Source organism: Arthrobacter sp. CC3, assembly GCF_039907775.1.
Taxonomy (GTDB): domain Bacteria; phylum Actinomycetota; class Actinomycetes; order Actinomycetales; family Micrococcaceae; genus Arthrobacter.
In genome coordinates this window covers 57672-111961 of record NZ_JARCCY010000010.1, presented here as the reverse complement: position 1 = coordinate 111961, position 54290 = coordinate 57672, and the positions used below count along the sequence as shown (strand labels likewise).

General features: G+C 65.5%; 58 protein-coding genes. 33 read left to right on the top strand and 25 right to left on the bottom strand.

Annotation, left to right across the window (positions count from 1 at the left end; all coding sequences use genetic code 11):
• Positions 1 to 89: 89 nt before the first annotated feature.
• From PV761_RS08430 to PV761_RS08400, 7 genes are all read left to right on the top strand, one after another.
• Entirely contained in the window at positions 90 to 1685 is a 1596-nt protein-coding gene (locus PV761_RS08430; protein ID WP_347895861.1) for a glycoside hydrolase family 68 protein, read from the top strand.
• A 231-nt stretch (positions 1686 to 1916) separates the two neighbouring features.
• The gene (locus PV761_RS08425) at positions 1917 to 2366 is read left to right on the top strand and encodes a hypothetical protein (protein WP_347895859.1); all 450 of its coding nucleotides are present in this window, start codon (positions 1917 to 1919) and stop codon (positions 2364 to 2366) included.
• An 88-nt stretch (positions 2367 to 2454) separates the two neighbouring features.
• On the top strand, positions 2455 to 2916 hold the full coding sequence (locus PV761_RS08420; protein WP_347895857.1) for an Asp23/Gls24 family envelope stress response protein: 462 nt from the start codon (positions 2455 to 2457) through the stop codon (positions 2914 to 2916).
• Positions 2913 to 3104 carry a hypothetical protein gene (locus PV761_RS08415; protein WP_028272905.1) on the top strand — a complete coding sequence of 64 codons (192 nt, stop codon included), beginning with the start codon at positions 2913 to 2915 and terminating at the stop codon, positions 3102 to 3104. Before PV761_RS08420 ends, PV761_RS08415 begins: the two co-directional genes overlap by 4 nt.
• The gene (locus tag PV761_RS08410; RefSeq protein ID WP_028272906.1) at positions 3101 to 3484 is read left to right on the top strand and encodes a hypothetical protein; all 384 of its coding nucleotides are present in this window, start codon (positions 3101 to 3103) and stop codon (positions 3482 to 3484) included. The genes PV761_RS08415 and PV761_RS08410 overlap by 4 nt, the downstream gene beginning before the upstream one ends.
• Positions 3485 to 3585: 101 nt before the next feature.
• Positions 3586 to 4149 carry a hypothetical protein gene (locus tag PV761_RS08405; RefSeq protein ID WP_231511435.1) on the top strand — a complete coding sequence of 188 codons (564 nt, stop codon included), beginning with the start codon at positions 3586 to 3588 and terminating at the stop codon, positions 4147 to 4149.
• Positions 4146 to 4757, top strand: a complete 612-nt coding sequence (locus PV761_RS08400) for a hypothetical protein (RefSeq protein ID WP_347895854.1) — start codon at positions 4146 to 4148, stop codon at positions 4755 to 4757. Before PV761_RS08405 ends, PV761_RS08400 begins: the two co-directional genes overlap by 4 nt.
• 38 nt (positions 4758 to 4795) lie before the next feature.
• Here PV761_RS08400 and PV761_RS08395 read toward each other — a convergent pair whose 3' ends face one another.
• Positions 4796 to 6712, bottom strand: coding sequence for a glycoside hydrolase family 13 protein (locus tag PV761_RS08395; RefSeq protein WP_347895852.1), 1917 nt, complete (start codon positions 6710 to 6712; stop codon positions 4796 to 4798).
• A 109-nt stretch (positions 6713 to 6821) separates the two neighbouring features.
• On the opposite strand from PV761_RS08395, the gene PV761_RS08390 reads away from it, so the two are divergent.
• From PV761_RS08390 to PV761_RS08370, 5 genes are all read left to right on the top strand, one after another.
• Entirely contained in the window at positions 6822 to 8105 is a 1284-nt protein-coding gene (locus PV761_RS08390; RefSeq protein ID WP_028272910.1) for an ABC transporter substrate-binding protein, read from the top strand.
• A gap of 6 nt (positions 8106 to 8111) precedes the next feature.
• Positions 8112 to 9149 (top strand): sugar ABC transporter permease, encoded by a 1038-nt coding sequence (locus PV761_RS08385; RefSeq protein WP_028272911.1) that lies wholly within the window; start codon positions 8112 to 8114, stop codon positions 9147 to 9149.
• On the top strand, positions 9146 to 10042 hold the full coding sequence (locus PV761_RS08380) for a carbohydrate ABC transporter permease (RefSeq protein ID WP_028272912.1): 897 nt from the start codon (positions 9146 to 9148) through the stop codon (positions 10040 to 10042). Before PV761_RS08385 ends, PV761_RS08380 begins: the two co-directional genes overlap by 4 nt.
• 8 nt (positions 10043 to 10050) lie before the next feature.
• Positions 10051 to 10320, top strand: coding sequence for a hypothetical protein (locus PV761_RS08375; RefSeq protein ID WP_028272913.1), 270 nt, complete (start codon positions 10051 to 10053; stop codon positions 10318 to 10320).
• A 100-nt stretch (positions 10321 to 10420) separates the two neighbouring features.
• The gene (locus PV761_RS08370) at positions 10421 to 11485 is read left to right on the top strand and encodes a LacI family DNA-binding transcriptional regulator (protein WP_347895849.1); all 1065 of its coding nucleotides are present in this window, start codon (positions 10421 to 10423) and stop codon (positions 11483 to 11485) included.
• Here PV761_RS08370 and PV761_RS08365 read toward each other — a convergent pair.
• Both PV761_RS08365 and PV761_RS08360 read right to left on the bottom strand, forming a co-directional pair.
• A complete protein-coding gene (locus PV761_RS08365) occupies positions 11482 to 12450 on the bottom strand; it encodes a hypothetical protein (RefSeq protein WP_347895847.1) in 969 nt (322 codons plus the stop codon). The genes PV761_RS08370 and PV761_RS08365 overlap by 4 nt on opposite strands.
• A gap of 10 nt (positions 12451 to 12460) precedes the next feature.
• Positions 12461 to 13267 (bottom strand): exodeoxyribonuclease III, encoded by an 807-nt coding sequence (locus PV761_RS08360; protein ID WP_028272916.1) that lies wholly within the window; start codon positions 13265 to 13267, stop codon positions 12461 to 12463.
• Positions 13268 to 13571: 304 nt separating this feature from the next.
• On the opposite strand from PV761_RS08360, the gene PV761_RS08355 reads away from it, so the two are divergent.
• Genes PV761_RS08355 through PV761_RS08340 form a run of 4 tightly spaced genes read left to right on the top strand, consistent with a single transcriptional unit; the run spans position 13572 to position 17968 of the window.
• On the top strand, positions 13572 to 15071 hold the full coding sequence (locus tag PV761_RS08355; RefSeq protein ID WP_347895845.1) for a CoA-acylating methylmalonate-semialdehyde dehydrogenase: 1500 nt from the start codon (positions 13572 to 13574) through the stop codon (positions 15069 to 15071).
• Entirely contained in the window at positions 15071 to 16183 is a 1113-nt protein-coding gene (locus PV761_RS08350) for an enoyl-CoA hydratase/isomerase family protein (RefSeq protein WP_347895843.1), read from the top strand. Before PV761_RS08355 ends, PV761_RS08350 begins: the two co-directional genes overlap by 1 nt.
• Complete coding sequence (gene mmsB / locus PV761_RS08345; RefSeq protein WP_347895841.1) at positions 16176 to 17135, top strand: 3-hydroxyisobutyrate dehydrogenase; 960 nt, start codon at positions 16176 to 16178, stop codon at positions 17133 to 17135. Before PV761_RS08350 ends, mmsB begins: the two co-directional genes overlap by 8 nt.
• A gap of 53 nt (positions 17136 to 17188) precedes the next feature.
• Positions 17189 to 17968, top strand: coding sequence for an enoyl-CoA hydratase (locus PV761_RS08340; RefSeq protein ID WP_028272677.1), 780 nt, complete (start codon positions 17189 to 17191; stop codon positions 17966 to 17968).
• 59 nt (positions 17969 to 18027) lie between these two features.
• Here the strand turns inward: PV761_RS08340 and PV761_RS08335 are convergent, their stop codons facing one another.
• From PV761_RS08335 to PV761_RS08290, 10 genes are all read right to left on the bottom strand, one after another.
• On the bottom strand, positions 18028 to 19059 hold the full coding sequence (locus tag PV761_RS08335; protein ID WP_347895839.1) for an aldo/keto reductase: 1032 nt from the start codon (positions 19057 to 19059) through the stop codon (positions 18028 to 18030).
• Positions 19056 to 20408, bottom strand: a complete 1353-nt coding sequence (locus PV761_RS08330; RefSeq protein WP_347895837.1) for an LLM class flavin-dependent oxidoreductase — start codon at positions 20406 to 20408, stop codon at positions 19056 to 19058. Before PV761_RS08330 ends, PV761_RS08335 begins: the two co-directional genes overlap by 4 nt.
• Positions 20408 to 21775, bottom strand: a complete 1368-nt coding sequence (locus tag PV761_RS08325; protein ID WP_347895835.1) for an LLM class flavin-dependent oxidoreductase — start codon at positions 21773 to 21775, stop codon at positions 20408 to 20410. The genes PV761_RS08330 and PV761_RS08325 overlap by 1 nt, the downstream gene beginning before the upstream one ends.
• A gap of 26 nt (positions 21776 to 21801) precedes the next feature.
• Complete coding sequence (locus tag PV761_RS08320) at positions 21802 to 22608, bottom strand: ABC transporter ATP-binding protein (protein ID WP_347895833.1); 807 nt, start codon at positions 22606 to 22608, stop codon at positions 21802 to 21804.
• Complete coding sequence (locus PV761_RS08315; RefSeq protein WP_347895831.1) at positions 22584 to 23444, bottom strand: ABC transporter permease; 861 nt, start codon at positions 23442 to 23444, stop codon at positions 22584 to 22586. The genes PV761_RS08320 and PV761_RS08315 overlap by 25 nt, the downstream gene beginning before the upstream one ends.
• Positions 23441 to 24556, bottom strand: a complete 1116-nt coding sequence (locus PV761_RS08310) for an ABC transporter substrate-binding protein (protein WP_347895829.1) — start codon at positions 24554 to 24556, stop codon at positions 23441 to 23443. The genes PV761_RS08315 and PV761_RS08310 overlap by 4 nt, the downstream gene beginning before the upstream one ends.
• Before the next feature lie 372 nt (positions 24557 to 24928).
• A complete protein-coding gene (locus PV761_RS08305; RefSeq protein WP_028272672.1) occupies positions 24929 to 25552 on the bottom strand; it encodes a class I SAM-dependent methyltransferase in 624 nt (207 codons plus the stop codon).
• Positions 25553 to 25680: 128 nt separating this feature from the next.
• On the bottom strand, positions 25681 to 26109 hold the full coding sequence (locus PV761_RS08300) for a DUF1761 domain-containing protein (protein ID WP_347895827.1): 429 nt from the start codon (positions 26107 to 26109) through the stop codon (positions 25681 to 25683).
• A gap of 87 nt (positions 26110 to 26196) precedes the next feature.
• Complete coding sequence (locus PV761_RS08295) at positions 26197 to 26703, bottom strand: MarR family transcriptional regulator (protein WP_028272670.1); 507 nt, start codon at positions 26701 to 26703, stop codon at positions 26197 to 26199.
• A 38-nt stretch (positions 26704 to 26741) separates the two neighbouring features.
• Positions 26742 to 28496 (bottom strand): AMP-binding protein, encoded by a 1755-nt coding sequence (locus PV761_RS08290; RefSeq protein ID WP_347895824.1) that lies wholly within the window; start codon positions 28494 to 28496, stop codon positions 26742 to 26744.
• Positions 28497 to 28655: 159 nt separating this feature from the next.
• On the opposite strand from PV761_RS08290, the gene PV761_RS08285 reads away from it, so the two are divergent.
• Positions 28656 to 29789 carry an acyl-CoA dehydrogenase family protein gene (locus PV761_RS08285; RefSeq protein ID WP_231511389.1) on the top strand — a complete coding sequence of 378 codons (1134 nt, stop codon included), beginning with the start codon at positions 28656 to 28658 and terminating at the stop codon, positions 29787 to 29789.
• Positions 29790 to 29835: 46 nt separating this feature from the next.
• On the opposite strand, the gene PV761_RS08280 is transcribed toward PV761_RS08285, so the two are convergent.
• The gene (locus tag PV761_RS08280; protein ID WP_347895822.1) at positions 29836 to 30408 is read right to left on the bottom strand and encodes a dihydrofolate reductase family protein; all 573 of its coding nucleotides are present in this window, start codon (positions 30406 to 30408) and stop codon (positions 29836 to 29838) included.
• A gap of 62 nt (positions 30409 to 30470) precedes the next feature.
• Positions 30471 to 31013, bottom strand: a complete 543-nt coding sequence (locus tag PV761_RS08275) for a GNAT family N-acetyltransferase (protein WP_347895820.1) — start codon at positions 31011 to 31013, stop codon at positions 30471 to 30473.
• 182 nt (positions 31014 to 31195) lie between these two features.
• Between PV761_RS08275 and PV761_RS08270 the strand changes: the two genes are divergently transcribed.
• From PV761_RS08270 to PV761_RS08250, 5 genes are all read left to right on the top strand, one after another.
• Positions 31196 to 31597, top strand: coding sequence for a cytochrome c oxidase subunit 4 (locus tag PV761_RS08270; RefSeq protein WP_028272665.1), 402 nt, complete (start codon positions 31196 to 31198; stop codon positions 31595 to 31597).
• 61 nt (positions 31598 to 31658) lie between these two features.
• Positions 31659 to 32063 carry a hypothetical protein gene (locus PV761_RS08265; protein WP_347895818.1) on the top strand — a complete coding sequence of 135 codons (405 nt, stop codon included), beginning with the start codon at positions 31659 to 31661 and terminating at the stop codon, positions 32061 to 32063.
• Between the two features lie 363 nt (positions 32064 to 32426).
• Positions 32427 to 32720: a hypothetical protein gene (locus PV761_RS08260; RefSeq protein ID WP_156037214.1), complete on the top strand. Its 294-nt coding sequence runs from the start codon at positions 32427 to 32429 to the stop codon at positions 32718 to 32720.
• 165 nt (positions 32721 to 32885) lie between these two features.
• Positions 32886 to 33638: a TetR/AcrR family transcriptional regulator C-terminal domain-containing protein gene (locus PV761_RS08255; RefSeq protein WP_347895816.1), complete on the top strand. Its 753-nt coding sequence runs from the start codon at positions 32886 to 32888 to the stop codon at positions 33636 to 33638.
• Positions 33639 to 33662: 24 nt separating this feature from the next.
• Positions 33663 to 34643: a hypothetical protein gene (locus PV761_RS08250; RefSeq protein WP_347895814.1), complete on the top strand. Its 981-nt coding sequence runs from the start codon at positions 33663 to 33665 to the stop codon at positions 34641 to 34643.
• Positions 34644 to 35019: 376 nt separating this feature from the next.
• On the opposite strand, the gene PV761_RS08245 is transcribed toward PV761_RS08250, so the two are convergent.
• On the bottom strand, positions 35020 to 36057 hold the full coding sequence (locus PV761_RS08245; RefSeq protein WP_347895812.1) for a helix-turn-helix transcriptional regulator: 1038 nt from the start codon (positions 36055 to 36057) through the stop codon (positions 35020 to 35022).
• A gap of 120 nt (positions 36058 to 36177) precedes the next feature.
• Between PV761_RS08245 and PV761_RS08240 the strand changes: the two genes are divergently transcribed.
• Positions 36178 to 36576, top strand: a complete 399-nt coding sequence (locus PV761_RS08240) for a DUF1304 domain-containing protein (RefSeq protein ID WP_028272661.1) — start codon at positions 36178 to 36180, stop codon at positions 36574 to 36576.
• A 253-nt stretch (positions 36577 to 36829) separates the two neighbouring features.
• Complete coding sequence (locus PV761_RS08235) at positions 36830 to 38521, top strand: alpha/beta hydrolase (RefSeq protein ID WP_347895809.1); 1692 nt, start codon at positions 36830 to 36832, stop codon at positions 38519 to 38521.
• A 10-nt stretch (positions 38522 to 38531) separates the two neighbouring features.
• On the opposite strand, the gene PV761_RS08230 is transcribed toward PV761_RS08235, so the two are convergent.
• A complete protein-coding gene (locus PV761_RS08230; RefSeq protein ID WP_347895807.1) occupies positions 38532 to 39428 on the bottom strand; it encodes an SDR family NAD(P)-dependent oxidoreductase in 897 nt (298 codons plus the stop codon).
• A 529-nt stretch (positions 39429 to 39957) separates the two neighbouring features.
• Here PV761_RS08230 and PV761_RS08225 point away from each other — a divergent pair.
• Positions 39958 to 41013 (top strand): DNA polymerase IV, encoded by a 1056-nt coding sequence (locus PV761_RS08225; RefSeq protein WP_347895909.1) that lies wholly within the window; start codon positions 39958 to 39960, stop codon positions 41011 to 41013.
• 88 nt (positions 41014 to 41101) lie between these two features.
• Here PV761_RS08225 and PV761_RS08220 read toward each other — a convergent pair whose 3' ends face one another.
• Both PV761_RS08220 and PV761_RS08215 read right to left on the bottom strand, forming a co-directional pair.
• Positions 41102 to 41731: a suppressor of fused domain protein gene (locus PV761_RS08220; RefSeq protein ID WP_347895805.1), complete on the bottom strand. Its 630-nt coding sequence runs from the start codon at positions 41729 to 41731 to the stop codon at positions 41102 to 41104.
• A 148-nt stretch (positions 41732 to 41879) separates the two neighbouring features.
• Entirely contained in the window at positions 41880 to 42380 is a 501-nt protein-coding gene (locus PV761_RS08215) for a hypothetical protein (protein WP_347895803.1), read from the bottom strand.
• A gap of 434 nt (positions 42381 to 42814) precedes the next feature.
• Between PV761_RS08215 and PV761_RS08210 the strand changes: the two genes are divergently transcribed.
• On the top strand, positions 42815 to 43477 hold the full coding sequence (locus PV761_RS08210) for an ATP-binding protein (protein WP_347895801.1): 663 nt from the start codon (positions 42815 to 42817) through the stop codon (positions 43475 to 43477).
• Between the two features lie 191 nt (positions 43478 to 43668).
• Positions 43669 to 43911, top strand: a complete 243-nt coding sequence (locus PV761_RS08205) for a hypothetical protein (protein ID WP_156037211.1) — start codon at positions 43669 to 43671, stop codon at positions 43909 to 43911.
• A 106-nt stretch (positions 43912 to 44017) separates the two neighbouring features.
• Here PV761_RS08205 and PV761_RS08200 read toward each other — a convergent pair whose 3' ends face one another.
• Positions 44018 to 45022, bottom strand: a complete 1005-nt coding sequence (locus tag PV761_RS08200) for a LacI family DNA-binding transcriptional regulator (RefSeq protein ID WP_028272649.1) — start codon at positions 45020 to 45022, stop codon at positions 44018 to 44020.
• Positions 45023 to 45130: 108 nt separating this feature from the next.
• Between PV761_RS08200 and PV761_RS08195 the strand changes: the two genes are divergently transcribed.
• The 3 genes from PV761_RS08195 to PV761_RS08185 all read left to right on the top strand — a co-directional run bounded on the left by PV761_RS08195 (position 45131) and on the right by PV761_RS08185 (position 47875).
• Positions 45131 to 46252 (top strand): Gfo/Idh/MocA family oxidoreductase, encoded by a 1122-nt coding sequence (locus PV761_RS08195; RefSeq protein WP_347895798.1) that lies wholly within the window; start codon positions 45131 to 45133, stop codon positions 46250 to 46252.
• Complete coding sequence (locus PV761_RS08190) at positions 46249 to 47040, top strand: TIM barrel protein (RefSeq protein ID WP_347895796.1); 792 nt, start codon at positions 46249 to 46251, stop codon at positions 47038 to 47040. The genes PV761_RS08195 and PV761_RS08190 overlap by 4 nt, the downstream gene beginning before the upstream one ends.
• A 271-nt stretch (positions 47041 to 47311) precedes the next feature.
• Entirely contained in the window at positions 47312 to 47875 is a 564-nt protein-coding gene (locus PV761_RS08185) for a dihydrofolate reductase family protein (protein ID WP_347895794.1), read from the top strand.
• Positions 47876 to 47966: 91 nt separating this feature from the next.
• Here PV761_RS08185 and PV761_RS08180 read toward each other — a convergent pair whose 3' ends face one another.
• From PV761_RS08180 to PV761_RS08165, 4 genes are all read right to left on the bottom strand, one after another.
• On the bottom strand, positions 47967 to 48665 hold the full coding sequence (locus PV761_RS08180) for a hypothetical protein (protein ID WP_347895792.1): 699 nt from the start codon (positions 48663 to 48665) through the stop codon (positions 47967 to 47969).
• A 256-nt stretch (positions 48666 to 48921) separates the two neighbouring features.
• Complete coding sequence (locus PV761_RS08175) at positions 48922 to 49455, bottom strand: tetratricopeptide repeat protein (RefSeq protein WP_347895790.1); 534 nt, start codon at positions 49453 to 49455, stop codon at positions 48922 to 48924.
• 195 nt (positions 49456 to 49650) lie between these two features.
• On the bottom strand, positions 49651 to 50034 hold the full coding sequence (locus PV761_RS08170; RefSeq protein WP_347895788.1) for a PASTA domain-containing protein: 384 nt from the start codon (positions 50032 to 50034) through the stop codon (positions 49651 to 49653).
• 95 nt (positions 50035 to 50129) lie between these two features.
• A complete protein-coding gene (locus PV761_RS08165) occupies positions 50130 to 50852 on the bottom strand; it encodes an AAA family ATPase (RefSeq protein WP_347895786.1) in 723 nt (240 codons plus the stop codon).
• Between the two features lie 185 nt (positions 50853 to 51037).
• On the opposite strand from PV761_RS08165, the gene PV761_RS08160 reads away from it, so the two are divergent.
• Positions 51038 to 51250 (top strand): hypothetical protein, encoded by a 213-nt coding sequence (locus PV761_RS08160; RefSeq protein ID WP_347895784.1) that lies wholly within the window; start codon positions 51038 to 51040, stop codon positions 51248 to 51250.
• A gap of 312 nt (positions 51251 to 51562) precedes the next feature.
• Here PV761_RS08160 and PV761_RS08155 read toward each other — a convergent pair whose 3' ends face one another.
• Positions 51563 to 52333 carry a hypothetical protein gene (locus PV761_RS08155; protein ID WP_347895782.1) on the bottom strand — a complete coding sequence of 257 codons (771 nt, stop codon included), beginning with the start codon at positions 52331 to 52333 and terminating at the stop codon, positions 51563 to 51565.
• 280 nt (positions 52334 to 52613) lie between these two features.
• Here PV761_RS08155 and PV761_RS08150 point away from each other — a divergent pair, with 280 nt between their 5' ends.
• On the top strand, positions 52614 to 53216 hold the full coding sequence (locus PV761_RS08150) for a sigma-70 family RNA polymerase sigma factor (protein WP_347895780.1): 603 nt from the start codon (positions 52614 to 52616) through the stop codon (positions 53214 to 53216).
• On the top strand, positions 53213 to 54034 hold the full coding sequence (locus PV761_RS08145; RefSeq protein ID WP_347895778.1) for a peptidase M56 family protein: 822 nt from the start codon (positions 53213 to 53215) through the stop codon (positions 54032 to 54034). The genes PV761_RS08150 and PV761_RS08145 overlap by 4 nt, the downstream gene beginning before the upstream one ends.
• The last annotated feature ends 256 nt before the right edge of the window (positions 54035 to 54290 follow it).

Sequence of the window (54290 nt, the reverse complement as noted above, 5' to 3'; positions counted from 1 at the left end):
CCGTGTCGTCGGGAACGCCGGAGTTTCGGGGAATGAGGGCAGACGCCCGTCTTCCACGAATGGTCTCAACTCCGCGAGAAGAGCAATAAATGCACAAGCACCCCAAAACACGCCGGATGCTGCGGTGGCGCCCTGCCGCCGCAGCACTGGCAACGGCCGTGGCGGCTTCCGCCTTCCTTGCGGTTCCCTCGGCCCAGGCCAACGAACCCTCGGACCCGCCCGCCACCCAGCAGATGCCGGCGCCCACGCCCGGTTTCCCGCTGCCCACCGATCACAGCCAGAAGGCTTACGACCCGGCGGCGCAGTTCACCTCAAAGTGGACCCGCGCCGATGCCAAGCAGATCATGGCGCAGAGCGACTCCACCGTCACGCCCGGCCAGAACTCCATGAGCCCGGATGTCACTATGCCGGAAATCCCCGAGGATTTCCCCGCCATGAACGACGACGTCTGGGTCTGGGACACCTGGTCCCTCACCGACGAAAATGCGAACCAGATCAGCTACAAGGGCTATGACGTCATCTTCTCCCTCGTGGCTGACCGGAACGCCGGCTACGGCTTCGACCAGCGCCACTGGAACGCCCGGATCGGCTACTTCTTCCGCAAGACCAACGCCGACCCGGCCAAGGACAAGTGGAACTACGGCGGACACCTGTTCCTGGACAACACCTCCATCGGCAACACCGAATGGTCCGGTTCCACCCGCCTGATGCAGGGCAACCAGGTCAACGTGTTCTACACGGCCACCACGTTCTACGACGTTGCCGAGCGCAACGCGGGCGGCGGCGGCATCGCCCCGGACGCTGCCATCGCCAAGGCACTCGGCAACATCCACGCCGACAAGAACGGCGTCACCTTCGACGGGTTCAAGCACACCAAGCTGCTGGAACCGGACGGCAAGATGTACCAGAACAAGGCACAGAACCCGGGCTTCGCCTTCCGCGACCCGTACACGTTCGCCGACCCCGCCCACCCGGGCAAGACCTTCATGGTTTTCGAAGGCAACACCGGCGGCAAACGGGGCGAATACGAGTGCCAGCCCGAGGACCTGGGCTACAAGGCCGGCGACCCGAACGCCGAGAGCCTCAATGAGGTCAACAGCAGCGGCGCCTACTACCAGACCGCCAACGTGGGGCTGGCCGTGGCAGACAACAAGGACCTGACCAAATGGTCCTTCCTGCCGCCGGTCCTCTCGGCCAACTGCGTCAACGACCAGACCGAGCGTCCGCAGATCTTCATCCAGAATGAAGGCGGCAAGAACAAGTACTACCTGTTCACCATCAGCCACCAGTTCACCTATGCGGCCGGCATGCGCGGCCCCGACGGCGTCTACGGCTTCGTCGGTGACGGCATCCGCTCCGACTACCAGCCGATGAACAACAGCGGACTGGCCCTGGGCTCGCCCACAGACCTGAACCTTCCGTCCGAGTCCCCGGAGGCACCCACTCCGAGCCAGAACGGCCGTCAGTTCCAGGCCTACTCGCACTACGTGCAGCCGGGTGGCCTGGTGCAGTCCTTCATTGACAACGTGAACGGCGTTCGCGGCGGCTCGCTCTCGCCCACCGTGAAGATCAACTTCCGTGACGGCGTGTCCCAGGTAGACCGTACCTTCGGCAAGAACGGCCTCGGTCCGTTCGGTTACCTGCCCACGAACGTCAAGGTTGGCGGCGAGGGGCTCTACAAGTAACCCGCACGGGGGACCCAACATTAGCAGTAGCAGCAGGGGCGTCCGGAACTCATCCGGGCGCCCCTGCTGCTTTTGCGCCCTCATAGCCCATATATAGGTACTGACCTTCCGCCCGCCGCTTGGGATCCCGGAGGCCACCCGGGCTAGGCTCGCACGCCGGGGACAGAACGCCATCGCCGCCTAAAGCCGGAAACGGAACGGGCGGCACAATCTCGATCAGAAAAGTGACTCTTGAACAACCTCTCAAGCCCTCTGACCGCAGCCGCCCTCCTCGCCGCACTGGCGCCCACCGCATGCTCCGCGCCCGAAGCCGGCAGCGCGCCATCGTCGTCCGCTGCCGCGACCGCCGCGGCAACGGCGGCCCCGACCCCCACCAAAAGCTCCGGGCCGTACGGGGACTTTGCCTCAGCGGCGGAGGCGTGCACCACCATCTCCCAGCAGGCCACCGGCGCCTCGCTGTTCCCGCTTTCGGCCGCGCAGGGCAAGACCGCGGAACTGGAACAGCTCAAAGCGGAACTCAGCGACACTGCCGAACGCGTTCCGGACGAGCTCAAGGCCGATTTCGCCCACCTCAATGAGGTGGCCGTGGCCGGGCTGAGTGACCAGACGGTGTACTCCAGCGGAAAGTTCGAAGCCGCCATGGCCCCTGTTACCGGCTGGCTCGCCGCCAACTGCAAATAGCGGATTCCGGCCTGGCGATTTTCACCGGCGTCCGGCCGCTTGTCGCGGCCAAGGGATAGGGTGGTGTTCAAGAGAAGGGGAGTGCCTGATGGAATACCAGAACCCACATCCCGCGCCGGGGGCCCACGCTGATCCAGCCGTTGCCCTGACGGCCGGCACCGGACGTACCGTCATTTCCGAAACGGCCGTTGCCAAGGTCGCAGGCATCGCCGCCCGGGCCGTTCCGGGGGTTTATTCGCTCGGCACCGGTCCGTCCCGCGCCCTGGGGGCCATCCGGGACGCCGTCGGCAGCTCGGACCACGCCGCCGGCGTCCACGCAGAGGTCGGCGAGACGCAGGTGGCAGTGGACATCAACCTCGTGGCCGTTTACGGGACGCCGCTGCACTCGCTGGCAAACCAGGTCCGCGCGGCCGTGTATGCCGCCGTCGAAGAGTTCGTGGGCCTGCAGGTCATCGAGGTAAACGTGGAGATCAATGACGTCTACGTGGCGGGGCCGGCAAAGCCCGGACTGCCCGTGGAAGCCCGGACCGAAAGGGAGGCCATCCAGTGAACCTGACCGTGGTGGGAATTGCAGTGGGCGCCTTCGTGGCCTTTATGTCTTTCCAGTTCGGCGTCTGGGGTTTCCTGGTCTCGCTGCTTTTCATGGGGATAGGAGCCCTCTTTGGCCGTGCCGCGGAAGGGAAACTTGACCTGCGCAGCGTGTTCGACGCCATCACCGGCCGGCGCTCGTCCTCATGAGCAGCGCGGCCGGAACCGTGACCGGCGGGTCCGTGATGGCCGGTCACAACCGCATCAGCACCCAGGCGCTCACCAGCCTTGCCCGGGCAGCCGCCGCTGAGGCGCTGGGCGTCCCGGCACACGACGTCCGGGCGGACTGGTCCGACGACGACGGCCTGCTGGCCCTCTCGCTGGTCCTCCCGATCAGGATTCCGCCGCTCACCACGGTGCTGCGCGACCCCGGCCGCGTCGCCGGCTTCGGCGGATCCATCCGGGACCGCGCAGTCGCAGCCAGATCCGTGGTCCTGCACCGCGTTGCGGAGCTTAGCGGGGCGCAGCTGAGCCGGGTGGACATCCGCATCAGCGGCGCCGCCATCAGCGAAGGGGGACGGGTCCAGTGAACAATGGCACCGACGTCCGCTCAAAAGGCAGCCACGCAGCAGGGAACGGCGAATCCGGCGCAGTCTCCGCCAGCAGTACCCCGGATCCCCGGGGCGCCGGCATGCGCCGGATCCTGGACCGCGAAACACGCTCATCCCGTGCAGGGGTGGCCGGAATCGCTGCTGTCCTGGTGATCATCCTGTGCGGCTACGGCCTCCTCGAAGCCGGAGTCCGTGCGATCGGGCAGCCGCCGTGGCTCATCGATCCGCAGACCGCCGCGGAACGCATCATCGCGCTCCCGCAGGGCATACCCCCGCTGCTGCTCGGCGCCATCGGTGCCGTGACAGCCATGGCGGGTCTGTTCTTCTTCCTCAACGCAGTGCTGCCCGGCCGCCGCGCCCGGCACCTGCTTCCGGACCGCCGCGCCGGAGTGGTGGCCGACGATGAAGTGATCGCCTCCGCCCTGGCCCGCCGCGCCCGGCTGGCAGCAAACGTCACGCAGGAACAGGTGATGGTGGTGGTGTCCCAGCGTCAGGTGGTAGTCAACGTGCGGCCCACCTCCGGGGTGCCGGTCAGCGAAAACGCCGTCCTGGCAGCCGTGCTCGACGAGCTGCGGGACATGGCTCCGGAACCGATGCCCGAAGTGCGCGTCAATGTGGCTACGTCAGGAGTGATCGGGGCATGAACAACACCCCCAGGACGCTGAACAGGATCCTGATCGGAATCCTCGGACTGAAACTGCTCGCCGTCGGACTCTTGCTGGTTGTGCTGGCCGCCGTCCCCGCGGCGGCATCATGGTGGCAGCAGTGGTCCGCCGGCGTGTGGAACGGAATGAGCCAGCTCTTGCAGCGCACCAGCATTCCCGGCCGCCAGGAGAGCTGGCTCTGGGCGGTCCCTGCGCTGCTGCTCGCAGTGGTCATTGCCTTGATGGTCGCCTGGGTGGCCCAGCAGGGCAAAGGCCGCTCCAGCCTTATCCTTGCCGAGGACGACGCCGAGGGCCTCCCCGGCAATGTGCGGATCGGCGGCGGCGTTGCCGAGCAGGCGCTGCGGGCCGCGTTGGCCGAACGGCAGGACCTGGCCGGAGCAACCGTGGCCACCTACGAGGTCCGGGGCGAGCCCGCGCTGAAGATCCGGCTGCAGCCCAGGCAGGGCGTGGCCCCGCACCTCCTCGCCGCCGATGTGTCGGCCCTCGTGGAGGCGCTCGACGCCGTCGTCGGCAAGCGCGTCCCGGTGCTGATCCACATCGGCACCGGCGCCCGCTCCCGGTTCAGCCGCGCGGAACGCGTCCGCTAGCCCCGCGAGCTAGATCACTTCCAGCTAGATCGCCCCAGCTAGATCGCCACGAGGTAGGCGGCCGAGTTCGGCGCAAGCTTCCGCGCGCCTCCCGGCCCCGCCCCGGGTTCAGCCCGGGCTCCCGCCACGGCCTCCGGACTGCTGGCAAGGGCAATCCGGTAGCCGTCCGGCAGCGCGGCTGCCGCGATGCCCATGTTGGCGACCACCAGGACGTCCCGGTTCTCGAAGGCGAGCACGCCCTCCGCGGGGGCGTGCGTGGCGGCCCAGCGGAAGCTTCCTGCGCCCAGCCGGTGTTCCTTGCGGAGTGCCAGCGCGGCACGGTACAGCTCCAGGGTGGAACCGTCGACGCCGTCCTGCACGTCCGCGGCCAGCTCACGGAAGGATTCCGGCTGGGGCAGCCAGGGGGCGGCCGGCGCGCTGCCGGTGAACCCGGACGCGAAACCGTAGCCTGGCTCGGCAGCCTTCCACGGGAGCGGCACACGGCAGCCGTCGCGCCCCCGCTCTACGCCGTCGGTTCGGAAGAAGGTAGGGTCCTGGCGGGCCTCGGCGGGCACTGTCGTGTGTTCCGGCAGGCCCAGTTCCTCCCCTTGGTAGAGGTACGCCGAGCCGGGGAGGGCGAGTGAAACCATGGTGGCAGCCCGGGCGCGCGCGAGGCCCAGCCCGGCGTCGGGCTGTTCGTCCTCGGCAGAGATGCCCTTCGGGAACGTGGTGGGGTCCTTCAGGCCGAAGCGGGTGGTGTGCCGGACCGTGTCGTGGTTGCTGAGGACCCAGGTTGTCGTGGCACCCACCGTGGCGGCAGCCCGCAGCGAATCCTCAACGGCCGCGGCCGTCCGCTCCGCATCCCAGCCGGCCAGCAGGAAGTCGAAGTTGAACGCCTGCTGCATTTCATCAGGCCGGACGTACCGTGCCAGCCGCTCCGCCGGTTCCACCCATGCCTCGGCCACCATCATGCGGTCGCCGTCGTATTCCGCCAGCACCCGGTTCCAGTCGCGGTAGATGTCGTGCACGCCGTCCTGGTCAAAGAAGGGCGACGGCGGGTAAAGCGGCGAAACGACTTGGTGCTCGTTGCCGGCTGCTGCGTCAGCGGCGGCTGTGGCGGCGGCTGCTGCATCAGGGGCGGCGGCGGCAGCGGCAGCGTGGGCGCGGTGTGGCTCTTCGGCCTCGGTATGGCCGCCGTGGGCCTCGCCCGGCAGTTCGCTGGCTCCTTCCACCATCGCCGCGGAGCCCTCCCAGTCCGGCAGGCCCGCCTCCTTGACCATGCCGTGGGCCACGTCCACACGGAAGCCGTCCACGCCGCGGTCCAGCCAGAACCGCAGCACCGAGCGCATTTCCTCCTGGACCTCGGTGTTGTCCCAGTTCAGGTCCGGCTGCTTGGTGTCGAAAAGGTGCAGGTACCACTGGCCGGGCTTGCCGTCGGCCTCCGTAACGCGTGTCCAGGCCGGTCCGCCGAAGATGGATTTCCAGTTGTTGGGTGCCAGATCGCCGTCGCCCGAGTCGGGGACGGAATCCCTGCCCTGCCGGAACATGTACCTGTCGCGTTCGCGTGAACCCGGAGGCGCGGCGAGTGCCGCCTGGAACCAGACGTGTTCGTCCGAGGTGTGGTTGGGGACCAGGTCAACGATGACCTTCAAGCCCAGCCGGTGAGCTTTCTGCAACATCCCGTCGAAGTCCGCCAGGGTGCCGAAAAGCGGGTCCACCTGGCGGTAATCCGCCACGTCATAGCCGGCATCGGCCTGCGGGGATTTGTAGAACGGGGACAGCCACACGGCATCAACGCCTAGCCGCTGCAAGTAATCCAAATGCGCCGTTACACCGAGCAGATCGCCCATCCCGTCTCCGTTGCCATCGGCAAAGGACCGCGGGTAGACCTGGTACACGACGGCGCTGGCCCACCACGTCGGAATCGAGGAACCGCCTGTCGGGACTGGGCTGTGTGCCACAGATATCCTTTCCATAAACTTCGGTGTAAACGCTTGCATTTCTCACCGCAACGTTACTAGTGTGATGGGCACCACTTCAACCGCACCGCCGATTTTGCTCGACACTCAGCGAGGAGTCTCCTTTATGAAATCCCCTAAGTTCCTTTTGCCGGCCGCTGCCGCCGGCGTTCTAGCATTAACGCTCTCCGCCTGCGGAGGCGGAGGCGGCACCACGGGCGGGGGTGGCGGCGACGCTGAACAAGGCCTCGATGGCCGCGGCCCCATCACCTACGTCCAGGGCAAGGACAACAGCAACGTTGTCCGCCCCCTCATTGAGAAATGGAACGCTGCGCACCCGAACGAGAAGGTCACGTTCAAGGAGCAGACCGACGCCGCTGACCAGCAGCACGATGACCTGGTCCAGAATTACCAGGCAAAGAACCCGAACTACGACGTTGCCAGCGTCGACGTTGTGTGGACTGCCGAGTTCGCCGCCAAGGGCTGGCTGCAGCCGCTGAAGGACAAGATGGCGGTAGACACCAAGGGGATGCTGGAGCCCACCATTGAGGCGGGCTCCTACAAGGGCACTCTCTACGCGGCACCGGTGTCTTCCGATGGCGGCATCCTCTACTACCGCAAGGACCTCGTCCCCACTCCGCCCAAGACCTGGGACGAGATGATGCAGATGTGCTCCGTCGCCAAGGCCAACAACATCGGCTGCTATGCGGGCCAGTTCAAGAAGTATGAAGGCCTCACCGTCAATGCGTCCGAGGCGATCAACTCCTTCGGCGGTTCCGTGCTGGACAAGGACGGCAAGCCGAGCCTGAACACTCCGGAAGCCAAGACCGGCCTTGAGAACCTGGCGAAGGCCTACGCGGACGGCAACATCCCGAAGGAAGCCATCACCTACCAGGAAGAGGAAGGACGTCAGGCATTCCAGGACGGCAAGCTTCTCTTCCACCGCAACTGGCCTTACGTGTACAACCTGGCCACCACTGAAGCATCGTCCAAGGTCAAGGATGTCCTGGGCATGACCGCACTGCCCGGTGCGGACGGTCCCGGTGCCTCCTCGCTTGGTGGTCACAGCGCGGCTGTGAGCGTGTACTCCAAGAACAAGGCCACTGCCCTCGACTTCGTGAAGTTCCTGACGGCCGAAGAGCAGCAGAAGTTCTTCGCCACCCAGGGTTCGCTGGCACCCGTGCTCGGTAGCCTGTACGAGGACAAGGAACTCGTCGCCAAGCTGCCGTACCTTCCGGTCCTGAAGACCTCCATCGAGAACGCCGTGCCGCGCCCGGTATCGCCGTTCTACCCGGCGGTTACCAAGGCCATCCAGGAAAATGCCTACTCCGCCATCAAGGGAGAGAAGACCGTGGAAAGCGCACTGTCTGACATGCAGAAGTCCATCGAGTCCGCTAGCGCGGGACAGTAGCCACTCATGTCAACCGAATTGGGCCCGACGCCGGTAAAGTCACCGGCGTCGGGCGGTACCCCGATCCATCACGGACCCAAGGGTGTCGGTGAGGACAACAAGATCCTCAGCCAGGGCAAGTGGGCTTCCTGGCTCCTCGCCCCCACCATCATCGCGCTGGCGGTAGTGATCGTTTACCCGATCATCAGCGCACTCGTGATGTCCTTCCAGAAGGACGCCGGCCTGGATCCGGTCACCGGGCTGTTCACAGCCGGCGGCCCGGCAGGCGTCCAGAACTACGTGAACTGGCTGGCCCAGCAGTGCTCCGCTCCTGGTGGCGGCACTGTTGCCTGCCCGCCCGGAACCCTCGGTGCCCAGTTCTGGTCAGCCACGGCCACCACGTTCTTCTTCACCGTGGTCACCGTGACGCTGGAGACCGTCCTCGGTTTCTGGATGGCCCTCATCATGGCCAGGACGTTCCGGGGACGCAGCCTGGTCCGTGCAGCAGTCCTGGTTCCGTGGGCCATTCCCACCGCCGTGACCGCCAAGCTCTGGCTGTTCATTTTCGCCTTCGAAGGCATCGCCAACAAGCTGTTCAACACCACCATCCTGTGGACAGGCAGTGAGTGGCCGGCCAAGTGGGCCGTGATCATTGCAGACGTCTGGAAGACCACGCCGTTCATGGCACTGCTGATCCTTGCCGGCCTCCAGATGATTCCTGCGGAGGTCTATGAGGCCGCCAAGGTTGACGGCGCGACCACCTGGCAGCGGTTCCGGATGATCACCCTTCCGCTGGTCAAGCCGGCGCTGATGGTGGCAGTCCTGTTCCGCACGCTGGATGCACTCCGGATGTTCGACCTCCCGTACATCCTTACCGGCGGTGCCAACAACACCACTACGCTGTCCATCCTGGTGATCAACCAAATCAGACAAGGGTTCAACGCGGCGGCAGCATTGTCCACCATTACGTTCATCATCATCTTCCTGGTTGCGTTCATCTTTGTGCGCTTCCTTGGTGCGAACGTCGTGGAGCAAAGCGGAGCCACTGGTAAGGGGAAGAAATGAGCGCCGGGACAGCCACCACTGCCCTCAGGGCACAGCAGGACCGGGGCCGGAAGGCAGCCCAGAACAGGGAGAAGTGGGCGCAGGGACGTACGTACATCAGCGCCGTCGTCGTCCTGATCTGGTGCCTTGCGCCGGCCTACTGGATGGTGGTGACTGCCTTCCGCGAGGTGGGCTTCACCTACGACACCTCGATCCTGCCCACCCATGTCACGCTGGATAACTTCAATACGGCCTTCGATACGTCCTTCGGCAACAGGTTCGGCCAGGCTCTGCTCAACAGCATTTTCATCGGCGTCGTAGTCACGCTGGTGTCGCTGCTGATCGGTGTCTTCGCCGCCTACGCCCTGGCCCGCCTGAACTTCCGGTTCAAGTACCTGGTGCTGGGCTTCATCCTGGGGGCGTCCATGTTCCCGGGCGTCGCCCTCATCACCCCGCTTTTCCAGCTCTTCACCAACATCGGCTGGATGGGTACCTACCAGGCGCTGATCATCCCGAACATCTCCTTTGTGCTGCCGCTGACCGTCTACACGATGACCTCGTTCTTCCGCGAAATGCCGTGGGAACTCGAGGAATCGGCACGGGTTGACGGCTGCACGCAGGGCCAGGCGTTCCGGAAGGTGATCCTGCCGTTGGCGGCACCGGCCATCTTCACCACGGCCATCCTGGCGTTCATCTCCTCCTGGAATGAATTCCTGATTGCCAGCCAGCTGTCCAGCGACGCGACCCAGCCGGTGACGGTGGCAATTGCCAGCTTCGCCGGAGCGCAGCCAAACCAGATTCCGTACACGGCCATCATGGCCGCCGGAACCATCGTCACCATTCCTCTGGTGATCCTGGTCCTGGTCTTCCAGCGCAAGATTGTTGCCGGCCTCACCGCCGGCGCTGTTAAGTGATCCCTCACGTGACAGGTTCGGCAACAGGCAAGGAACAGAACCAGGGGCTCGTTCGCAATGAGCACAAGCGTGCCCGCTCCGGCGAGGACTTCGACATCATCATCGGCTTCCTCGGCTTCTGGGCCGTGGTCCTGCTGGCGGTCACCGTCTGGATGGAGGTGACCGCCCAGCCGGCCCTCGGCTGGGCGCTGGGCCTGCTGGCCACGCTAGTGGCGCTGTACGGGATGGTGCGGCTCCGCCGCCGCCTGCCGGCCAGGACCGCTACACGTAAGAAATAGGAGCTGATCAAAGGCTCAAAGCTGAAGCGGAATAGACTGGCTTGTTGCCGCAGGAACACCCAGGTAGCAAGAATCTGCGAACAGCTAGCAAGGGGAAACCGTGGCACGCACAACAGACAGGGCTCAACGGGGCGGCCATTCCGGCGTCAGCATTGAGGACGTCGCCGCAGCAGCCGGGGTTTCCACAGCGACAGTCTCGCGCGCAGTCCGCGGACTGCCCAGGGTTTCGCCGGCCACCCGGGAAAAAATTCTCCAGGTGGCCGGCGCTTTGGGCTACGTGGCATCTTCCTCCGCGTCCGGCCTGGCCACCGGGCGGACAAAAACCATCGGTGTGCTGGCGCCGTTCGTCAGCCGCTGGTTCTTCTCCAAGGCGATCGAGGGCGCGGACCGGGAACTGCATGCGCGCCAGTACAACCTCTCGTTGTTCAACCTGGGCGGCCACGGCAGCAACCGCGAGCGGCTCTTCAGCAAGACCATGGTCTACAAGCAGATCGATGCCCTGCTGGTACTTTGTATGGCGTTGACCCATGAGGAACTTGAACACCTGCAGAAGATCGACATTCCCCTGGTGGTGGTCGGCGGGCACGTGGAGGAGTGCCCCTACATCGGCATTGACGACTACGCCGCAGCATCCACCGCCGTCCGGCACCTGATCAGCCTCGGCCACAAGGACATCGCGCTACTGCACGGCGACGACGAAACCGACCTCAACTTCGACGTTCCCCGCGTCCGCATCAAGGCGTTCCAGGACGTCATGGCAGGGTCCGGGCTGACGGTGCGCCCGGAATGGGACGAGTGGGGCGACTTCACGGTCCGCAGCGGGCAGGAAGCGTTCACCAGGATGTGGGCCGATCCCGGCCCGAAGCCCACCGCCATTTTCTGCGCGTCGGATGAGATGGCCATGGGGGTCATTTTCGAAGCCACCAAAATGGGTGTTCGGATACCCGAGGACCTGTCTGTCATCGGGATCGACGATCACGATTTCTCCGACGCCATGGGGCTCACCACTGTCAGGCAGCGGCCTGACGAGCAGGCCGAACTGGGGACCAAGATGCTGCTGGACGAACTGGACGGCACCGTTGGCGCAGTCCAGTCACAGGTTGCGCCCCACCAGCTGATCATCAGGAGGACGACGGCGCCGCCCCCGTCCCGTGACCAGGCTTAGGACGCGCGCGCCAGCTGCCTGATGGGAATCCACCGCGAGGCCAGCCGGCGGTAGGCTGCCGCGGCTCCGGTCATGTCTCCCTCGGCCAGGCATTCGATGCCCAAACGCACATCCATGGGTGACTCATCCGGATACACCTTGTCCGCCACCGCACCGTAATCCAGTTCCACGACGGAACCGGGGTGGAAGAGTTCCAGCCACTCGGTCAGCTGGGTCATGTCGTCCAGCATGTCCAGGTCGGGGGCCGCCAGTGCCAGGTTGGCCACGGCGTAACGCACGCGTTCCAGCGCTGCACCGATCGGTGCCCATACCCGGACAGTGACGATCCGCCCGTCCGACTCCACCACATCCTGGGGATCGGATTCCTGGAAGAGCGAGAACCAGCTGAACGGGATACCCCAGGTGGAGGCCCGCGTGTGGACGCGGCTGGTGCCCTCGCGGGCTTTCACCAGGTCAATGCGTTCCTGGTGCTTGTCGCGCTGTTCTTCCGGAATCAGCAGTTCAGCGAGCGGACCGTGGATACCTTCCATAAGGGCGTTCGCAGCCAGTCCCGCCCGCAGCACCAGCTGGCTGGGACAGTACAGCAGAGCCTGTTCTTCACTATCGGCGCCTGCAGCGGCGGTGCCGCTGGCAGCGTCACCCGGCCCACCGGCGTCGGACGTTCCGGACGCATCCGGAGCGCCGGAAGACTTCGGCGTAATGGGCTGCTTGGGCTCCGGGGGAGCCGGAAAGACCCGGACCAGGTCGGTGCGCCCGGTGGGGAAGGGGTCGCCGCCGGGGCGGGTGATCCGCCCGAGGGACGCCTGCAGCTCAGCGTTTTCCACGGCCGCGCGGGACGCCGTCCTGGCACCCGCCGCCCGAAGCGCGGCGCGCTGGTCCTCCGGAAAAGCGGTGAGCGGCTCGTAGATCCGCAGCGCGGAGGAGAAAGGCAGGCCCGCCTGGCCCCGGTAGATGTTGCCCGTCATCGCGGCCCCATCAGTCGGCCAGTTCCACGATGACCGGAGCGTGGTCCGAGGCGCCCTTGCCCTTGCGTTCCTCGCGGTCGATCGAGGCGCCGGTCACGCGGGCGGCGAGGGCGGGGGAGGCCAGGACGAAGTCGATCCGCATCCCCTCCTTCTTGGGGAAGCGGAGCTGCGTGTAGTCCCAATAGGTGTAGACGCCCGGCCCCGGAGTGTGCGGCCGGACCACGTCGCTGAAGCCGGCGGCTTCGAAGGCGTGGAAAGCGGCCCGCTCGGGTTCGCTGACGTGGGTCATGGCGTTGGCGCGGAAAAAGTCGATGTCCCAGACGTCGTCGTCCTGCGGTGCGATGTTCCAGTCGCCCATCAGGGCGATCTGCGCTTCGGGGTTGTCGGCCACCCAGGTCTGGGCGTGGGTTTTCAGCATGTCCAGCCAGCTGAGCTTGTAGGGCATGTGTTCGTCGTCGAGCGAGCGGCCGTTGGGAACGTAGAGGCTCCACACGCGGACGCCGCCGCAGGTGGCACCGATGGCGCGGGCCTCCTGGACGGGGTCCTTGCCGTTTTTGCCGAAGACGGGCTGGTCCAGGAAGGAGCGTTCCACGTCCTCAAGCCCAACGCGCGAGACGATGGCCACGCCGTTCCACTGGCTCACGCCGAAATGGGCCACCTCGTAGCCCATGCGCTCAAAGAGTTCCCAGGGGAAATTCTCGTCCTTGCACTTGGTTTCCTGGATGGCCAGCACGTCACAGTCGCTGCGCTCGAGCCAGGCCTCCACTCGGTCGGCGCGGGCACGGAGGGAGTTCACATTCCAGGTAGCAATCTTCACAGTCCCTAACTTACCGAACTTGGGACCCCGGCATCTGTCCAGCCCAGCTGTTTGCCGCCGTCGTGACCCTATTTCGGCTGGAAAGCGCGCAGACACGGGCGTTTCGCGGCCGGGACCGGGAGTCGGGGCGCCAAAGAAGGTCACGACGGCGGCGCCGAGGACACCCGAGGGCAGCACCCGACGGCGGTGGGCAGGCAGGTGGGCGCACCTCCGCAGGCGGCGCCGGCAGTCTGGAATTTAGTAGGAAGTCCGAGTATATTCAGCTTCAGGATGATGTAGGTCACATGCAAAGGAGCATTCCGCCATGGTTCGCGAGCTTTCCCATTACATAGAGGGGCAACGGGTTGAAGGCACTTCGGGGCGCTTCAGCGACGTCTACGATCCCTGCACCGGGCAGGTCCAGGCCAGGCTGCCGCTGGCCAATGCCGATGAAGTCCGGAACGCCATCGCCAGCGCGGAGAAGGCCCAGGTGGAGTGGGGCGCCATGAATCCGCAGCGCCGCGGCCGGATCCTGCTGAAGTTCGTGGACCTGGTGAACGAGAACATCGACGAACTCGCCGCGCTGCTCTCCTCCGAACACGGCAAGACCCTCCCGGACGCCAAGGGGGACATCCAGCGCGGCATCGAGGTGGTGGAATTCGCCGCCGGCGCCCCGCACCTGCTCAAGGGAGAGTTCTCGGACAACGCAGGGACCGGCATCGACGTGCATTCGCTGCGCCAGCCGCTCGGCGTGGTGGCCGGCATTACGCCGTTCAATTTCCCCGCCATGATTCCGCTGTGGAAGTCCGGCCCGGCCCTGGCCGCAGGCAACGCATTTATCCTCAAGCCCTCGGAGCGGGACCCCTCAGTTCCCCTGCGCCTGGCCGAACTCTTCACCGAAGCGGGAGTCCCGGACGGCGTGTTCAACGTGGTCAACGGGGACAAGGAAGCGGTGGACACCCTGCTCGAGGATGAGCGGGTCAAGGCGATCGGCTTTGTGGGCTCCACCCCGATCGCGCAGTACATCTACGCCACGGCGGCAGCCCACGGCAAACGTGCGCAGTGCTTCGGCGGCGCGAAGAACCACATGGTGATCATGCCGGATGCGGACCTGGACATGGCCGTGGATGCCTTGATGGGCGCGGGCTACGGTTCCGCCGGCGAACGCTGCATGGCGATCTCCGTCGCCGTCCCGGTGGGCAAGGAAACGGCCGACGCCCTGGTGTCCAAGCTGGAGGAACGGGTCAAGCACCTCCGCGTGGGCCACAGCCTGGACAAGGACTCGGACTTCGGGCCGGTGGTGGCGGCGTCCGCCAAGGAACGGATCGAAGGCTACATCCAGTCCGGCGTGGACGAGGGCGCCACCCTGGTGACGGACGGCCGCGGCCTCACCGTGGACGGCTACGACGGCGGCTTCTGGGTGGGCCCCACGCTCTTCGACAACGTCACCAAGGACATGAAGATCTACAAGGAGGAGATCTTCGGCCCGGTCCTCAGCGTCCTCCGCGCCGAAGACTACGACGAGGCCCTCCGGCTCTGCAGCGAGCATGAGTTCGGGAACGGTGTGGCCATTTTCACCCGCGACGGCGACGCCGCCCGTGACTTCGCCAGCCGCGTGCAGGTGGGTATGGTGGGCATCAACGTGCCCATCCCGGTGCCCATCGCTTACTACACGTTCGGCGGCTGGAAGGCCTCCGGCTTCGGGGACCTGAACCAGCACGGGGCCGACGCGTTCCGTTTCTACACCAAGACCAAGACCGTGACCACCCGCTGGCCCTCCGGCATCCGCCAGGGCGCCAGCTACGTGATGCCGGAAGGCAGCTGATGAGCGCAGGACCTACCGCCGGTACGAACACAACAGGCCCCGACGAGGCGCCCACCGACGAGGTGCTGTTTGAGCGGCGCGGCCGCCTCGGCGTCATCACGCTGAACCGGCCCAGGGCGGTGAACGCGCTCACCGCCGGCATGGCCGCCGCCATGCTGGAACAGCTCACGGCATGGGCGGACGACGACGGCGTGGCCACCGTTCTGGTGCACGGCGCCGGGGAACGGGGCTTGTGTGCCGGCGGCGACATCGTGGCCATCTACGAGGACATACTGGCAGGCGGTGACGCCACCGCGGACTTCTGGCGCACCGAGTACCGGCTGAACGCGCTGATCGCCGGGTACCCCAAGCCGTATGTGGCCTTCATGGACGGCCTGGTGCTGGGCGGCGGCGTGGGGATCTCGGCGCACGGGTCCGTACGTGTGGTCACCGAACGCACACGCACCGGCATGCCGGAGACCACCATCGGCTTTGTGCCCGACGTCGGCGGCACCCTGCTGCTGTCCCGCTCGCCGGGGGAGGCGGGTACCCATGCGGCCCTGACGGGCGCCCACCTGAGCGGTGCGGATGCCCTGTTCCTGGGTCTGGCCGACCACTTTGTGGCGTCCGGGAACCTTCCCGCGCTGGCGGCCGCGCTGGAGACCGAAACGGCGGAAGCCGCCGTCGGACGCTTCACGGAGACGCCGCCGGTATCGGAGCTGGCCGGGCAGCGGGACTGGATCGACTCCTGCTACGCCAGCGACGATGCGGAGGACATCCTCCGGCGGCTCCGCAATTTTGACGGCGACGCCGCCGGGGAGGCAGCTGAAGCGGCGGACACCATCGAGGCGAAGTCGCCCACGTCCGTGAAAGTGGCGCTGGCATCGCTCCGCCGCGCGCGCGGCCTGAGCCTGGAGGAAGTCCTCGCCGAGGAGTACCGCGTTGGCCTGAGGTTCCTGGCAGGCGCGGACTTCCGCGAAGGCATCCGCGCCCAGGTGGTGGACAAGGACCGGAATCCGCAGTGGAAACCGGCCAGCCTGCACGAGGTCTCCGCCGCCGACGTCGCCAGGTTCTTCGAGCCGCTGGGGGACCGGGAGCTCAACCTGCAATCAAAGGAGGCCCGCAATGCCTGAAACAACTGGAGCGCCTGAAACAGCAGCACCCGGAGAATCCGGAGGAAAAGGGCACGTCGCGTTCCTCGGGCTGGGACACATGGGCGGGCCGATGGCCGTCAACCTGGTCAAGGCCGGGTATACGGTGGCTGGGTTCGATGTGGTGCCCGCGGCGCTGGACGCGGCCCGGGAACACGGAATTCCCACCGTGGCGACGCCCGCCGAAGCGGTCGCCGGTGCGGATGTGGTGCTCACCATGTTCCCCAGCGGCCAGCATGTCCTTGATGCCTACCGCGGGTCGGGCGGGCAGCCGGGCCTGCTGGACGTGGCCGGACCGGACACCATGTTCCTGGACTGCTCCACCATCAACGTGGACGAAGCCCGCGAAGCGTCGGCGCTCGCCGTTGCCGCAGGCCACCGGGCCGTGGACGCCCCCGTCTCGGGCGGCGTGGTGGGTGCCGAGGCCGGAACCCTGACCTTTATGGTGGGCGCCCTCCCCGAGGACTTCGACGCCGTGCGGCCCCTGCTGGAAGTGATGGGCAAGCGCGTGGTCCACTGCGGCGGCCACGGTGCAGGCCAGGCTGCGAAGGTCTGCAACAACCTGATCCTGGGCGTCTCCATGATCGCGGTGAGCGAAGCGTTTGTGCTCGGCGAGAAGCTGGGGCTCACGCACCAGGCCCTCTTCGACGTTGCGTCCGCCGCATCCGGGCAGTGCTGGGCGCTGACCACCAACTGCCCCGTACCGGGACCGGTGCCCACCAGCCCCGCCAACCGCGACTACCAGCCGGGATTCGCCGGTGCGCTGATGGCCAAGGACCTCAAGCTGGCCCTGAACGCGCTGCAAAGCACCGGAGTGGCCGCGCGCATGGGCCCGCTGGCCTCGGAAATCTACGATACGTTTGCGGCTGAAGGCGGGGCGGCCCGGGACTTCTCCGGCATCATCACGGATATCCGGGACAAGTCCGCGCACTAGGCAGTTTTCGAAGCAGAACCACCTGCAAGGCAGAACCACGTGAGGAGTCAGGCATGACGGAGCAGTACGGGAACATTCTGGTGGAGCGGCGCGGACGCGTGGGGCTGGTGACGCTGAACCGGCCCGAAGCGCTGAACGCGCTGAACAAGGCCACCATGGATGAACTCGTGGCTGCCGTCACGGCCATGGACGCTGATCCCGAAGTGGGCGCCGTGGTGGTGACCGGGTCCGGCAAGGCGTTTGCCGCCGGTGCGGACATCAAGGAGATGGCCGAGCAGGGCTACATGGACATGTACGCCGCGGACTGGTTCCGCGGCTGGGAGGATTTCACCCGGCTGCGCATTCCGGTGGTGGCGGCGGTTTCCGGCTTCGCCCTGGGCGGCGGCTGCGAGCTGGCGATGATGTGCGATTTCATCATCGCGGGGGACAACGCCAAGTTTGGCCAGCCGGAGATCAACCTGGGCGTCCTGCCGGGAATGGGCGGATCGCAGCGGCTCACCCGGGCCGTGGGCAAGGCCAAAGCGATGGACCTGATCCTCACGGGCCGGTTCATGGACGCGGAGGAAGCGGAGCGCGCCGGGCTCGTGTCCAGGGTGGTGCCCGCGGCGGACGTTGTGGAAGAAGCCGTGAAGGTGGCCGAAGTGATCGCCTCCAAGTCAAAGTCGGCTGCGATGCTGGCCAAGGAAGCCGTCAATGCCGCCTTCGAAACCGGGCTGGCACAGGGGGTGGTTTTCGAGCGGCGCCTCTTCCACTCGCTGTTCGCCACCGAGGACCAGAAGGAAGGCATGGCGGCCTTCACGGAGAAGCGGCAGCCGGTCTTCAGGCACCGCTAGCCGCCGGGAAGGCCGCCGCCCTGCGTCAGTTGGCGCGCAGGGCGGCAGCAACACCGGGGTCAGCGCGGGCGGCGCCGCAGCAGGGGATTCGAGAGCGACGGCGGCTGGTAGCCGGCGTCAGCGCTGTTCAATGTGGTGCCTGGCGGCACGATTTCATCGATCCGGTCCAGCACGTCGCGGGAGAGGATCACTTTCTCCGCGCCCAGCGCCCCTTCCAGGTGCTCCAGCGTCCGCGGGCCGATGATGGCCGAGCTGACAGCCGGGTGCTCCAGCACGAACCCCAGGGCCAAGTGGATCAGAGACAGTCCGGCCTCGTCGGCCAGTTCAGCCAGTTCCAGCACGGCCTGGGTCTTGCGGGCGTTCTCCGCGGTTGACGGGTCATGCCGGGCAGGCTGCCGGGCGGCCCTGCTGGACGGGGTGTGTCCGCCGTCGGGCTTGATCCGGCCGGACAGCCAGCCGCCTGCCAGCGGGCTCCACGGCAGCACGCCCAGTTTGTGGCGCTGAGCCAGGGGAAGCACTTCGCGTTCCACGCCGCGCGCCAGGATGGAGTAGGGCGGCTGTTCCGCCACCGGCCGTTCCCGGTGGCGCTCGCGGGCCACGTACTGGGCCTCCACGATCTGCCCCGGTTCGAAGGTGGACGTGCCGATATAGCGGATCTTGCCCTGCCGGACCAGGTCGCTGAGTGCCCCGAGCGTCTCGTCGATGTCCGTGTCGGGCTCGGGCCGGTGCACCTGGTAGAGGTCGATCCAGTCGGTCTGCAGCCGGCGCAGGCTGTCCTCGACGGCGCGGATGATCCAGCGGCGCGAATTGCCGGCGTGGTTCACGTCCTCGCCAAGGCGCCCGTGGACTTTGGTGGCGAGAATTACGTCGTCGCGGCGGCCCCTGAGGGCCTTGCCCACGATGGTCTCGGATTCGCCCCGGGAGTAGACGTCGGCGGTGTCCACCACGTTGATGCCGGAATCGAGCGCCCGGTGGATGATGCGGATGGAATCGTCGTGGTCCGGATTGCCGATGGACCCGAACATCATGGTGCCCAGCGTCAGCGGGCTGACTTTGAGTCCTGTGGCGCCCAGGCTGCGGTATTCGGTCATGCGTGTGCTCCTTGTAGTTGCTGGGTGGTCTGGCCCGCGGGGCTGTACTGGCTTTCCGGGCGGTCCAGGCCGAAATGTCCGCGCAGGGTCCGGGCAGAGTATTCGGTCCGGAACAGGCCGCGGGACTGCAGGATGGGCATAACCTCGTCGGCGAAAGCCTCGAAGCCGCCGGGAAGCCAGGGAGGCATGATGTTGAACCCGTCGGCGGCCCCGTTTTCGAACCAGAGCTGGATCTCGTCGGCCACCTGCAGCGGTGTTCCGGCCACGGTGTAATGGCCCCGGGCGCCGGCGAAGCGGTGCAGGACCTTGCGCACGGTGAGGCGTTCCCGGCGGATGGTGTCCAGCAGGAGCTGGCTCCGGCTGCTTTCCCGGCCCGCCGAGGCCAGCAGCTCATCCGGGAAGGTGTCATCCAGCTTCAACCCGTCGAGGTCCACGCCCAGCAGCTTGCGCAGGATGCCGAGCCCGTATTCCGGCTGGGTCAGCTCATCGAACTCCTGCCGGAGCGCCCGGGCCTCTGCTTCTGTGGAGCCGAGGTAGGGGCTGATGCCGGGTAGCACCAGGAGCTTCTCCGGGTCCCGGCCCTCCGCCGCAGCCAGCGCCTTGATGTCGGCATAGAAGTCCTGCGCGCTTTGCAGCGTCTGGTGGGCGGTGAATACGGCCTCGGCGTGCTTGGCCGCGAACGCCTTCCCGTCGGCGGAGGAACCCGCCTGAACATAGACCGGCCGGCCCTGCGGTGACCGCGGCGTGTTCAGCGGTCCTTCCACGCGGAAGTGATCACCCTGGTGCCCGATCGGGTGGATCCGGGAGGTGTCGGCGAAAACCCCCGTGCCGGCGTCGGACACCACCGCGCCGTCCTCCCAGCTGTCCCACAGCTTGCCCACCACCTGGACGAATTCGTCCGCCCGGGAGTAGCGCTCTGCGTGCGGCGGGTGCTCGTCCAGGCCGAAGTTGCGCGCTGCCCGTTCCGCGCCGGTGGTCACGATGTTCCAGCCGGCCCGGCCGCCGCTGAGGTGGTCGAGGGACGCGAAGAGCCGGGCCGCGTTGTACGGCTCCAGGTAGGTGGTGCTGGCCGTGCCGATCAGGCCGATCCTTTCCGTGGCAACGGCGATCGCGGACAGCCAGGTGAACGGCTCAAGCCGGAACCTGGTGGCGTACTGCACGTTGCTTTCCAGCGCAGGGCCGTCGGCGTAGAACACTGCGTCCAGCTTCGCCGCCTCCGCCCGCTGCGCCAGCTCCTGGTAGAAGCCGATGTCCAGCAGCCGGTCCGGCCGGGACTTCGGATGCCGCCAGGCGGCTTCGTGGTGGCCGCCCGGGTAAATGAACAGGTTGAGTTTCAGCTGCCTGCCCATCAGAAGGCCGAACCGATGGACGCCAGCGCCTGTCCGTCGGCGCCGGCAAAACGGTTGTCCGGGCGGCCCAGGCCGTAGTGCTCGCGCAGCGTCCGGCCCGTGTATTCGGTGCGGAACAGGCCGCGCTCCTGGAGGATGGGCACCACCAGGTCCACAAATGCTTCGAGGCCCGAGGGAAGCACCGGCGGCATGATGTTGAAGCCGTCCGCGGCGCCGCCGTCGAACCATTCCTGGATGGCGTCGGCCACCTGGACCGGCGTGCCGGTGAAGGTCCGGTGGCCGCGGCCGCCGCCCAGCCGGCCGATCAGTTCGCGGACCGTGAGCTTTTCCCGGCGGGCCAGCTGGACGATCAGGGTGTAGCGGCTCTTGGCGCCTTCGATCTCGTCCTCGCTGGGCAGGTTGTCCGGCAGCTGGCGGTCCAGGGGCAGGTCCTCGGGCGCGACGCGCAGGGTCTTGGCCAGCTGGATCCGAGCGTATTCGGGCTTGATGAGGCGGTCCAGTTCGCGTTCCAGCGCCTGGGCCTCTTCCGCCGTGTCCCCGATGACCGGGACGATGCCGGGAAGGATCTTGATGCTTTCCGGGTCGCGTCCCGCGGCGGCGGTCCGGGACTTCAGGTCGCGGTAGAACTCCTGCGCGTCCGCCAGGGTCTGGTGGGCGGTGAAGACGGCGTCCGCGTACCGGGCGGCGAGGTCCTTGCCGTCCTCCGAGGAGCCGGCCTGGACAATCAGCGGGTGACCCTGGGGCGAACGCGGGACGTTGAGCGGGCCGCGGACCTTGAAGTGCTTGCCTTCGTGGTCGATGGTGCGGATCCGCTCGGCATCCGCCCAGACGCCGTCGGCCTTGTCCGCGAGCACGGCGTCGTCCTCCCAGCTGTCCCACAGCTTCTGGGCCACCTCGATGAACTCCGCGGCGCGCTCATAGCGGACGGCGTGGGCGGGCTGGTCGTCCACGCCGAAGTTCCGGGCGGCGTCGGGCCCGGCTGTGGTGACCACGTTCCAGCCCGCGCGGCCGCCGCTGACCCAGTCCACGGAGGCGAACCGCCGTGCGAGGTTGAACGGATCGTTGTAAGTGGTGGAGGCCGTGGCGATCAGTCCGATGCGTTCCGTGGCACCGGCGATGGCGGTCAGGAGCACCGTGGGCTCAAGCTTTCCGGCCGGCCGGCGGCCCACCTCGCCGAAGAGGACGGGCGAATCGGCGAAAAAGATGGAGTCCAGCTTGCCGCGTTCGGCGGTGCGGGCCAGCTGCTGGTAATGCTCCACGTTGGTGCTGGCATACGGGTCGCTTTCGGGCAGCCGCCAGGACGACTCGTGGTGGCCGGTACTCATGAGGAAGGCATTGAGGTGGAGGGGGCGCTGCGTGGAAGTCATGGGGTGCTCCTTGGATGTGTGAAGGTTCAGTGGCTGGCGACGTTGACGTCGACGCCGAGGGCTGTCAGCAGGTCGCGGCGCAGGGCTTCGTGGCCGGCAGCGTCGCTGAAGGTACCGGCGGCGGTGGTGCCGATCTCCGGAGCCACGGTGCGGACGGTGGCCACGCGGCCGTTGTCCAGGACCACGATCCGGTCGGCCAGGGCGATCGCTTCGTCCACGTCGTGGGTGACCAGCAGGACGGCGGGGCGGTGCGCGGCTACGAGGTCGCGGAGCAGGCCGTGCATCTTGATCCGGGTCAGCGCGTCGAGGGCGCCGAACGGTTCGTCGGCCAGCAGCAGCTGCGGTTCCCTGACCAGGGATCGGGCCAGGGCCACGCGCTGCTGCTCACCGCCGGACAGCTCGTGCGGCCAGGACTTTTCCCGGCCGGCGAGTCCCACCTCGGCGAGTGCCCTGCGTGCCTTGGCGTCGGCGTCGTGATCCCGCAGTCCCAGCGTGACGTTGCCCAGGACGGTGTCCCAGGGGAGGAGCCGGGAGTCCTGGAAGACCACCGACACCCGGTCCGGGACGTTGATGACGCCGCTGCCTTTGACGTCGTGGTCCAGCCCGGCGAGCGCCCGCAGGAGGGTGGACTTGCCGCAGCCGCTGGGGCCCAGCAGTGCTACGAACTCGCCGGGGGCGATGTCCAGGTCCACGCCGTTCAGGACGCCCTTGGGCCCGAAGCCGCGGATCAGGCCGCGCACGGAAACGGTGGGGGACCCGGCTCCGGTACGCGGGGCGGTACGGCTGGAGCCGGAGGGTGCGACGGCGGTCAGCCCGCCAGAGTGCGCTGCCATGAGAGGGCCTTTCGTTCGATGAAGCGGACAATGCCGTCCGAGAGCAGGCCGAGGATGCCGTAGACGGCGAGCCCGAGGACGATGATGTTGGTCTGGCCGTAGGTGCGGGCGAGCTCCATCATGTAGCCGATGCCGCTGGTGGAGTTGATCTGTTCCACCACCACCAGCGACACCCAGGCCCCTGTCACTGCGAAGCGGAGGCCCAGGAAGAAGCCCGGCAAGGCACCGGGGAGGACCACGCGGCGGATGAAGCCGGCCCGGCTCAGCCCCACGGTCTGCGCCAGTTCGACGTAGCGCAGGTCAATGCCGCGCAGCCCGGCATGGGTCTGCAGGTAGATGGGGACGAAGACGCCGAGGGTGATGGTGAGGACCTTCATGGTTTCGTCGATCCCGAACCACAGGATGAGGAGCGGGATCAGGGCCAGGCCCGGGATGGCCCGTTTGATCTGCACCGGCCCGTCGATGAGCGCCTCGCCCGCCCGGCTGAGCCCGGAAAGCAGGGCCAGCACGGCGCCCACCACGATGCCGAAGAACAGCCCCAGCCCGGCGCGCTGTGCGGAAATGGCAAGGTTTTCCTGGAGCCGGCCGTCTGCGATCAGCTCGCTGGCGGTGGCTACCACGGTCCAGGGCTCGGAGAGGATGCGGGGGTCAAGCAGCCCCGTTGCCGAGGCGGCTGCCCAGAGCAACAGCAGGGCCGAGGGGCCCACCCAGGCGAGGCGCCGCCGTCGTCCGGGTCCCAGCCGGCGGCCGGTGGGGCGCACATCGGCGCGGCCGGCGAGTGCCGGGCCCTGGCGGGGTGCGGCGGCGGTGCGCTCCGCCACGGCTGCGGCGATCATGCGGCACCTGCCTTGCCGGCCGCGGCGAACGCCGTGCCCGCGATGGCTTCGTAGCGTGTGTCGTAGAGCCTCGCCGCCACGAGCTCGGGCTTCTTCTGCTCCCTGGCCAGCAGGTCGATGGTCTGCTGGTGCCGCTCGATGGCCTCCGTCCAGGACAGCGGAAGGTCCGCCTTGCCGGCGGCGTCGATCAGGTACTGGCCGTCCTCGCGGGAGAGGCCCTGGTCCTTGACGTAGTAGCCTTCCAGCCATTCCTGGGGGTGGTCCTCGATCCAGCGCTTGGCTTTGCCCCACACCTCAACGTAGGCGGCGAGCGCTGCGGCCTTGGCCGGATCATCCAGGACCTTGGCGGGGGAGTAGAGATGGCCGGGATCATCGCGCAGGCCGTGCCGGAGCGTGGAGCCGCCGTCGGCCTTGTACTTGGAAAGGTAGCGCTTGATCTGGACGCCGCCCAGGGGTGCGGCGTCCACCTGCTTGCTGGACAGGGCGGTGGCGTAGGTGTCGCCGGTGCTGGGCAGTTCCACGAGCTTCACGTCGGCCTGCTTCAGGCCGGCCTTTTCCAGGATCCGCAGGACCAGGGCGCCCTGTGCCTGGCCGGGGCTGTAAGCGACCTTTTTGCCGCGCAGCTCCTGCAGGGAGGAGATTCCCGCCCCGGGTGCAATGCCCAGCTCGTACAGCGGGTGGTTCACGGCGTCCTGCCGGAAAACGCTGGCGATGATCCGGACGTCCAAGCCCGTCCAGGTGGCGTGGATGGGCGGGATGTCCGCCACGGAACCGACGTCCAGGGCGTTGGCCCGGAAGGCCTCGGTGGTCTGCGGGCCGCCGGAAATGTTGGCGAACTCCACGTTGAAGTCCAGCTCCTTGATCAGGCCGGACAGCTCCAGGGCCACCTTCACGCTGGGGTCGCCCACGGTGATGGAGGTGCCTGCGGGAACGGATGTGGCGAGCGGCGCCGAAGGCTGCGTCGCCTGCGTGGCGCCGGCAGTGGCGCTTCCGCCGCAGGCGGTCAGCAGGCCGACTGCCGGCAGCGCGAGCAGGGCGCCGAGGGCCCGGCGGCGGGTGAGCGTGGAGCGCCCTTGGGTGGAGGGAGGCAAGAAGGGTGCAGCGGAGGACATAGTGGCCTTTCATGGGGGATGAAGCGCGACGATGTAGTGCAGGCGGTGGGCATTGGCATGCTGGAAAGCGGGCACAGCGGAGCTGGCCCCGGGGGCGCCGGGAGCGGTGGGGGGATGGGTGGTTTTTGTTGCGGATGTGCTTCGGCTTGTGCCGTGAAATCACCTAAACACGGTCTGCACAGCCTTGGCCAGCACCCCGCAATGGAAGCGAAACGGGAGGAAACCGGACTACTTCTGACGCCACGCACCGTGCAGTACGAGGCCAAACCAAGCAATCCGGCGCCATGATCCGCAACCCGGCTTAACCTGCGTTCTTCGAGCCTGTCGCCTGGGGAAGGCAGTGTTGTGAGGCCTCCGCCTGATGCGTGTGCGTCAGGACCGGCGGTGGGCGCGGAGCACAGAATCCGTGACGGTTACGGAGTTGCCGTCGGCGTCCCGGACGGACCGCCGGCGGGCTTCACAGACGTCGATCTGCCATTCTTCGGGGTCCAGTTCGGCGGCGATCTCCTCGGGCGTGAAGAGGAGGCCCGGCTGCGACGGACGGCGGATCCCGGTTGCCAGGTCGTCCGGGTGGTGGCCAACGATCAGGAAGGTACCGCCGGGGGCAACGGACGCTGCCAGCCGGTGGTAAAGCTCTGTCCTTTGAGCCAGGGGCAGGTGCATGAACTGGGCTGACACAAGGTCGAAGGTCCCGGCGGGCGGGGGCATGGCGGTGAGGTCGTGGTGGACCCAGACGATCCGCCCCGCCACTGTTGCATCCTCGGCCGCCCGTTCCGCGGCCCGCGCCAGGGCCACGGAGGAGATGTCCACGGCAGTAACCCTCCAGCCCTGCCGTGCCAGCCAGATGGAGTCGGCGCCCTCGCCGCTGCCAACGTCCAGGGCTGAGCCCGGGCGAAGGCTGGCGGCTTCGGCCACCAGGCTCGGGTTCGGATTGCGGCTCCAGACCGAACCGTGCTGGCGGTAGCGCTCATCCCAGAACGACTCGTCAAACTTCATCCGTGGTCTCCCTCGCTGCCCGTGCTTCAGGTCCGGCAGCGTACCGTCAGGGACGGCCGGCGCTAAGCCGTGACTATGCCACGATACGCGGTGAGGGGGTCCTCAAGCCCGCGGGCTCATAGGGGCAGCTAGGCGGCGCTGATGCCGAACAGGCCGATGATCAGGCCCATGACCACCAGGGTCACCAGCTCGTGGGCGCAGTTCAGAATGGTCAGCCCGGCCGGGCGGCCCTCAAAGGCGTCGTGCGTGATGAAGCGGGCGGCCGTGAAACCGGCCCAGAGGATGACTGCGGTGATCAGGGTGTTGGCCAGGAAGTTGCCGCCGTAGAAGTGCTGGGAGATGGCGGCGGACCCGGCGAGGACCAGGGCGCTGATGAAGCTGACCACCAGCGTGATCAGGATGGGTTTGACGGCGTCCTTTGCTTCCCCGCTGGGCGAAACCTTCGCCACCCTCATCCAGTAGTTGCCGAACACCTTCGGGGTGTACCAGACCGAGCCCACCACCATGCTGGACAGGGTGGCCAGCAGTACGGCCCAGATATTGATTTCCGGAATCATTGCGCTCTCCTCGGTCCAGCGTCAGGTCATGTCCTAGACATCAGCAGTCTAGGGCTGCCTGCATACCAAGGTGCGGCAACACGGTAGTCAGTCGCCGAAGTCGCCGGCGTTCTGCCGGAATCTCCCGAGGATCCGGATCAGCTGGTCCACATCCTGGCTGGCGAAGCCGGACTGGCCGAACACCTCGGTGTTCAGTGCCGCCGTCGCACGTTTGGCCAGGGTGCGCCCCTCCGTGGTGAGTTCGATCAGGGTGGTGCGCCCGTCGGTCGGGTGCGGGGACCGGACCACCAGGCCGGCGTCCTGGAGGCGGTCGACGGCGTTGGTCACCGAGGTGGGATGGACCTGCAGGAGCGCGCTGGCCTTGTTCATGGGCAGCGCGCCGCTGCGGGCGAAACTCAGGAGGGCCAGGAGTTCGTACCGGGCGAAGGTGAGGCCGAAAGGTTTGAGGACGCCCTCGATCCGGGCCAGCAGGATCTGCTGGGTGCGCATGATGGCGGTGATGGCCGCCATGGGCGCGGCGACGTCGCCCCAGCCGTGCCGTTCCCAGTTGCGCTGGGCGTCGGCAATGGGATCGCGCGGGAGCGGGTTTCCCATGGCACCTCCTGACATGTGGGTTGCTTCAGCCTAGCTTTTCAAACACCGGGGCTTTTCAATCCCGGGAAATCCGCCTCCGAGTACTCGACGCCCAGGCCCTCGGGCTGCGGACCGCCGCTGTGCCGGAGCTCCTCACTGTGCCGGAGTTCCACGCGCCGGATCTTGCCCGAGATGGTCTTGGGCAGTTCCGCGAATTCCAGCCGCCGGATGCGCTTGAAAGGTGCCAGATGGTCGCGGCAGTAGCGCAGGATGTCTTCCGCGAGCTCCGGGCCGGGCTGGTGCCCGGCGGCGAGGACCACAAACGCTTTCGGCACGGACAGCTTGACCGGATCGGGGGAAGGAACGACGGCGGCCTCCGCCACGGCGGGGTGTTCGATCAGGACGCTTTCCAGCTCGAACGGGGACAGCCGGTAGTCGGAGGATTTGAAGACGTCGTCGCCGCGGCCCACGTAGGTGATGATGCCGCGCTCGTCCCGGCTGGCCATGTCCCCCGTGTGGTAGTAACCGTCGCGGAAGGCGTCAGCGGTCTTCTCCGGGTCGCCGTAGTAGGCCTTCATCAGCCCTGCGGGGCGGGGGTCGAGGCGGAGGCAGAGTTCGCCGTCGTCGGCCTCTTCTCCCGTTGCGGGGTCAACCAGCACCACGTCGTAGCCGGGCAGCGGCCTGCCCATGGCGCCGATCTTGATCGGCTGGCCGGGTGTGTTGGCCACCTGCACGGTGGATTCGGTCTGGCCGAAGCCGTCGCGGATGGTCTGGCCCCAGGCGCGGTGGACCTGGTCGATCACCTCGGCGTTGAGGGGTTCGCCGGCGGACACCACCTTGGTGGGCGGGTTCTTCAGGACGGTCAGGTCCGCCTGGATCAGCATGCGCCAGACCGTGGGCGGGGCGCAGAAGCTGGTCACCTTTTCCCGGCCCATCTGTTCCATGAGGGCTTTGGCGTCGAACCGGCTGTAGTTGTAGATGAACACGCAGGCCTCGGCGATCCAGGGCGTGAACACATTGGACCAGGCGTGCTTGGCCCACCCCGGCGAGGCCACGTTCAGGTGCACGTCGCCCGGTTCCAGCCCGATCCAGAACATGGTGGACAGGTGCCCCACGGGGTAGGACGTGTGCGTGTGCTCCACCAGTTTGGCCTTGGACGTGGTGCCGGAGGTGAAGTAGAGCAGCAGGGTTTCGTCCGCCTTGGTGGGCGCGTCCGGGGCGAAGTCCGCCGGGGCGCTGTGGGAATCGGCGTACTGCAGGGCCGCGGTGTCTTCAGCCGCGCTGTTTACAGCGGTGCTGCGCTCGCCGTCGGTGATTTCAATGAGCCTGTAGTCGCCGGGAACGCCGGCAAACTTGCCGATGTTGGAACTTCCGACGGCGGCCCAGCCCGCCTCGCCGCGCTGCACACGGTCCGCCAGGTCCGCGGGGCCCATGAGCGTGGTGGTGGGGATCATGACGATTCCCAGTTTGATTCCGGCCAGCATGAGCTCCCACAGTTCCACCTGGTTGCCGAGCATGATGATCATGCGGTCACCGCGGCGGACGCCCTGGCTGCGGAGCCAGGCGGCCACCTGGCTGGAGCGCTCGGAAAGCTCCGCGAAGCTCCGCCTGGTGGCGCTGCCGTCCTGCTCCACGATCACCAAAGCTGGTTTGGTGCCCTTGGCGGGGTCCGCGGCGATCTGGTCGAACCAGTCGAGGGCGAAGTTGAATTCTTCGAAGCGGGGCCACTGGAATTCATCCCGTGCCTGGCCGTAGTCCTCGCGCAGGGCCAGAAGCCTGTCCCTCGCGGCCCGGAAGTCGTCGGTGACTGTCATGGGGGCCTTTCGCCTAGTGATCCATATCACTGTGCAATATACTAGGACATCCAAGGGTTTGGAAGAGCGAAGGGACGCGTGCCGGTGCAGCCACAACGACGTGACAGCGGGGAAATCACTACAGTTGCCGAGCAGCCGCCCTTTCCGGACGCGGACCTCATGTACGTTGTGGACCTGCTGCCGGAGGGGGAACGGTCGCGGTACCTTGAGGTGCGGGAGTTCCTGCAGTCCCGCATCCGCGCAGCGTCCATCGAATACTGGAACCGCGAGGAATTCCCGTTCGGACTGCTGGCCGAAATGGGCAAGTACGGGCTGGGCGGCCTGCAGACGGACGGGACGTCGGCGCTGTTCAAAGGCCTGATGTATGTGGAGGTGGCCCGGGCGGACGTGTCCCTTTCGGCGCTGGTGGGCATCCACAACGAGCTGATCGTGGGGATGATCGACGAGCTCGGTTCGGACGAACAGAAGCAGCGGTGGCTGCCCGGACTCCAAGCGTTCACCCAGCTGGGCGCCTTCGCGCTGACGGAGCCGGAGCACGGCTCGGATATTGCCGGCGGCCTGGAAACATCAGCCCGGCTGGAGCGCGGCGAATGGGTGATCAACGGCGCCAAGCGCTGGATCGGCGCCGGGACCATCGCCGACTTTGCGCTGGTCTGGGCCCGGGATGAGGCGGACGGCCAGATCAAGGGGTTCATCGTGGAAACGGACCGGCCCGGCTACTCCGCCACGAAGATTTGCAACAAGATCGGCTTGCGGATCATGCAGAACGCGGACATCGTTCTCGACGAGGTCCGGATTCCGGCGTCCAACCTCCTGCCCGGCGCCACGGATTTCTCCAAGGCCAACGACCTCCTCCGCGACTCGCGAGCATGGGTGGGCTGGCAGGCGGCCGGGATCCAGCTGGCCGCGTTCGACGTCGCCCGTTCCTATGCCCTGGAGCGGAAGCAGTTCGGCAAGGAACTGGCCCGGTTCCAACTGGTTCAGCAACAGCTGGCCGAAATCCTTGGCAACGCCAGCGCCTCCCTCGCGCTCATGGCCCAGCTGGCCCGGATCCAGCAGGACGGCAAGCTGGAGATGGCCCAGGCGGCCATGGCGAAGTCCACCACCACCCGGCTGGCGCGGGCCTCGGTGGCGATGGGCAGGTCGCTGCTGGGCGGAAACGGCATCAGCAGCGACTACGAGATGGGCAAGTTGTTCGGCGACGCCGAAATTCTCTACACCTACGAGGGCAGCTACGAGATCAATTCGCTGATCGTGGCCCGTGCGGTGACCGGCAGGTCCGCGTTCGTCTAAGGACCTTCACGGCGCCCTGAGGGGCTGGCCGCCGCCGTACGTGCAGTTAGTCCTGGCCGCGCTCGTAGTGCAGGAGGACCACGCCGTTGCCGAACGCATGGGTGCCGGCAAGCTTGAGGTTCATCCGGATATCCGGTGACTCGAACAGTGGCCGGCCGTTGCCTTGGCCCAGGACCACGGGGTGGACGTAGATCCGGTATTCATCCACCAGACCGAGGCGCAGGAATGTCGCGGTCAGGTTGGCGCCGCTGAGTGCAATGTCGCCGCCGGGCTGCGCCTTCAGTTCCGCGATTTCTTCAGGCACGACGTCGTGCATCACCGTCGTGTTCCAGCCTGCCTCGGTGAGGGTCCGGGAGAAAACGATTTTGGGAATCTCGCGCCAGATCCCGGCAAACTCTGCCTCGACCGCCGTGCTGTGTGGATCCTGGTCGGCGGTTGGCCAATAGTCGGCCATCAGCTCGTAGGTGACGCGCCCATCAATGAACGCACCCATCTCCCTGCTCATATCGTTGAAGTGCTGATGCAGTTCCTCATCCACCAGGTGCCAGCTGATGTCTCGGTTCAGCCCTTCGAAGTATCCGTCCACCGAAACTGACGCGATCAGAATGATCTTCCGCATGTCGATCCCTTCGTGGCAGGGCGGGCACCCGGGCGGGACCGCCGGTCGTACCCTCCAGTGAATCACTCGAGGATGCGTTGGAACAGGACATGGTCCTGCCACGAGCCAGCAATCTTCAGGTAGGACGGTGCCAGGCCGATCTCATCAAACCCGGCGCGGGACAATATTTTCCGCGAGGGTGTGTTGTGTTCGAGAGTGGCCGCCTGGACCCGGTGCAACCCGAGCTCGTCCCTCGCCGCAGCCAGCACGAAGGCGAAGGCTGAGCTGCCGATGCCGAGTCCGTTGAAGTCCTTGTCCACCCAGTAACCGACGTGGGCGCTAAGGAACGGGCCGCGGACGATTCCTGTCAGCGTGATGGCTCCCACGACGCGGCTGCCGGCTAAGAGAATCCACGGAACCTCCTGCCCCGCAGCATGCAGGGCAAGCTTTGATTCGATGACGGCGCGCTGGCCGGCAGCCGTGAAGAACTCGTCAGCCCGCGCAGGTTCCCAGGGTGCCAGATGGTCCCGGTTCAGCCGGTACGCCGCACTCAACGCTTCGGCATCAGCAGCCTGGAGCAACCGCATTCGAACATCTCCGGTCAGTGTGGCGGCCTCAGCAATCATCCTCCGACTCTATCCGCGGGTGGCTGCCTTCTCGGTGCCCGGGGAAGGGGCGGAGCGGTGCGTTCCGGGCCCCGGTGCAAGGGGGGTCCTTCGTCCCTTCCGCGGGGCGGGGAGTGAAGGCCACAGTTGGATCAAGGGGTTGAGCTTGCCTGACCCCGGCTTGATTGGCAGAAAGAGGAGTCATGAAAATCGAATCCTGGATTTTCGGAGGCATGGCCATTTTCTTCGTACCCGTTGGGGTGGTCTACGGCTTCATCACGGAGTGGACCGAGCCGGTTGGCTTCCTGGCCTTGTGGCTGGTGGGCGGTCTGGCAGGACTGATCGGGGGATACCTCGGCTATACGGGCCGGCGGGTCGGGATGCGTCCCGAGGACCGCCATGATGCGGAGATCCACGAGGGCGCGGGCGAGCAGGGCCAGTTCAGTCCCTGGAGCTGGTGGCCCATTGCCCTGGGCTTTTCCGCGGCCACCGGGTTCCTTGGACTGGCAATTGGATTTTGGATCCTCTATATCGGCGCGGGATTTGCGCTGGTTGCGCTGATTGGATGGGTTTTTGAATACAGCCGCGGGGACCACGCCCACTAGTCAGGTGGGGTGGAAGGCGCGCGCCGTCGTCGTGCATTCCCGGAACAGCAACAATTGGAGCATGGCTGCATCCGTAATTCTGATAAACGGGCTCCCCGGTGCCGGAAAGACGACGCTCAGCAGGCTGCTCGGTGACGCGCTGGGGGTTCCCGTCGTCTCAAAAGACCGGTCCTGGTGGTACCGGCCGCGGGACCTGGGCTTTGTTGTTGACGGAATCGCCAAATCGGGAAAGCCCCGGGTAATTGAAATCTGGTGCGAGGTATCAGCCGACTTGGCTTGGAGCCGTTATGCAACGCACCAGCGGCATTGGATACATCCCGACGGACTTGGCGCAGAACACGACTGGGCGGAGTGGGGAGCCAATGCTGCGCCGTTGGCGATCGGGCGAACAATTCGTGTTGATACTTCGGATGAGGTTGATGCGAAAACTGTCGTGGCGAGACTGAGCGCTGAGATGCACCGATAGCGAACCCCGCCCTGCGCAATCCCGCAGGCGGAACGGGGCGAATACTGTGCCGGGAAAAGAAATTCGCCCATCGACTTGAAACTAAGCCTACTTATGATTAGGGTTGAAGTCATGAAGGGGTGCGGCGTTATGCGCACTGACGCCCTTTCGGAAGGTTCCAACGGGACCGGACAGCTTGGGAGAAAGACCTGTTCCATAGGTGCTCCCGGCGCCCGCCGAGGCGAAGAGCTGTAAGCAACCAAAAAGAGATGCGGTGAACCGCGGCCCGAATCCGGGCTGCAGCCACCCTGGTGATCGCGTAACCGTGGTCCCGGGGCGGGGTCTTGCGTGCATCAAAATCGAGGGAGCAAAAAGATGTCAGTTATGAAGAAAGCTACTACCGCCGTTGCCGGATCACTGTTCCTGGTGGGGATGGCCGCAGGGCCTTCGATGGCTGCGGACAACAGCACGGTCAACGACGGCCTGGTGAACGTCACCGTCGGCGATGTGACAGTCCTTGAGGACGTCAACGTTGGCGTAGCCGCTGACGTGACGGCGCAGATCTGTGGCGTGGAAGTCGGGCCGGTCGCCGTTCTGGGTGAGGCTGTCGACGCCACGAGCACCAAGTCTGTCGTCTGCACCGACAACGGCGGTCCGGTCACCATCATTCAGAACTGACGGACTGCACCTGTGTAGGGGGCGTTGACGCCCCCTGGCGAAACGGTGCACAGCGCAAGCGATACACAAAAACGGCGGGACCATCTGGTCCCGCCGTTTTTGCGGGCCAGAAGCTGGTGTACGTAGTACACTCGTTGACAACAAATCGCAAGGTAAGGTGCCCCCATGACGCAGCAGGCGGAAGCTACGCGCCGGATCCCGCTGAACCGGGAGCGGGTGCTGACCGCCGCCGTCGTACTCGCCGATGAAGCGGGCATCGAGGCGCTCAGCATGAGGCGGCTGGCGCAGGAGCTCGGCGTAGTTCCGATGGCGCTCTACAAGCACGTCGCGAACAAAGAGGAACTCCTTGACGGGATGGTGGACGTCCTTGTCGGGGAAATCGACCCTCCCGCCCGCGATACCGGATGGCAGAGCGCGGTCCGGCTACGCGTGCTTTCAGCGAGGAAGGCCCTGTTGCGGCATCCGTGGGCCCGTCAGGTGCTTGAGTCGCGCACCAGCAGGACGCCGGCGGTTCTCGGCTACATGGACTCGTTCATCGGAATGTTCCTGGCCGGCGGCTTCTCCGTGGACCTCACCCATCACGTGATGCATGCGCTCGGCAGCCGCATGTGGGGGTTCACCCAGGAGCTGTTCGACGATTCGGCCGGCAACGCGCCCGCCGGGGTAGCGCCGGCCGGGATAGCCCCGGCCGCCGGCAATCCGCCGGCCGGGCAGGAGGCCATGCTCCGGGAGATGGCGCAGCGGTACCCGAACATCCTGCAAGTGGCCATGGCGGCCAATCACGACGACGGCTCCGTGGTGTCGCAGGGCTGCGACGACCAGTTTGAATTCGAGTTCGCGCTGGACCTCCTCCTGGACGGCTTCGAGCGCTTCCACCGGCAGGGCTGGACATCGGAGCGGGCGAAGCTGGAGCGGTAGCCCGCCGGATGCTAGCTTGTGGGGATGGAGGCACTCGACTGGCTGCTTGACTCCGATCCCGCGATCCGCTGGCAGGTCCTGCGCGACCTCACGGACGCGCCTCCTTCCGAAGTACAGTCCGAACGTGCCCGCGTCGCCACCCACGGCTGGGGCGCCCGGCTGCTCGCGCTGCAGGACAGCAGCGGTCAGTGGGGCGGCGGCACGTACTTCCCGGCGCAGTTCGACGAGTCGGAGCCGGGCCAGCCCTGGACTGCAACCACCTACAGCCTGTTGCTGCTGCGTGATTTCGGGCTTGACCCCCGCAGCGCCCAGGCACGCCGCGCCGTCGAACTGGTCCGCGACAACAGCCGCTGGGAGGAAGGGGATCAGCCCTTCTTCGAGGGCGAAGTGGAGCCGTGCATCAACGGCATGGCCGTGGCACTTGGTGCCTACTTTGGCGAGAACGTCGACGGCGTCGTGGAGCGTTTGCTGGGCGAGCAGCTCGCCGACGGCGGATGGAACTGCGAGGCGGAACGCGGTTCGGTGCGTTCGTCGTTCGGGACAACCATCAACGTGCTCGAAGGGCTGCTGGAGCACGAGCACGCGACCGGCGGGTCTCCGGACTCAATTGCTGCCCGGCAGCGCGGCGAGGAGTACCTGCTGGAACGCGGGCTCCTTCGGCGGAAGACCACCGGCGAACTGATCGACCGTGACTGGCTGGAGTTCTCGTACCCGACCCGCTGGTTTTACGATGCGTTACGGGGCCTCGACTACTTCCGCGCGGCAGGCGCCAGTCCGGACGAACGCATCGCCGAGGCGGTGGAGGTGCTGCGCTCCAAGCAGCAGCCCGAGGGCACCTGGCTGCTGGAAAACACGCACCCGGGCCGGATCCACTTCGCCCTGGAGGACGGTGACGGCCGCCCGAGCCGGTGGAATACCTTGAGGGCGCTGCGGGCGCTCGGATGGTATGAGGGCAGTATCGCCGGGGGCAGTGCCCGAGCGGTGCGGCTGCGGGGAACCACATGAGGCCGCGGGCCGGGCTGGCTGGTGCAGCGGTGGTGCTTTGTGTTTTGTCCGCATGCGCAACGGCGACGCCGCCAGCGGGAACCGATACATCGGCGGAACGGGGTTCGGTGCCGTGTCACGGCCCGTATGTCGCCGACGTCGACACAAGTGCTGCAGGCGAGCCGACGCCCGGAGCAGCAGCCGTGGCCTGGTCCAAGTCTGTACTGGCGCCCGCCGGGGCCCCGACCGATGGATGGACGCCCATCGATGCGGAAACGCTACGGAGCGGTGATTGGACCGTCGGCGTAACCTCCACCGTTTCTGGCGGGTGGCTGGTCAGTGGCCTCGGTTGCGGATCGCCTGGCAGCTAGCCGCAGGCAGGAGGAAGCCGGCCGCCTCAGCCGAGAAGTCTCGCCACCAGTTCGCCGCGGCTCCCCACTCCCACCTTGTCGAAGAGGGACTTCAGGTGGTCATGGACCGTGTGGGGCGAGATGAACAAATGGTCGGCGATGTCCGTCGTCGCCGAGCCGGAGACCACCTCAAGGCAGACCTCGCGTTCCCGCGCGGTGGCGCCGTAGGCGGCGAGCAGGAGGCTCACCATTTCGTGGGTGGTGGCGGGTTCCACCGTAACCACCATCTGGCCGGGGTCGTCCCCGGTGATGAGCCGGCTGGCTTGGAGCACCACCCAATGATCTCCGGCGTCCCGCATCCTCATCCGGGCGGTCCCGGAAACGGAAGCCTTTGCGGCAGCCACCACTGAGTACAGCGTCATGGTGAAACGGCCGGGCGCCTGATCGTCCAGTTCCGCCAGCCACGCGGCGGCCGGCTCAGTCGCGGCACGCAGCTCACCGCGCGGTCCGACCAACACGATCACGGGACCCTTCGGCCCGTGCGAGGCGTGCCGCTCCATTCGGACTGCAACCCGGGTGGCCGCGGCCAGGGCTGATGCGATGGAACTCAGGAATTCCATTTCCCGGTCGGTGAAGTCCGTACCCGGCTCACGGAAGAGTCCGCCCACGGCCCAGCAGGCGGCGTCGGTCCGGAACACCGCCCTAAGTTCGTGCTCCAGCCCCTGCGGACGGAGCAGGTCGTTGAGCCGCACGCTCCTGACCACGTCGCGGTGCGGCACATCCGAGAGCCGGGCGGCCGGCGCCGGCCGCCGGACCAGCGCCGCGAAGGCATTCGGCTCCGTGCCCGCATATTCGGTCTCGGCGAAGCGCACGGCGTATTCGTCAGGCACAGGCCACGGCGGCCAGTTGGTGATCGAGGTCATGATGAGGGAGTCCGGGTCGACGCCGGACCAGCAGGCCTGCTCAAACGGCACCGTGTGATGGACGACGGCGAGCGCTGCGGCATGCAGCTCGGCTACGCCCATGCCTGTGGTCGCCATGGCCGAAATCTCGCGCTGTGCCCGCTCGGCACGATCTGCCCACATGCTTTCAGTATCCGCCGCCAATGACGGATCGCAATCCCCAGTTTGGGGGATGGCTGAGGTGCTCGCGGAACCCCCCGGGCGGGGATGGGACGGGCTTCGCGGCGGACGTAGTCTTCGACCATGAACGCCGTTGCCCAACTGTTTGCGCTGCTTGAAGCCCTTATCTATATCTCGGTGTTTCCGCTTGAGGCCTTTCTCCTGCACCGCCCGGCCGTGCAGAAATTCCTCAGCACCCCTGCCGGAAATGTCCCCGCCGTCATGATGTGGGCGATTCCTGTCGGCTTCCGCAATCTGCTCATAGCTTTGGGGGTGATTGCGGGACTCGTGGCACTGAATACCGGGAACGAGGTGGTCGGCCGGACACTGGTTACCTACTGCTGCGCCTACATGGTCCTGGGCGGGTCCACCATGGCCCTGGCCGATGCTTTGGGACACTACCCCAAGAGGGGGGACAGCATTCCGGGAACCCTCGCCGCCACCGTGCCGGCCCTCATTGCGCTTGTTGCCTCGGCGTTCTGAGCGGGCTTTGGCCGCCATTGTTGGCGCAAAGCACAAACGAAGGCCCGCCTATGGGGGACAGACGGACCTTCGCAATTAAAAAGTTACGCCTCTTCTAAATACCCATCGAGTGGAGATGTAGTGATGCCGCGCAACAACCACTTGGGGACCTGGTCGCAGCATGCGTCACCGCCCTTTCCGAGTCCCGGCCGGCGGCGTAGTCTGCCTCCTATCAGGACACCCGGCTATCAGGACACCCGGAGCGGGAGGACCCATGGACGGCTATGCCGAGCTGCGGGCGTTCCGCGGCACGCACCCGTACCGGTCGGTGATGGTCGCCGGCGTCGAATGGAAGTACATCGCCGGAGCGGTGCCCGAGGAGGGCATGCCGGCACTCCTCGTCCTGGGCGGCGGGTTCTCCTTCGGTGATTCGGCGTTCCGTACGATCACTGCCTTCGAACCGCGCTTCCGGGTGCTCTCACCCTCGTATCCGGCGGTGCGGACCATGGCCGAACTCGTGGCAGGAGTGGCGGCCATCCTCGACGCCGAGGGTATCCGGTCCGCGAGCATTTTCGGCCATTCCCTCGGCGCCGGCGTCGGGCACGCCTTTGCACGCCGCTATCCGCAGCGCGTGGACAAGCTCATCCTGTCCGGGTTCGGTCTTTACACCCGTGGTCACGTGCGCCTCGTAAGCGCCTTTGTCGGGTTGTTCTCGATCCTGCCCAAAGATGCCCTTGCCGCTTTCTATCGTCCGAGGATCGCACGCCTTGTCGCAGGGGCGGAAGCCGACGAACGCGCTTTCCTCACCGCCTACACGGAAGACCTCTTCGCAGCACACACGAAGGAATCTGCCCTTGCCCGCCTGGCAGTCGTCCTGGATCTGGCGACGCATCCGGACCGTTACGCCGCGTCGTCCACCTTCGAGCGTCCGGAGGACGTTCTAGTGATCGCTGCTGCGGACGACCGCGGGTTCACCGCGCACGAACGCGAAGCGTTGCTGGCAGCCTACCCCGGTGCCCGGGCCTACGTCTTCGGCGGGGGCGGCCACCTGGCGGCCGTCACCCACCCGACTGAATACGCCGACGTCGTCGAACGCTTTCTCGAAGGCCGGCCCCTTCCCGCGGGGCGCAGCGACAACCCTGCCGTCGCGGCCCTTGACGCCAAGCTGGCCGGCTTCCGTGCCAGCCACGAGTACCGCACGCTCGACGTCGACGGCGTGCGCTGGCGATACCTCTCCGGCGGCTCGGGCGAACAAACGGTGCTTCTGCCCTCCGGCGGAACAAGGATGCCGGACATGTACCTGCTGCTGATCGAGGCACTGGAACAGGACTTCCGTGTCATTGCGCCGGCGTACCCTGCCGGTGCTGGCATCGCCGGGCTCGCGGACGGCCTGGCTGCGATCCTCGACGCCGAGGGAGTTAGGCAGGCGGATGTGCTGGGCTCATCGTTCGGCGGATTTGTGGCCCAGACGTTCGCCCGCCGGCATCCGGAGCGCGTGCGGCGCCTGGTGCTGGCGAACACCGGAAGCCCGGCTGCGGCCCCGCTCCCTTTGCTCCCGCTCCTCATTCGGTTCCTTTCCGTACTTCCGGAAAGCGCCGTGCGGTCCCTGACAGGCCGGAACTGGCGCCGCTGGTTTGTCGCGGGCTCACAGGAGGACGCGAGTTTCTGGACCATGCTGCTGTCGGACGTGCTCAGCCGGCTGGGCAAGGAGGATCTGCTGTCCGGCCTGCGGGAGATGGGGGAGTTTGCCCGTCTTCCGGCCGAACGGGCACCGGGGGTGCGTGTACCGGTGCTGCTGATCGAATCGGAGCGGGATGAAGCGTTCCCGCCCCGGGCACGGGCGGCCCTCCGCGCCCTTTATCCCGCCGCGGAGATCTATCTTTTCGCGGGCGCGGGACACGGAGTCATGGCAACGCGGACCGCCGAGTACATCGCCACCGTGGAGGAGTTCCTGCGGCGGCCCTGACTTGGGCCGTTCACGGGAGCTCGGCAAGGTGCGAGCAGGCGTCCCACAAGCGCTTGCGGGCTTCGGGATCCGATCCCATGCCCGGCGTCGGGAGCTCTTTGCGCTTTGCCCAGAGCTTGCCGGAGACTGCCGCCGTTTCCTTCGACATGGCAAGCCAAAGCGCTGTGTCTGCCGCCGTTTCGGCGGGAGCACCGAGGGCGTTCGTGATCCAGCGAAAAGGGCCGCCGACGTCGAGCAGCAGCGATGTGTTCTTGACCAGTCCCGGATGGACGGCGTTCGCCACCACGCCCGAGCCGTGCAGGCGTTCAGCGAACTCTTTGGTGAGCAGAACCCGGGCAAGCATTGTGGGCGGGGTCGAGCGCAGGTAGCTGTACCTGCCCTTGGCAGTCTGGAGATCGTCGAACTTGAGTTTGGTGTTGCCGTATTTGGACGCGATATTCACGATCCGGGACGTTCGCGCCGCACCGGACGGCTGGCCAGCAACTCCGGCGTCTCTATCCGCCACGGCCGCGGCGTTTCTGAGCGCGTCGAGCAGGAGGTTGGTCAGCAGGAAGTAAGCCATCACATTGGTGGCGAAGGTCAGTTCGAGCCCGTCGGGGGTCTCGTGGCGTTCTTTGCGGAACACGCCCGCTGCGTTGACGAGCACGTCGAGCCGGTCATGGTGCGACAGGAACTCGGCGGCGGCCGCACGGATTGAGGACTGGACCGAGAGGTCACAGGCCAGTGGCTCAAGCCGGGCGTCAGGGACGAACTGGCGGATGCCCCTCATTGCTTCTTCCGCCCGGGGCCCTGATCGCCCCACCACCACGACCAGCGCGCCCTCGCGGGCAAGTCCTGTTGCCACGGCTTTTCCCAGGCCGCTCGCTGCCCCCGTCACCAGGGCCACGGTTCCATCCATGGAAGCCATCGTCATCGCCTCCTGAGGCTTGTCCAGCCAACTAGCCGCCGCGTCACGGCATCGCCGCTCGCCGGGTTGCCTTATAGCCGCCGGGCACTGTGTGCGCTTAGTCTCGGCTGGTCAACATCACAGCACACCGTGATCTGGTTGACCAGCGCTTAATCAGTTGACTGCCCCGATGGGCTGCCACCCTGGCTCGCCGACGGCTGATGCCACGGCTTTCTAGCCGGGGCCACTGCGGAGGCCACTGCGGAGGCCAGCGCGGCCGCCAGGGCGGGCACGTACAACCAGCCAATGGTTGCGGAAGCGAGGAGGGTGAAGACGGCGAGGGCAACAGTCGCCGCGATGGATGCGTGCATCCGTGCCGGTCCCCGCACGAGGAGAGGCATCCCGGTCAGAGCGACCGGGATCAGCAACGGGACAACGATGGAGGACCCAACGACCTCAAGCAGGGTCGAGGCAGTGACTTGGTCTAAACCACGTCGATGCCAGCCAAGGATGTTTAAGGCAGACTGGTGGCGTGAGCGGAATCCGGTGGGTGCTGCACGTCGACCTCGACCAGTTCATCGCGGCTGTCGAAGTGCTCCGGCGGCCGGAGCTTGCGGGCAAACCGATCATTGTCGGCGGCCGGGGCGACCCCACGGAACGAGCTGTGGTGTCGACCGCGTCCTACGAAGCCAGGGCGTTCGGCGTGGGTTCCGGAATGCCCTTGCGCATTGCGGCCCGGAAAGTGCCCGACGCTGTGATCCTGCCCGTCGATCACGAAGCCTACCTCGCCGCATCGGAAACAGTGATGGCAACCCTACGCTCGCAGCCCGGCGCCACGGTGCAGGTGCTGGGGTGGGATGAAGCCTTTGTTGGCGTGGAGACAGAGAACCCGGAAGCCTACGCCCGGGAGGTGCAGGCCGCTGTCCTGGAGCGGACGCAGCTGCATTGCAGCGTGGGCATCGGCGATACCCTGGTTCGAGCCAAGGTCGCCACCGGTTTCGGCAAGCCGGCGGGTGTCTTCCGCCTCACTGCCGCGAACTGGCTGGAGGTCATGGGCACCCGTCCGACTAAGGACCTGTGGGGCGTCGGAACCAAAGTGTCGGGCCGGCTGGCCAAACTCGGCATCAACACCGTCGCCGAGCTGGCCGCGTGCGACCCCCAAGACCTGGTCCCGGAGTTCGGCCCCCGGATGGGTCCTTGGTATGCGGAGCTCGGACGCGGGGACGGCGCCAGCGTTGTGGACGATACCCCGTGGGTTCCCCGCGGGCACAGCCGGGAGACCACCTTCCAACGGGACCTGACTGAGCCCGCCCAGGTGGATGACACCCTGAGGGAGCTGACAGCGCGTGTCCTCGAGGATGTTGTGGCCGAAGGACGGCCGGTGGTTGGGCTGACCCTCAAGATTCGTTATGCGCCGTTCTTCACGAAGACCCACGCGAGAAAGATTCCCGAGACGTTCGACCGGCACGAAATCCTCGCGCGGACCTTGGACCTCGCAGCGGAAATCGAAGCGGGCCGTCCAATCCGGCTGCTGGGTCTGCGGGCCGAAATGGCAATGCCCGATGACGCCAGAAAGGGACATACGCCGACGCGCGGCGGTTGGTGACGCCGAGCCGACTCACACACCAGGCAACGAGTCGTTGCGGCCACACGTCCTTACCCAAGCTGGCTCGCGGACCAATGCCACGCGGTAATTAGGGCCTCCCGTTGCGCAGGAACCACAAGGGCCTGCGAAGGATTCGGCGCCTCTCGATCCCCGCTGGCAGGCCCCTGTCGAGGTTCCAGGATTCGACCCCGGTCTCTTCCCAGATACCGAAAAGCTCGTCGGATCGGTTGCCGTGCCTGTACTGGGCCTCCTCGGGAAAGACCGGCAGAGCGTCGAGAAATACAACGTGCCGGCCGGTGGTCAGCTGGAGCTCCGGAATCAGGTCATCGGGACGTTCAGTGAGGACCCATCCCGTGAATTTCCGTCCTTTGATGACTTTCCAACTGCCTGCGACGAACACGCCGTGTTGAGGCACAGTGTTGCTTTTGAGGACGCTCAAAGTCATGTTTGCGAAGGCCTCTTTTACCGCCTCAGAACCCGTGTTAACCCCCAAGAAGAGCTCAACGGCGTGCTGCCTGGCACCCGGGCCGTGGCGGGTGGCGCCGGCCGACGCATAGAGGTGGACGCCCATCCGGCTCGTACCCTTTGGCCACTCGAAGACGCCCAGGGATTCGCCTGAACGGGTACGCATCTCGTGATACTCCGGCTCGGATCCGACCACTGCTGCGTAGTGCTCACGCAGCTCCTCAACCACCGTTATGCTCCCCATGTGGTCCATCTAAGCATCGTTTCTTGCGGGAAACGTAGCTATCTGGAGGGGTGGGTTTTTGCTTCGATCCTCCTTTGTTCTGAGGAAGGGAAGATGCGGCCCCGGTGGATAGCCCGCCGGTTCACCGTCCGGCGGGCTATCTTTCGCAACGCGAGGATCAGGCGTAGGTCAGGCTGATCAGCAGCGCCTTGAGTTGGGCGTATTGGTCAGTTGCCATCCAGGCCCTGGCTGCGCCCCTGTTGAGGAACGCGGGGTCGTTGAACAGAACACGGGTGCTCAGGCCGCCGTTGGCCGTTGACACGAGATTGCACCACGATGAGGCGCCCTCACCCTGCTCCAGGGAGCGGGGATCGCTTAGCCCCATGAAGTAGGCCTCACCATCACCATAGGACTCCACGACGAACCCGAAAATGGGCTCGGTGCCGTCCGGTGCAGCCATTCCAGGAACAGCCGCTTGATCAAATACCCGACGGGATACGGGGCCGCCAGCACAACCAGCGGTCATGCCATTTCCCAGGAAGAGCAGATCATTGCCTGCACTGTCAGTGACGATCGCTTCCATGCCGGGGAGGCCTGCAGGTGGGAGCGCGGTTCGCACCGTCCATGCCTCCGGATAGGCGAAGGAGATATGTCCGTCCGGGAATGTGAAGGTTTTCAATGCCGGAGCTGCATGCTTCGCCGACGAGGCGGGCACTGCTGACGCTGATACCGCACTGGCGGCAGGACCCGCCGGTGCCGCGGAAGCAGCTGATAGAAATGCCAGCGCTGGCGTGGATTCGGCCGTGTCGTTCACGGTTACGTTCGAGGCCGCGGCAGAGCCAGTTCCTGACTGTAGCCCACATCCGGCAAGTACAAGGCCGACGGCGAAACTCGCCATCGTGACGGCCGTGAAGATTCCGGCGCGATTAGAATTCATTGTTGTAACCCCCAATATCTGTGACGGCGGGCTGAATGTCCCGCTTGATATCTAAATTTCCGGGAACTCGCCTGAAGTTACAGGCAGGGCAGAAAAACCGAACTTGGACTGAGTGAGGTATGGCGACAGGGTGTTTCGCAGGGTCGCGGCGAGCGCGGCTTGCAATACTGTTCCGCATGGAAACTTCTAGGGACGCCTGGGAGATCACGACACACGACTGGTCCAAGCAGGTGGATCGTGATCATCTTGCCCAAATTCAGAGAAATGCGGACGTGTACGCGCGGAAGGGGACAATTCACCTGATTCTTGAAGTGCTTGCCTATGCAGTAGACGAGACCGAACACCATGGCAGGCCAGCGCATATTACGATCACTGTTCACTCGGATGGATCAGTGTCCGTCGCGGACACTGGGCGGGGGACTGATACACGCACCGACGGCCAAGGCCGGACGGTCCGAAAGCCAGTGATGGCCACCAAGGACATTCGGTTCTTCGATTCCCGTGAGAATGTAGGGCTACCGGACGGGCTGCCGCGGCGCGGGATGTCGGTTGTCGCTGCACTTAGCACCTGGCTCGCGCATACCAACCGCAGGCTCAATGGGTCCTGGACTCAGCGCTACGAGCATGGCATACCTGTGACAGGTCTAACCGATATTCCCGGGGACGGCACGACAGGAACGATCGTGCATTTCCTGCCGGACGCGGACTTCGTCAAGCCCGCCGAGGTCACAGTAGGCGAGCTCCGCCAATTGGCTAAGCCACCAGTTCCCTCGCTCACAATTGAAATCCGGGAAGAGCAAGAGAACTCGGCTGTCTATTCGTCGGAAACGTCGTCCTGATCTTTGTCTCCGCGGCTCCGGAATAGCACGTCGGACGCGGCCTCTATGACCGCCTGAACCACAGCCCCGATTGCCTCCAAAAGGATCGACATGCGGCCACGATACGACCAACGGCGTGCAGCGCCAAGATGGAAGCCCTTGCTTTACTGCGAGGACGTGACGGGTACAGCACGTGCCAAATTGGGGGAGATATGAAGATGGTCATTCTTGCAATTGCCGCGTGGGTCTTGACTGGCCTCATCGCACTTCTCGGGATTAGTGCCGGTGCGACCATATGGTTCTACATGGAGCCGGTCGTCGATTCAGTGCCTGATCCGGCGAGCTACTTTGTCGCCGTCGGTGCCGGGTTGCTGGCATTGTTCCTCAGCTTCGCTGTCAGCGTCGGCATTACTGTACAAGCAGCCCGCTACACGGCCGCAGAGAAATTCAAGTAACCCCTCTACGGACTTTCCTGGCAGGTGGAAGGGACTTCCTTCGGCCGCAAGACCTAGGCCGATGTTCGGCGAGTCCCGTGAGTATCTGTCGGGTCCCAGCTTCGAGTCAGGGCTGCATCTGCGGAGCGGGATGCCCCGTGGTTCTGCGGAGGACCAGGTGGGGTGTTCTGACGAGATGGGCTGGCGGTTGGGGGGTTTCTATCCGTTCGACGGCGCGGTCAACGGCTGCGGCGGCAAGGAGCGGGGCGTCCTGGCTGATGGAGGAGAGCTGTACGTAGCTGAGGCGGGCGAATTGGCTGTCGTCGTAACCGAGGACGGAAACGTCGGTAGGTACCTGCAGTCCGGTTGCCCGGAGGCTTTCCATGACGCCGAGGGCTGCCCTGTCGTTGAAGGCGATGATGGCTGATGGCATGTCGCCTATCAGGGACTGGCCGGCTCTCAGGCCGTCCTCTTCGGTTGGGCCGCCGGGCACGGTTACGGGTTCCAGCCCGTGTCGGAGCATCTCGGTGTGGAAGGCTGCCCGGCGTTGGTCTGCGGAGACGGCTGTTCCGCCGTCGACGTGGACAATGCGGCGGTGACCGAGGGCGGTGAGGTGGTCCACGGCGATCCGGATACCAGCGTGGTCATCACTGCTGACCGAATCGACGGACTCGCCGACGTCGTTGCGGAGCAGGCTCACAAGGGGCACCTGGCCGGCATAGCGGGCCAGGTCCTGGTTGCTGAGCGTGGGGGAGATCAGGATGAGCGCTTCGGAGCCGAAATCCAGCAGTGCCTCAATGGCCCGTTCTTCGGGCCGGCCGTTGGCCACCGCGCTGAGGGCAATTTCGTAGCCTCTGGCGGCGGCTTCGGCGTAGGCGGCGTCGACTATTTCGGTGTGGAAGGGCTGGGAGCTGGAGAAACTCAGGCCCAGGAGCTTGGTCCGGCTGCTGCGGAGCAACCGGGCCCGGGAGTCCGGCCGGTAGCCGAGTTCGCGGGCGGCCTCCATGACCTTCTGCCGGGTCGGCTCCGACGCCCCGGGCGCCCCGCGCATCACGATGGACACCAGCGCCCTGGAGACTCCGGCCGCGCGGGCCACGTCCATCAGGGTGGGGCGGCGCTGCTGTTCGGTCATGTTTCCTCCTTGATGGAGACAGTCTATAGAACGATCTAGACAGGTCCATTATCGCCATGCCACCATGGAGCTACTAGAACGATCTAGATCCGAACTTCAGGAGTTGTCATGAGCTATCTTCAGCATCCGGTCAGTGAAGACCGGCCGGTCCGTATCGGCCTGATCGGGGCGGGATGGATTGGAAATTTCCACGCTGAGTCAGTCGCCCGGCGCATCCCCGGCGCCCGCCTGGAAGCAATCGCCGATCCGGCGCTTCCGGCCGTGGAGGCCCTGGCCGGCCGTCTGGGCGTCGCCAAGATCAGCGCTGATCCGGCCGACGTGATCAATGATCCCGACGTCGATGCCGTCCTGATCGCGGCGCCGGCACGCTTCCACTCCGGTTTGATCGCGGCCGCGGCCCGGGCCGGAAAGCATGCCTTCTGTGAGAAGCCCGGCGGGCGCACGGTGGAAGAACTCGATGAAGCCCTCGACGCGGCTAATTCTTCCGGGGTGGTTGTCCAGTTCGGCTTCAACCGGCGCTATGCGGCCGATTTCGCCGCGGCTCGCAAGCTTATTAACGACGGCGCCGTGGGCACCCCGCAGCTGCTGCGGTCCCTGACCCGGGATCCAGGCAGCACAGCCGGCATCACCAACCCGGAGCGGATTCCGCCGGGAACGATCTTCCTCGAAACCCTCATTCACGACTTCGACACCCTGAACTGGCTCAACCCCGGCGCCGTCCCCGTCCGCGTCCACGCAGTGGCTGACGCCCTGGTTGCACCCGAGGCGAAAGCCGGCGGACTCCTGGACACCGCCGTCGTGACCATCACCTACAGCAACGGCGCGATTGCCGTTGCCGAGGCGAACTTTAACGCCCTCTACGGCTACGACGTGCGCGGTGAAGTGTTCGGCTCCGCGGGCATGGTCACCGCGGGAGGGCCGCAGGCCTCTAGCGCCACGAGCTACACCGCCGCCGGCATCGGCTCGGCCACCGTCCGCCTGAACGTGGATCTCTTCCACGACGCCTACACTGCGGAACTCGCCCACTTCGTCGACGCCGTGAAGGCCCGCCGCGACAGCCTCCAGGCTCCCGGCACTCCCGGTCCCGGCGGCACCGACGCCAGGAACGCCCTTGCGATAGCCCTGGCCGCCGTCCGTTCGGCGGAGACCGGCCTGCCGGTGGATGTTGCATCGATCGCGGAGCTGCGTCCTGCCGAACCCGAACTTCACCTGACGGGTGGAAAGGCATGAGCTTCCGCCTGGCCGTGTGCGCCGAGATGGTCTACGGCGATCTTCCCCTGATCGAACGCGTGCACAGGATCCACGGGCAGGGATTCGACGTTGAGCTCTGGGACACCCGGGGCAGGGACATCGCCGCCCTCGCCGCAACGGGGGCCAGGTTCTCCTCGATGAGCGGCTACTTCGGCGGCAGCCTCATCGACCCTGCCAGCGCCGGCGAGGTGCTGGCATCGGCGGAAAAGCTGATTCCTGTCGCCCTTGAACTCGGCGTCGAACGGATGGTGGTGCACCCGGCAGAGCTCGGAGAAGGCGGCCTGGCCGTCCGTCCCGTCCACCGCTCCACCGGACAGATGTGGCTGACCGGACTGCGCACCCTTGAAGGCCTGGCTGTTCTCGGCGAGAAGCACGGCGTGACCTTCGCGCTGGAGAACCTGAACACCATCCTTGACCACCCGGGCATACCGCTCGCCAGAGCCAAGGACACCATGGCGCTGGTTGCGGCAGTGGACCACCCCAACGTCAAGATGATGTTGGATCTCTACCACGCCCAGATCGGCGAGGGAAACCTGATCGAACTCGTCAGGGCCGCACTGCCCTGGATCGGGGAAATCCAGGTAGCCGACGTCCCGGGCCGGTTCGAACCCGGCACCGGAGAGGTCAACTACCGGGCCGTGGCCACCGCCCTAAGAGAAGCCGGCTACAACGGTGTCATCGGTCTCGAAGCCGGAGCCTCCGGCGGCCCTGGCCCGGAATCAGGAGACACGGCCCTCGCCGCTTTCCGCGCCGCCTTCGACAGCTGAGCACCACCCAACACGCCCGTTTCCCCGCCAGGTCAGCGCCCTGCCGTGTTTGGGGCAGGGCGCCGACTCACCCTTGGAATCAAAGGAGATCCACCTTATCGGCAAACTTAGCCGCGTCCGTCTCCCCCCTGGTAGCGGCCTGCGAGAGGATCCTTCCGTACGGAGCATCTGCTTGGCGTGGTGGTCAACTGGCCTCAGTGTGGCCTGACCGATGATTCTCCGCGCCATGCTGGTCTGTACAACGGATACCGGCTCAGGGGAGACTGACGCCATGCGCACCTTGACCTTCGGCATGAACCTGAGCGTCGACGGCTACATCGCGGCGCCCGGCGACGATCTCGGCTGGAGCGCACCGAGCGACGAGCTGTTCCAATGGTGGTCCGACCGGGTGGGGGCAACGGGCCTCGCGCTGTACGGCCGCAAACTGTGGGAGACGATGAGCTCCCACTGGCCGACCGCCGACCAGCAGCCTGACGCCACACCGGCGCAGATCGAGTTCGCCCGCCGCTGGCGGGACATGCCTAAAGTGGTGTTCTCCTCGACGACCAGCACTGTCGACTGGAACACCCGCCTGGTCACCGGCGACGCGGTCACCGAGATCAGCCGGCTCAAGGCCGACGACGGCGGCACCATGGATATCGGCGGTGCCACACTCGCCGCGGCGGCCGTGCGGGCCGGACTGATCGACGAGTACGTGATCGTCACCCATCCGGTCCTAGTGGGCGGCGGCACGCCATTCTTCACAGCCCTGGACAACTGGGTGAACCTAGACCTGGTCGAGAACCGGACGTTCCCCGGAGGTGTGGTCCTAACCAGGTACGAGACCAGGCGCTGACTGCCCACCGTCGGACCCACTCGGGCGTCGGGCCACCCAACACGGGTCTAAATGTCGGTGATCATCGACCTGGCCCCGATCCTCGAACGGGTTACTCCGGTGGTCCCTTTGCGCCCGGTTCTGCCGTGCGGTCAAGGAACCTGCCAGCCCGCTGGAAGTCCCGGACAACGTACAGCAGCCCAATCACCAAGATAGCCACGCCAGCCGCCATGAGCCAGGAGAGGAACCCGGCTCCGCGTATGACCTGGGGGATGAATATGAGCGGCAGCACGGACATCCAGATGAGCTGTGTGGCGAGATTCTTTCGCAGTTGCACTGCCGCGGCCCGCGAGACGACAAGATGCTCCGGGTCAACGGGGGTCTTCCCGAGAATCTGGCGCCGGATGTCCTTGCGCTCTTCATCCTCCAGCGAGAGCAGCACGTCGATCCTGCCCAGCTCCGCTGCAGGCGCGATCTTCTTCGCGTTGTAAATGGATCCACCGATGGCGGCACCCAGCACTGCAAGGAAACATCCGAACAGCAAAAAGGACGGCCAGTCCGCCGGGCCGCCTCCGAAGGCCAGCATCGCGCCGACGGCGCCCGCCGTGACAAGGATGATCAGCCCGACCGGGAAATAGAGTGTGTAATAGGTCTTCAGGGCATCGCCGAGGCCCAGGTCTGCAATGCCTTGCGCTCTTCTTGTGGCGGTAGGCCAACGCTCGTCGGACTTGGGTATGAGATCGTCGATTCCGCTCATCGTCCGTTTCCCTTCCCAGTCGTTACTTGCACTTGATGGAACCGAGATCAGCATCTCACCGTGCTATGGCTCCGTAAACAGTGGACCGAAACGGCATTGCCCGTTGATGTTGCTTCCCACAGACCGTCCGTTATCGCCACTTTTGGGTCCGGTGCGTTCCGTGTACCAACCCTGACCGGGCGAAAAGTGGCTCTCTCTGACGCTGAAGATCAGAGAGTCGTCTCAGGGACGGGTCCGAAGGAAAGCTACCTTCACCGGGCGCTTGGCAGGCCGGGAACCCAGAGCGTGTGATCAAAACGCGGGCGTCGACCTAGGCAGGAGATGGACCGAGCTCTGCCGCGTACCCGGTGACTGCGCGACGATAGAGGGGAAGGGTCTTGGCCAAGGCCTCGAGTGCAACACGGAGAGCCTGATCCGGCCGGCCGGCATCAAAAAGTGCCAGGGCGAGGAAGGCACGATGCGCGTCCCCGGCGACGTCGTTTTCCTCCACATCCTCGAGCACCCGAATGGCCGCCTCGAACTCGCCCACGTTGCGCAGTGAGCTGGCGAGTTGAATGAGTGCCTGAGGCCGTCGTCTGTCATCGAGACCAGCGTCGAGGGCAAGGCGGTAAAGGGGTATCGCTTCCGTCTCGCGCCCCAGAAAGTCGTGAACGGAAGCCCATTCATACAGAGCCGCGGCATCCCCATCAGGCCGTTCATCGACGAGCGTTTTCATGCTCCTGAAGATTGCGGAGTCCGTGTCATCGGCCTGGGCCCAACACTCCTGCACGCGGCTTTCCCAGTTGTCCATCATGCGGTCGCAGCGCAGGTGCCCATTCAAGAACTCATCCAGCTCGCTCCACAAGTAATTCAGTGTTCAGCGGGTCGATTGACGTTGGAGACGGTTTATAGTGAGAAACTTTCGCAATATGAGGTGCCGGTTGGGTCGGCAAAGATTTGCATTTGGGTCGATGACCTTCGGGAACCGGGGATGGTTCACCTGCAAGTCAGCTAGCAGTTGGGTGGGTATTGCCACCTCCTAGGACCGCTGGGGAAACCTTCAGGTGGCCGATTCCTCTGGCGAGCTGTCGCTGCTGAGCTCGATGCTTTGGACTGGGCCTTCCGGCGTGGCGTGATCCCAGTCAATCGAAGGTGGCGGGTTCTCGAGCTTCCGAGCCATGTCGGGTTCGAGACCTTTGCGGAACCATATGCGGAGGGAGTCATTCCGGTAGGAAACGCTACCTGCCGCAGGTGACTGGCTCTGGATGGTCGGATTCTTGGGCCATGCGATCGAGCTAATTGGTGGCCCATCGGGGTCAGGATTCGCCAGAGTCAGGCCGGCAGCTTGCGCTATTTCCCTCGCCTGGAGGAAGTGTTCCCCAACGACGTTGGGGACAATGACGAGGTCAGCGGCTCGTTGTTCGTCTTGGGCGTTGTCTGGCATTTTTCCTCCTGTCGGTATTGTCTGCCCGATTGAAATTCGCGGGCAATGTCGCGCGGTGCGGGGAGGGCGCTAGTTCAACCCTGGGCGGACTTGCCTTAAAGGTGTCGCAGGTATCTTTCAGGTGAGTCCAGGAATGATCGCCAGTTGGAAACCAGATCGAGGTCCGACCATTCCTGCTGCCGAAGTCCCCATGGGCCGACTTCGAGGATCTGCGCGCCGGGTAGTGCTGCGAGAACGGGGGAGTGTGTGGACATGATGACTTGCGAGGAGCCTTCGGCGAGGAGATCTTTCAGGACCGCGAGGAGGCTGAGGCATCCCGCGAAGGACAGTGCCGATTCTGGTTCATCGAGGACCCATAATCCGCGTCCTCGGAAACGATCCACTGCCAGTTCCAAGAACGATTCTCCGTGTGACATGTCGTGGAAGGAGATGTCCGGGCCCGAGGTGCTGGGGTTCTTCTCGAGGTAGGTGAAGAAGCCGTGCATGGTTTCAGCCCGCAGGAAGTAGCCGCGTCTTGTGGCGCCGGCGTTTCGAACGAGCTGCAGGTGGTCGGCGAGGATGGACTCCGTGGATCTGGTGCTGTGGCGGGCCCCTGTGGATCCGCCTTCAGGAGACAAGCCATAGGCCAGCGCGATGGCTTCCACGAGAGTGGATTTTCCCGACCCATTTTCGCCGACGAATATCGTGGCCGGAGTCAGATCGAGCCCCTGGTCTAGAACCTGGGCGACAGGAGGCAGGGCACCAGGCCACCGACCGCGCTCGAGTACGTGGGCCGGGTCTTCGGTCACCCGTCTGATCGGAAAGTTATGCGCGGGCATGCCCCCCATTCTTACAGGCACCTCTCGCTGTCTTCCCCCCACCCGGGGCCGAACCTTCAACGGGAGGTTCCCGGCCCGGGAGCAGGGGCTCCATCGACTTCGTCGTGTAGGTAAGGGACACTGAGCCTTAATTCCCGGGTGGGCCGCGCACCCATTCGATGGCATTTGGGAGTAAAGGAAGACCAATGGCACGTTTTTGGGACAAGAAAACACCGCCTGTGACTCTTATCCTGTCCGGGATCGTGTGTATCTCGTTATTCATAGCTGTTTCAGATGACAGCCGCTTTGGTTACTGGCCCCCGATGGTTCTTTTGGCAGCCATTGTTTTTACCATCTTCAACAACCGCAGGATAGACCGCTTGGAGGCACGAAAACCCAATGGCGATGCAACTGGGTAGCTGGGATGCTTGGCCGAGCGGATCTTCGGGGGGCGGGCCTGGTGCCTCCATCCGGGCAGGGGCGTTTGGGGAACCCTGAACGGGCCGAAAATGGCCGGGTCATGCATTGCGTCCAGAGTGGCCAAGAATGGCGGGGTCCTAAGGATAGCGACCCCTTACGGACATTTCCCACGTGAAGGCTTGAGAATGCGTGCCACACCCTCTGGTGGAAGAACTCATCCGACTTTCATGCGTTTCAAGACAGATTCTAGGGGCAAACCTTTCCCGAGAGATCCGTAGTGTGCCAGCAGACCGTCGTGACCACCACATCGTCTAGGCTGCGGCTTTTCGGGACCAGTCGAGGGGTTCAATTTTGGGATGTTGCCGGAGGTGCTGTATCAGGCTGTTGCTGCCGAAAACTTTGGTGCCTTCGAGGTCCCAGTCCGTCCAGACAACCCAGGATCGGTCTTGGGGCCACCAGAATTCGGGCGTGAATTGCGTGTTGTTCTTAGAGAGCATGGCGGTCAGCATCGTGGCCAGGTCGAACGCGACAGCGAGCGGAGTGCCATCGACCAACTGCGCGCCCGTATCGCAAAGGGAGTACGCGCCATGCATGCGGGGGGATGATGTGTGGGCTGCGAGGATTGAAATGAGGGTTTCTAGATCGCCTTTTCCGAGGGATCCTTCGGTGGGAGCCAAGGTACGTACCGGTACGCCGTTGACGACGTCTTCACGTCCCAGTGCTGCTTCCCAGCGGAAGCATGGCGGCACTTCACGCCCGTCAAATGTCGGCCCCTTCAGGCGAGTTCCCTTTTGGGAAGCGGAATCGGCCCACGTCAACCGCTCCCAGCCGTCGGGTGGGTGTGTGCCGAAGCCGAATCCTGGCCACGCCTCGTCGTCATCCCAGGCTTCCGGAAGCTCAAGCTCGGGAGGGCAAAAGTACTGGGTGTGAAGAATCCAGGTGCTGTCCGTGCATCCTGTCGGGAGGAGGTCATCTTCCGGATTTGTCATGAAGGCCTCGCCGAGCCATGCAGCGTAGGGGGCAAGGGGACCTTCCCAGGTCCAGCCCTCCGGCAGGTCTCTAAGATAACGCGTCGCCTCCACAGCGAGAGTCTACAGTTCCCGATTTGGCCCGCTCTGGACATCCCATTATTTAGAGAATTAGCTGGTGCCGGACGCTGATGTCTAACCTTCACCGGGACACCTCCAGTCAGTCGGCGCCTCAGGTAGGAGTCAACAAAAGCCGTGGCAGTCCCGTTGGTCATGCATGGGAAGAGGACTGCCCGCGCTGTGTTGCACGAACCTTGAGTAGACCGTTTTAGTACTTCTCAAAATTTCGTGCGTTGTTGTGTAACCTTTTGGACGGTCGCGGACAATACAGGGCATGGGGAACGTTGAATTCGATGATGAGAGGCTATGGTCTCGCAGCATTGAGGGCGATGGCGAGGCCTTCCGGGTTTTGTACATCCGGCACCGGGACAGGATTTTCCGTCATGCGTACCGGCTTTCCGGAGACCGGCAGGATGCCGAGGACATCATGGCCACGGCCTTCCTTGAACTCTGGAGGCGCCGGGCCAAGGTGCGGGTCGTTGAAGGCTCCGTCCTTCCCTGGTTGCTCGTCACGACAACGAACACTGCACGGAACAGCGGGCGGGCGGCGCTGCGCTATCGCCGGCTCTTGGACTCCCTTCCCAGACGATCCGACACGGCCGATCCTACGGGCGACGACCTCTTTCTCGGCTACCGGGACGCGCTCGATAAAGATCTCGCCGAGGCCCTCGGTGCTTTGAACTCCACGGATCTGCACCTGGTGAGCCTGGTGGTTTTCGAGGAATTCACCATCGCCGCCGCTGCAGCCGTTCTTGAGCTCACGCCCGGTTCGGCCAAAACCCGGATGCACCGGGCCCGCCAGCGCATGAAAGCCGCTCTCACCAGTAGGCATCCTGTTCCCACCCCAGCCGCGGTTTTGGAAGGAGAACGCTCATGAACGAGCTTCGAGTCGATGACCGCTTCAGCAGGGCTCTGGAGGAAGAACTTGTGTCACGGGTTCGGCAAGTATCGCCCGCCCGTGCACGGAAGCGCATCCGGATGTGGCTGGGGGCTGGGGTCCTTGCCGCTGCCGGAGTTTTGGGCGGCGTCGGAGCTACCGCTGCCGGCTTGTTCGTGATTCCCGGTTCCCAGCAGGTCACACCGTTGTCCACTCCTGTGACCGACACCCACGACGGAACAGCCACCATTGAACTCGGTGACCCGCCGGTGGGAACCACGGGGATTCAGGTGGAGCTGAACTGCCTGACCCCTGGCCGTTTCGAGTTTCCGGACGGGGCCTCCACCGTTTGCCGAGCCACCGACGTCGGGACGCCCCAGGATTGGAGCGGTTACACGATTCCTCTGACTCCAGGGCTGAAGAGCGTCACCATCAAAGCCGATCCTGGAGCTCGCTGGCGCATTAGCGCAAAGTACGTGAACAGCAAAACGACCGACTGGGCAGTCAACCCCGATGGCAAGTCTTACGGCGCCCAAAACGAAAAGGGAGCACCCGATCTCACTGCCGTCATAGCAACCAACGGAGTTCCCGGGTATGTGTACACGAGTGAGCTGGAAGACGCGACCGGCACAGCCGCCATTAAGACCTTCAAAACCAGGGAAGAGGCACTTGCCTGGCAAGAGGCCCGCCGCGGCAAAACCTTCTCGGTCCCTGTCTACGATTCCACGGGGAAAACAGTCGTGGGTGAATTCGTCATTAGTAACGGCGAAGGGGTAATCACGGATAGGACCGCACTACCGAGCGAACCCGCTCCATAACCTCGACGCCCCTCTTGGGGATGTGTTAGCGGGCGCGGTAACGCCCGCTAACAACGACCTGCCGGTATTTCGTATGCCCTGGCTCGTGAGGTGCTAGACGGTGACGTTGAACTGTCGTCCACAGTGTCCGCACTTCATGAGGCCACCAGTGATGCGGGTGAAGGGTCCGAGCTTGCGCCCGCACCCGGGACAAGGAACGTAAATCAACCCATTGACTCGTCGCGTTGCCATTTGCATCCTTCTGGAACGTGCCTCG

What these genes read in the sequence shown, in the direction of transcription:
- mmsB (WP_347895841.1), top strand. Translation starts at nt 16,176, where the DNA reads ATGCCTGAAACAACTGGAGCGCCTGAAACAGCAGCACCCGGAGAATCC.
- PV761_RS08310 (WP_347895829.1), bottom strand. Translation starts at nt 24,556, where the DNA reads ATGTCCTCCGCTGCACCCTTCTTGCCTCCCTCCACCCAAGGGCGCTCC.
- PV761_RS08320 (WP_347895833.1), bottom strand. Translation starts at nt 22,608, where the DNA reads ATGGCAGCGCACTCTGGCGGGCTGACCGCCGTCGCACCCTCCGGCTCC.
- PV761_RS08170 (WP_347895788.1), bottom strand. Translation starts at nt 50,034, where the DNA reads ATGCCAGACAACGCCCAAGACGAACAACGAGCCGCTGACCTCGTCATT.
- PV761_RS08420 (WP_347895857.1), top strand. Translation starts at nt 2,455, where the DNA reads ATGGAATACCAGAACCCACATCCCGCGCCGGGGGCCCACGCTGATCCA.
- PV761_RS08405 (WP_231511435.1), top strand. Translation starts at nt 3,586, where the DNA reads ATGCGCCGGATCCTGGACCGCGAAACACGCTCATCCCGTGCAGGGGTG.
- PV761_RS08400 (WP_347895854.1), top strand. Translation starts at nt 4,146, where the DNA reads ATGAACAACACCCCCAGGACGCTGAACAGGATCCTGATCGGAATCCTC.
- PV761_RS08245 (WP_347895812.1), bottom strand. Translation starts at nt 36,057, where the DNA reads ATGTGGGCAGATCGTGCCGAGCGGGCACAGCGCGAGATTTCGGCCATG.
- PV761_RS08355 (WP_347895845.1), top strand. Translation starts at nt 13,572, where the DNA reads ATGGTTCGCGAGCTTTCCCATTACATAGAGGGGCAACGGGTTGAAGGC.
- PV761_RS08185 (WP_347895794.1), top strand. Translation starts at nt 47,312, where the DNA reads ATGCGCACCTTGACCTTCGGCATGAACCTGAGCGTCGACGGCTACATC.
- PV761_RS08275 (WP_347895820.1), bottom strand. Translation starts at nt 31,013, where the DNA reads ATGATTGCTGAGGCCGCCACACTGACCGGAGATGTTCGAATGCGGTTG.
- PV761_RS08395 (WP_347895852.1), bottom strand. Translation starts at nt 6,712, where the DNA reads ATGGAAAGGATATCTGTGGCACACAGCCCAGTCCCGACAGGCGGTTCC.
- PV761_RS08190 (WP_347895796.1), top strand. Translation starts at nt 46,249, where the DNA reads ATGAGCTTCCGCCTGGCCGTGTGCGCCGAGATGGTCTACGGCGATCTT.
- PV761_RS08205 (WP_156037211.1), top strand. Translation starts at nt 43,669, where the DNA reads ATGAAGATGGTCATTCTTGCAATTGCCGCGTGGGTCTTGACTGGCCTC.
- PV761_RS08410 (WP_028272906.1), top strand. Translation starts at nt 3,101, where the DNA reads ATGAGCAGCGCGGCCGGAACCGTGACCGGCGGGTCCGTGATGGCCGGT.
- PV761_RS08280 (WP_347895822.1), bottom strand. Translation starts at nt 30,408, where the DNA reads ATGCGGAAGATCATTCTGATCGCGTCAGTTTCGGTGGACGGATACTTC.
- PV761_RS08270 (WP_028272665.1), top strand. Translation starts at nt 31,196, where the DNA reads ATGAAAATCGAATCCTGGATTTTCGGAGGCATGGCCATTTTCTTCGTA.
- PV761_RS08365 (WP_347895847.1), bottom strand. Translation starts at nt 12,450, where the DNA reads ATGACGGGCAACATCTACCGGGGCCAGGCGGGCCTGCCTTTCTCCTCC.
- PV761_RS08160 (WP_347895784.1), top strand. Translation starts at nt 51,038, where the DNA reads ATGGCACGTTTTTGGGACAAGAAAACACCGCCTGTGACTCTTATCCTG.
- PV761_RS08180 (WP_347895792.1), bottom strand. Translation starts at nt 48,665, where the DNA reads ATGCTGATCTCGGTTCCATCAAGTGCAAGTAACGACTGGGAAGGGAAA.
- PV761_RS08385 (WP_028272911.1), top strand. Translation starts at nt 8,112, where the DNA reads ATGTCAACCGAATTGGGCCCGACGCCGGTAAAGTCACCGGCGTCGGGC.
- PV761_RS08380 (WP_028272912.1), top strand. Translation starts at nt 9,146, where the DNA reads ATGAGCGCCGGGACAGCCACCACTGCCCTCAGGGCACAGCAGGACCGG.
- PV761_RS08250 (WP_347895814.1), top strand. Translation starts at nt 33,663, where the DNA reads ATGGAGGCACTCGACTGGCTGCTTGACTCCGATCCCGCGATCCGCTGG.
- PV761_RS08200 (WP_028272649.1), bottom strand. Translation starts at nt 45,022, where the DNA reads ATGACCGAACAGCAGCGCCGCCCCACCCTGATGGACGTGGCCCGCGCG.
- PV761_RS08150 (WP_347895780.1), top strand. Translation starts at nt 52,614, where the DNA reads ATGGGGAACGTTGAATTCGATGATGAGAGGCTATGGTCTCGCAGCATT.
- PV761_RS08165 (WP_347895786.1), bottom strand. Translation starts at nt 50,852, where the DNA reads ATGCCCGCGCATAACTTTCCGATCAGACGGGTGACCGAAGACCCGGCC.
- PV761_RS08285 (WP_231511389.1), top strand. Translation starts at nt 28,656, where the DNA reads ATGTACGTTGTGGACCTGCTGCCGGAGGGGGAACGGTCGCGGTACCTT.
- PV761_RS08265 (WP_347895818.1), top strand. Translation starts at nt 31,659, where the DNA reads ATGGCTGCATCCGTAATTCTGATAAACGGGCTCCCCGGTGCCGGAAAG.
- PV761_RS08330 (WP_347895837.1), bottom strand. Translation starts at nt 20,408, where the DNA reads ATGGGCAGGCAGCTGAAACTCAACCTGTTCATTTACCCGGGCGGCCAC.
- PV761_RS08220 (WP_347895805.1), bottom strand. Translation starts at nt 41,731, where the DNA reads ATGGACCACATGGGGAGCATAACGGTGGTTGAGGAGCTGCGTGAGCAC.
- PV761_RS08260 (WP_156037214.1), top strand. Translation starts at nt 32,427, where the DNA reads ATGAAGAAAGCTACTACCGCCGTTGCCGGATCACTGTTCCTGGTGGGG.
- PV761_RS08315 (WP_347895831.1), bottom strand. Translation starts at nt 23,444, where the DNA reads ATGATCGCCGCAGCCGTGGCGGAGCGCACCGCCGCCGCACCCCGCCAG.
- PV761_RS08430 (WP_347895861.1), top strand. Translation starts at nt 90, where the DNA reads ATGCACAAGCACCCCAAAACACGCCGGATGCTGCGGTGGCGCCCTGCC.
- PV761_RS08230 (WP_347895807.1), bottom strand. Translation starts at nt 39,428, where the DNA reads ATGGCTTCCATGGATGGAACCGTGGCCCTGGTGACGGGGGCAGCGAGC.
- PV761_RS08255 (WP_347895816.1), top strand. Translation starts at nt 32,886, where the DNA reads ATGACGCAGCAGGCGGAAGCTACGCGCCGGATCCCGCTGAACCGGGAG.
- PV761_RS08340 (WP_028272677.1), top strand. Translation starts at nt 17,189, where the DNA reads ATGACGGAGCAGTACGGGAACATTCTGGTGGAGCGGCGCGGACGCGTG.
- PV761_RS08240 (WP_028272661.1), top strand. Translation starts at nt 36,178, where the DNA reads ATGAACGCCGTTGCCCAACTGTTTGCGCTGCTTGAAGCCCTTATCTAT.
- PV761_RS08350 (WP_347895843.1), top strand. Translation starts at nt 15,071, where the DNA reads ATGAGCGCAGGACCTACCGCCGGTACGAACACAACAGGCCCCGACGAG.
- PV761_RS08305 (WP_028272672.1), bottom strand. Translation starts at nt 25,552, where the DNA reads ATGAAGTTTGACGAGTCGTTCTGGGATGAGCGCTACCGCCAGCACGGT.
- PV761_RS08290 (WP_347895824.1), bottom strand. Translation starts at nt 28,496, where the DNA reads ATGACAGTCACCGACGACTTCCGGGCCGCGAGGGACAGGCTTCTGGCC.
- PV761_RS08210 (WP_347895801.1), top strand. Translation starts at nt 42,815, where the DNA reads ATGGAAACTTCTAGGGACGCCTGGGAGATCACGACACACGACTGGTCC.
- PV761_RS08325 (WP_347895835.1), bottom strand. Translation starts at nt 21,775, where the DNA reads ATGACTTCCACGCAGCGCCCCCTCCACCTCAATGCCTTCCTCATGAGT.
- PV761_RS08145 (WP_347895778.1), top strand. Translation starts at nt 53,213, where the DNA reads ATGAACGAGCTTCGAGTCGATGACCGCTTCAGCAGGGCTCTGGAGGAA.
- PV761_RS08235 (WP_347895809.1), top strand. Translation starts at nt 36,830, where the DNA reads ATGGACGGCTATGCCGAGCTGCGGGCGTTCCGCGGCACGCACCCGTAC.
- PV761_RS08195 (WP_347895798.1), top strand. Translation starts at nt 45,131, where the DNA reads ATGAGCTATCTTCAGCATCCGGTCAGTGAAGACCGGCCGGTCCGTATC.
- PV761_RS08335 (WP_347895839.1), bottom strand. Translation starts at nt 19,059, where the DNA reads ATGACCGAATACCGCAGCCTGGGCGCCACAGGACTCAAAGTCAGCCCG.
- PV761_RS08390 (WP_028272910.1), top strand. Translation starts at nt 6,822, where the DNA reads ATGAAATCCCCTAAGTTCCTTTTGCCGGCCGCTGCCGCCGGCGTTCTA.
- PV761_RS08295 (WP_028272670.1), bottom strand. Translation starts at nt 26,703, where the DNA reads ATGGGAAACCCGCTCCCGCGCGATCCCATTGCCGACGCCCAGCGCAAC.
- PV761_RS08300 (WP_347895827.1), bottom strand. Translation starts at nt 26,109, where the DNA reads ATGATTCCGGAAATCAATATCTGGGCCGTACTGCTGGCCACCCTGTCC.